We start from the raw sequence: 56,752 nt of genomic DNA on the forward strand, positions 1-56,752 counted from the left end.
CCGCGGACACGTGCATCCACGTGGAGCCCGCACCCCCCGGCTGGTCGGGACGCGGACCGGGCCAGCCGTGCAGGCCCTTGGCGCGGCGGGTGTCCAGGTCGCAGTTGGTCACCAGGGCGCCCCAGAAGGGCAGGGCGAGCTGGCCGCCGTGCGTGTGCCCGGCGATCGCCAGATCGACGTCGTCCGCGTGCAGCTGGTCCAGGACGCGTCGGTACGGCGCGTGCGTGACGCCCAGGTGCAGGTCCACGGGGGTCGACCCGGTGCGGGCGTCGTCGTCACCGCCGGCCGCCGGGAAGCGGTCGCGGTCGAGGTGCGCGTCGTCGGTGCCCACGAGCGACAGCACGCGGCCGTCGACCTTGAGCACGTCCCGGCGGTTGGTGAGGTCGATCCACCCCGCTGACCGGAAACGGGCGGTGAGCTCGCGCCAGGGCAGCTCGGCCGGGCGGGCGGGCGGGGCGGAGCGGGCGTCCGGGAGCAGGTAGCGCGCGGGGTTCTTGGGCATCGGCGCCACGTAGTCGTTGGACCCGAGCACGAACGCGCCGGGCACCGCGAGGTGCGGCTCCAGCGCCTCGAGCAGGGCCGGCATCGCGTCGAGGTGCGCCCAGTTGTCGCCGGTGTTCACCACGAGGTGCGGGTCCAGCGACGCCAGGTCGCGCACCCATTCGACCTTCTTGCGCTGGCCGGGGGTCAGGTGCAGGTCGGAGACGTGCAGGATGCGCAGCGGGTCCTGGCCGGCCGGCAGCACCGGGATGGTGACCTCGCGCAGCGTGTACCAGCGGACCTCGATCAGCGAGGCGTACGCGAGCGCGCCCGCACCGGCCAGGGCGACGGCGCCGGCGGTGCGGGCGAGCGTGGTCGTCGTGGCACCCACTACGGGTTGCCTCGGCCGCCGCCGCCACCGTTCCCAGGATTGCCACCCTGACCCGGACCGCCCGGCTGGTTCGGGTCGACCGGTGCCACGGGCGGCTGCCCGTTGGACAGGGTCAGCTGCACGTACGAGCCCCGCACGGCGGTGCCGGACGGGCTCTGCGACACGACCGCCCCGGCCGGGAGCGCGGAGGGCACCTGCGCGGGAGCGATCGACGCGCGGAACCCAGCGGCGGAGAGCTTGTTGCGCGCGTCCGCCTCACCGAGCCCGATGACGGACGGCACGGCCACCTTCTCGCCGAACACCTCCTTGTCGCCGGGTGCCGCGAAGTCGGGGTTGGCGGCACCCGCGAGCGCCTGCGTCATGAACCTGCTCCACGTCGGGGCGGCGATGGTCGCGCCGTACGTGTACCTGATCTTCTTGCCGTTGATGGTGATGTTCTGCACCGGCCGCATGCCGTCGGAGTAGCCGACCCACACCGCGGCGGCGCGCAGCGGCGAGTAGCCCACGAACCAGGTGTGCTCGTTGTGGCTGGTGGTCCCGGTCTTGCCGGCGGTCGGGAACGGCGGCGGCGTGACACCGTCGGCCGTGCCCTGCCAGACGTTGCGCAGCGCGTACGTCAGGGCGCTCGTGTACTTGGGGTCGATGACCGGGCTGCAGCCGGCGCTCGGGACCTGCAGCTCGACACCGTCGGCGTCGACGACGCTGGTGATGGCGATGGGCGCGCAGTACGTGCCGTTGGCGGCGAACGCGGCGAACGCGGCGGCCATCGACAGCGGGGCGATCGAGTTGCTCCCGATCACGTTGGCGGGGTACGGGTCCGCGTTGCCCTCGCCCGACTTGCCGCCGGCCTTGTGGATCCCGATCTGCGCGGCGCCGTCCATGATGCTGCAGAGGTCGAGCTGCATGGCCATGGTCAGGTACGCGAGGTTGACCGAGTTCTTGGTCGCGTCCATCACGGTCATCGTCTTGCCGTTGCCCTCGGCGTTACCGGGCGTCCACTTCTCGTTGCGGCCCTTGGCGCCGCAGGAGGTGAACATGTTCTGGTTCAGGGGCCGGACGCTGCCGTCGACGGTCTCGTTGAGGCTGTGCCCCTGCTTGAGCCACTCGAGGAGCGTGAACGGCTTGAACGTCGAGCCGGGCGGGAAGCCCGACGCGCCGCCGTAGGCGTTGTCGGTGTTGAAGTTGACCGGCGTCTCGCGGTCCCCGTGCTCGGCCACCGCGGTGTAGAGGCGGTTCTGCGCCATCGCGGTGATCTTCCCGGTGCCGGGCTCGACGACGACGATCGAGCTGGCGACGCCCGAGGGGTCGTCGACGGGGATGCCGTTCTTGACCTCGGCGTCGGCGATGGCCTGCTCGGCAGGCTGCAGCGTCGTGGTGATCGTGAGGCCACCACGGTAGAGACGCTTGATGCGTTCGGCCTTGGTCGCACCGAACGCCTGGTCGTTGCTGATGACCTTGGTGACGTAGTCGCAGAAGTAGCCGGAGCCGGGCACCACGTCGCCTGCGGACATGCACCCCTGCTTGAGCGGCGAGGGGTGGAGCGTGTCCGCCAGCGGGGTGGCGCGGCCGGCCTCGTACTCGGCCTGGGTGATGAACTTCTGCTCGTACATGAGCTTGAGCACGCGGTTGCGCCGCTCCTGCGAGGCCTCGGGGTTCAGCACCGGGTCCCACTTGGTCGGGCTCTGCGTGACGCCCGCGATCGTGGCGGCCTCGAGGTAGTTCAGGTCCTTGGCAGGCTTGGAGAAGTAGTACTGCGCGGCCGACTCGGCGCCGTAGACCGAGGCGCCGAACGGTGCGATGTTCAGGTACTTCTCGAGGATCTGGTCCTTCGTGAGCCGCTTCTCGAGCGCGATGGCGAGCTTGGCCTCCCGCAGCTTGCGCGCGTACCCCTCGGTCCCGTCGGCCTCGCGTGCCGCCTGGATCGCCTCGAGCTGCTCGGCCTTCGTCTCCTTGGCCAGGGCTGCGTCGATGAGGACGTTCTTGATGTACTGCTGGGTGAGCGTCGAGGCGCCCTGCTGACCGCCGTCGTTCGCCTGGTTCTGCACGAACGCGCGGAGCATCCCGGTGGGGTCGACGCCCGCGTGCTGGTAGAACCGCTTGTCCTCGGTGGCGATCACGGCGTGCTGGAGCAGCGGCGAGATCTCGGTGAGCGGCACCACGACGCGGTTCTGCTGGTAGAACGTCGCCAGCAGCGTGCCGTCCGCGGCCTTGATGACCGACTTCTCCGGAAGGGTGCCCTCGTCGAGCTCGGTCGGGAGGTCGTCGAACGCGGTGACCGTCAGGTCGGTGACGCCGTTGGCGACCGCGACTCCGGGCAGGACGAGACCGGCGGCGAGCACCCCGCCCACGCCCGCGACGAGCGCGAAGGTGAGCAGGAGGGCCAACGCCTGGAAGACGTTGACCTGTCGGCCGCGCTGGCGCGCAGGGTTCGGCATGCCGTCAGGGTAGTAGGCGCCCCTGTCAGGGCCGCCACGGATCGGGCCCGACGCCCCCGACCTGCACGGGACCTGCACATGCCCTCGACGCTCGTGACTGCACCCGCTCCGACCCGGTCAAGCGTCCATCTGACGGAATGACCCGAACGGAGTCTCGCCAGAGTGGTCGTCGGAGCGCTAGTTTCCCGGCAGGACTCGGGTGCGGTTGCCACGGCACGCCCCGTCGGCGTGCTCGGGAGGATGCGTGACCACACTCGTGCAGGACACGCACTGGACCGCGCTCGCGGCATGCGGCAAGGGCAAGCTCGCGCCCGACGCGCTGTTCGTCGAGGGTGCCGCCCAGCGGGAGGCCCGCGCGGTGTGCACCAGCTGCCCCGTGCGGCTCGCCTGCCTGGCGGACGCGCTCGACAACCGCATGGACTTCGGGGTCTGGGGCGGCATGACGGAGCGCGAGCGCCGGGCCCTGCTCCGGCGCCGCCCGGAGGTGCGGTCCTGGCGGACCGAGCTGGTGGGGTCGGACGCCGTGGACGGTTCGTGAGAGCGCTCCGACACCGGCGCGTGGCCCTAGGGTGAGCCGCATGGCTACGCAGTGGGAGTACGCGACGATTCCGCTCATCATTCACGCCACCAAGGCGATCCTCGATCAGTGGGGCGCCGACGGGTGGGAGCTCGTGCAGGTGATCCAGGGCCCCGACGCAGGCCTCGTGGCCTACCTCAAGCGGCCCAAGGAGTCCTGATGGGCGCCGCCGCGCGCCTCGCCGAGCTCGGTCTCGAGCTCCCCGAGGTGGCTCTGCCGCTCGCCGCGTACGTTCCGGCGGTGCGGTCCGGGTCGTACGTCTACACCAGCGGGCAGCTGCCGTTCGTGGCGGGGGCCCTGCCCGCGACCGGCAAGGTCGGCGTCGGTGCCGGCCTGATCACCCCGGAAGACGCCGCCGGGCACGCCCGGACGTCCGCGCTCAACGCGCTCGCGGCCGTCGCCGCGGTGGTGGCCGCCGAGGGTGGTCCGCACGGCGCCGACGCGCTCGACCGCATCGTCCGCGTGGTCAAGGTCGTCGGCTTCGTGGCCAGCGACCCGGCGTTCACCGGTCAGCCCGCGGTCCTCAACGGCGCGAGCCTGCTGCTGCACGCCGTGCTCGGGGACGCCGGGGTGCACGCGCGCTCGGCCGTCGGCGTGGCCGTGCTGCCGATGGACTCGCCGGTCGAGGTGGAGATCGTCGTCGAGCTGGCTTGACGCCTGCTCAGCGCGCTGACCTCCTGCGCTCAGCGCGCTCAGCGCGCCCTGCGCTCCAGCCGCTCCACGTCGAGCAGCACCACCGCGCGGCCCTCGCGGCGCACCCAGCCGCGCGCCGCGAAGTCGGCGAGCGCCTTGTTCACGGTCTCGCGCGACGCGCCGACGAGCTGCGCCAGCTCCTCCTGCGTCAGGTCGTGCGCCACGCGGATGCCCTCGTCGACCTTCTCGCCGAAGCGGGTCGACAGGTCCAGGAGCGCCTTGGCGACGCGACCGGGGACGTCCGAGAAGACCAGGTCGGCGAGCGCCTCGTTGGTGCGGCGCAGCCGGCGGGCGAGCGCCTGGAGCAGGTGCGGCGCCACCGTGGGCTTGTCCTGGAGCCAGCGGATGAGGTCGCCGTGGCCGAGCTCGAGCACCACCGCGTCGGCGACGACGGTCGCGGTCGCGGTACGGGGGCCCGGGTCGAAGAGGCTGAGCTCGCCGAACATCTCGCCCGGGCCGAGGACGGCCAGGAGGTTCTCGCGTCCGTCGTTGGAGCGTCGACCGAGCTTGATCTTGCCCTCGCGCACGATGTAGAGCCGGTCGCCGGGCTCGCCCTCGTGGAACAGTGCGTCGCCACGGGCGATGTCGATCGGCTTCATCGACGCGACGAGCGCCTCCGACGACTCCTGGTCGAGCCCGGCGAACAGCGGCGCCGACAGCACGATGTCGTCCTCCACGGGGACCTCACCTCTCTGGCCGCTGCCCGGATCGTCCCGGTCGCGGCATCGTTCACCTTGGGTCCAGATGCACCGACTGCTGGTCAGCGGCCTGCGCGGCTCTCAGTCTGCCCCATGGTGGGCGTCATCCGCGGCCCAAGGGCTCCCGAAGGCCGGCGACGACCACGCCGGGATCGACCGCGAGCCGAGTGATGAGGCGGTCGGTGGCGCGGGTCAGGGCGGCCTCGACACCAGCGGCGTACGCCGAGAGCTGTTCGTCCAGGGCGCGGAGCTCGTGCAGGCGGCCCACGTCGGCACTGACGCCGTCGGTCCCGGCATCGGCGAGCACCGCGGCGAGCGCCGCCGGGCGCGGGACGTCGAGGCCGACCTCGAGCGGGAGCTGGAACGCGACGTCCTCACCGAGCGTCTGGGGGCGGGCGGCCTGGGCGACCGCCAGGTCCAGGCGGGCCCGCACCAGCCGGCGCCACCAGGTGACCCGGGCGTGCTCCGCACGCAGCGCGCGCCGGTCGAGGCGGAGATCGCGGACCCGTTGCTCGACCGGGGGCGTCATGCGGACAGGTCCTCCTCAGACGGATACGTCGGACAGGCTCGTTGTCTCGTTTCGGCCCGGTACGGGACGACCTTGAGCGCAGGTCCCCTGGTGCGCCGCCGAATCACCCCATGGGAGCAGCACAGGAGGGCGGAGGCTCCCCGAACGGGTGTCGGCACCGGGTCGTACGCTGCCGAGGTGATCGGAGCAGACATCGAGTCGCCCCTTGCCCGCACCCGGCGCGCGCGCCGCATCGACCGTGCCCTGACCGTGCGGTACCCGGACGCACGCTGCGAGCTGGACTTCACCTCACCGTTCGAGCTGCTGGTGGCCACGGTGCTCTCGGCGCAGACCACCGACGTCCGCGTGAACCTCACCACGCCGATCCTGTTCGCGCGCTACCCCGACGCCGCCGCGCTCGCCGCTGCGAACCCCGAGGAGCTGGAAGAGATCCTGCGGCCCACGGGGTTCTTCCGCGCGAAGGCCAAGTCGGTCACGGGCCTGTCCCGGGACCTGGTCGAACGGTTCGGTGGAGAGGTGCCGCCGCGGCTGACGGACCTGGTCACCCTGCCCGGCGTCGGGCGCAAGACCGCCAACGTGGTGCTCGGCAACGCGTTCGGGATCCCCGGCATCACCACGGACACCCACGTCATGCGCCTGTCGAAGCGGCTCGGCTACACCACCAGCGAGGACCCCGTGGTGGTGGAGAAGGACCTCGGCGCGCTCCTGCCGCGCAAGGACTGGACCATGGCCTCGCACCGGCTGATCTTCCACGGCCGGCGCACGTGCTTCGCGCGCAAGCCCGCGTGCGGTGCCTGCCCGGTGGTGTCGATGTGCCCGTCGGCCGGCATCGGGGAGCTGGACCCCGTGAAGGCGGCGGCGCTCGTCAAGCCATGACGGGCACGGTCTCTCGCAGCCAGGCCAGCAGCAGCTCGGTGACGCGGTCGGGGGCCTCCTCGGCGGGGAAGTGCCCCACCTGCGGCAGCAGCTCGAACTGGTAGCGGGAGGCGACGAGCGCGGCGGTGTCCTTGGACAGGGTGGCGTGCGACGCCGGACGGAGACCGTCCCGACCCCCGTGCAGCTGGAGCACGGGCAGGGCTCGCGTGTTCTCCTCGAGGTCCGCGTGGTAGCGCCGGCCGTCGGGACGGGGCATCGAGCGGACCAGCCAGCGCAGCTGCTCCATCTGGCTGTGCGCCGCGAACGGCACGCGCGCGGCGGACCGGTACGTCGCCTCGGCGCGGGCGTCCAGCCAGCCCGGCGCGCCACCCCACTCGTGCAGCAGGCGGGTCACGAGATCGCCCTCCATGAGCGCGTGCTCCGGGAAGGACGGGAGCTGGGCGAACGCGAGCCGCCGCAGGGCGGCCGGGCGGACCGCGGCACGCGGGTGCCCGCGGGTGTCCAGCGGGTGCGGCGCGGCCAGGGCGCCGACCGCGCGGACCCGGTCGGGGTGCAGACCGGCCATCGCCCACGCGATCTCGCCGCCCGTGCCGCTGCCGACGACCACCGCGTCCGCGGCGCCCAACGACTGGATGACACCGGCCACGTCCGCCGCCAGCGTGGGGACGTCGTAGCCCTGCGGCGGCTTGTCCGAGCCGCCCGTGCCGCGCACGTCCATGGCCGCCACGCGGTACCCCGCGTCCGCGAGGGCGGGGAGCTGGTGCCGCCACGCCCACCAGAACTGCGGGATGCCGTGCAGCAGGACGACCAGGGGTGCGTCCCGGTCGTCGGGTCCGGCCACGGCCACGTGGAACCGTGCGCCGTTCGCGGCCACGTAGCGGTGCTCCCAGGGGCCGTCGATGAGGAGCGAGGCGGAGTCGACGGTGCTCATCGGTGCGAACCTACCGGTTCCCGCGGTCGGTGCGGGAGGCTGTGGCCGCCTCCCGGGCGTGATGTCGGTCGCGCTGGGCGAGCGCGCCGCCGCCGAGCAGGGCGGCTGCGAGCGACGCGACCAGCACGGAGACCACCACGTGATCGTCGTGCGGGCTGCCGGCCCCGAACGCCAGCTCGCCCACCAGCAGGGACACGGTGAACCCGATCCCGCCGAGCAGCCCGATCGCCGCGACGTCCGCCCAGCCGAGCCCGGGGGCGAGCGCGGCGCGCGTGAACCGGGCGACCAGGTAGGTGGCGCCGAGGATGCCGATCGGCTTGCCGAGCACCAGTCCCAGGGCCACCCCCTGTGCCACGGGATCGGCGAAGGTCGTCTGCAGCGCGTCGGCGGTCAGCGTGACCCCGGCGGCGAACAGGGCGAACACCGGCACCGCGATGCCGGCGGACAGCGGGCGCCAGGTGTGCTCCCACCGCTCGGCCAGCGACTCGGCCGGCAGGTCCGTCAGGTGCAGCGCACGTCGGGTGGCCTCCTGCGTGCCGGGCACGACGAGTCCGAGGGCCACGCCGGCGATCGTCGCGTGCACCCCGGACGCGTGCACCGCGGCCCACGCCACCACCCCGAGCGGCACCAGCAGCCACCCGCTCACCCAGCCCCGCCGGACGACGAGCGCGAACACGACCACGGTGGCGGCGCCGGCGCCGAGCCAGAGGGCCGAGACGGACTCGGTGTAGACCACGCCGATCACGACGATCGCGAGCAGGTCGTCGACCACGGCGAGCGTGAGCAGGAACGCGCGCAGGGCGTTCGGGAGGCTGCGGCCGACGATCGCGAGCACCGAGACCGCGAACGCGATGTCGGTCGCCGTCGGCACGGCCCAGCCGCGCGCGTTCCCGTCGGCCGCCGTCAGGTTGACGGCGAGGTAGAAGATCGCCGGCACGAGCATGCCGCCGACCGCCGCGACGATGGGCACCACGGCCGTGCGGGGGTTGCGCAGCTCGCCGGCGACGATCTCGCGCTTGAGCTCGAGGCCGACGACGAAGAAGAAGACCGCCAGCAGGCCATCGGTCGCCCAGGTGGCCAGGGTCAGGTCGAGGTGCAGTGCCGCGGGCCCGACGACGGTGTCGGAGACCGCCGCGTACGACGACGGATCGACGTTGGCCCAGAGCAGGGCGACGACCGTGCCGGCCAGCAGCAGCGCGCCGCCGACGCGCTCCTCGCGCAGGGTGTCGAGCAGGTTGCGCTCGGAGCCGGGGGAGAGGGGGGCGAACAGGCGGCGGGCGGGGGTGGGCACATGGACCTCCGGGCAGGCGGACGCGACTGCCGACCAGGCTTCCCGGCACACCTGGGGTCAGGCTAGCGGGCTACGCCTCCGCGGGCTCCGGCAGCTCGGCGCGACCCTCGACGGCGCCGCGGCGGTCCTTCGGCGGGTCGAAGCGGTAGCCGACGTTGCGGACCGTGCCGATCAGCTGCTCGTGCTCGGGCCCGAGCTTGGCGCGCAGGCGTCGGACGTGCACGTCGACCGTCCGGGTGCCTCCGTAGTAGTCGTAGCCCCAGACCTCCTGCAGCAGCTGGGCGCGGGTGAACACGCGACCCGGGTGCTGCACGAGGTACTTGAGGAGCTCGAACTCCTTGTACGTGAGGTCCAGGGGCCGACCGCGCAGGCGAGCCGTGTAGCCGCCGGCGTCGATGGTGAGCTCGCCCGACGAGATCTCCTGCGGGGCGTCGTCGTACCCCGCGGTGGCCGCGCGCTCCATGACGAGCCGGAACCGCGTCTCCACCTCGGCTGGGTTGGCCGTCTCCAGGATGATGTCGTCCGCGCCCCACTCGGCGGTGACGACCGTGAGGCCGCCCTCGGTGAGCACGAGGATGAGGGGGACGGTCAGACCGGTGGCGCGCAGCAGCCGGCACGTGGTCCTGGCGGTGACCAGGTCCCGCCGGGCGTCGAGCACGACGATGTCCGCATCCGGTGCGTCCACGAGAGCCGACGGTTCGACGGGGAGCACACGGACGCGATGGGACAACAGACCGAGGGCCGGGAGCACCTGGGCGGAGCCCCCGGACGCTGGAGTGAGCAGCAGCAGATCTGCCACCTGGAACCTCCCCGCGTGCGAGTGGGGGCCACGGTACCGCGCGCTACGGCCAGGTTGCGCGCGGGTGTCGAGGGCTGGCGTGGCATCCCCCACACGGATGACCCGTAACGCCGGTGAAACGGTGACGAGATGCGACAATCGGCGGCGTGCTCCTCCCCTCCCTGCTGACCGGTCACCCGTGCGCGCCATCGCTGTCGGCGCCCGTGACCCCCGCGGGACGGTAGGAGACCCATGCAGCTCGCCACCCGGGCGGTCGTGACGGCCGTGCTCGCCGCCGCCGTCGCCGTCGCCGGCTACCTCGGCGGCCTCCCGCTGAGCATCACCGCCGCCGTGCTCGCGATCGTCTTCGCACTCGGCTGGCCGGCCCTCGCGGGCCTCCCGTTCATCCCGGGCTCCGCCGCCGTGGTCGCGCTCGGGGGAGTCGGAGCCGTCACCGTCGTCCACCTCACCCTCACGCAGCCGTACCTGAGAGACCTGCCGGTGGTGTTCGCCGCGGCGATCCTGCTGGCGTTCGTCAACGAGCTCCTGCGTCGCGACGGCCGCACCCGGCTGGTCGAGTCGGTGTCGGGGACCGTCGCCGGGACGCTCGTCGCCGTCGCGGTGTCCGGCTGGGTCGCGATCGGGCGGATCCCCGGGGGCGAGCCGATCGTGGTCGCCGGGGCGCTGGCGCTGGCCGTGGGCTCGGCCGTGGTGGCGCTGCACCTGGCGCCGTGGGTCGGTGCGCTGGTCACGGCGGGAGCGTCGGCCGCCGCCGGGACCCTGGGCGCGCTGCTGCTCCCCGGGATCGATCCCCTCGCCGGCGCGCTGCTGGGCCTCGCGGTCGGCATCCTCGTCGCCACGCTGCACGCGCTGTTCGACCAGCTTCCCTCGCTCGAGCGTCGCTGGCCGTCGCTCGCCGCGGTGACCCTGCCGGTGACGGTGACCGGCATCCTCGTGTACGTCGTCGGCCGGGTCCTGGTGGGCTGACCGTGCCCCGCCTGCTGCTCGTCGTCGCCGTGCTGGCCCTGGCCACCGTGCTCGGGCTGTGGTGGCGTGCGCGCAACGGCAGGTACACCGCGGTCGACCCTGCGCTGCTCGCCTCCGCACCCGCCGACGTCGAGGACGACTCGCGGCTCACGGCCGGCGAGGTCGGCAGCCCGCTGGGCACCCGGGCCACGTTCGTGCAGTTCTCCAGCGAGGTCTGCGCACCGTGCCGCCGCACCCACGCGGTGCTCGCGCAGGTGGTGTCCGAGCACGAGGGCCTCTCACACGTCGAGATGGACGTGGTCGAGCACCTCGATCTCGTGCGACGCTTCGGCATCATGCGCACCCCGACCACGCTCCTGCTCGACGCCGACGGCGTCGTGGTCGGTCGCATGTCCGGTGCCACGGACCGCCGCCACGCGCTCGCTGCGCTCGAGGCGTCGTGTCCGGGCGGGGTCTCCGCCGTCTGACGCCGCGCTCCTCGAGGGGCGACTGCCGGCCGTGCGGTGATCCCGGCCGACGGACCCCCACCCCTCGCACGACCCCAGGAGCCCCCATGAGCACCCCCGTCCGCACCGACGCCCCCGCGGGCATCGATCCCCGCGGTCCGCGCTTCGGCGCCGCCGTCACCCTCGTCCTGCTCGTCGCCGTGCTGCTGCTCGGCACCACCCCCGCCGCCTCCGTGGTCCTCGCCGTGATCGTCGGGAGCTTCGCGCTCGGGGCGTTCGGCGGCATCGGCCGCACCTGGCAGGGCTGGGTGTTCAAGAAGCTCGTCCGCCCGCGCCTGGCGCCGCCGACCGAGCTCGAGGACCCCCGCCCACCGACGTTCGCGCAGCTGGTCGGCCTGATCATCACCGGCATCGGCCTGGTGCTCGGGCTCGCCGGGGTGGCCGTCGCCGTGCCGGTCGCCGCGGTGTTCGCGCTGGTCGCGGCGTTCCTCAACGCGGTGTTCGGGCTGTGCCTCGGCTGCGAGCTGTACCTGCTGGGTCTGCGGCTGCGTACGCGCAGGACCGTGCAGGCCTAGTAGACGAGCGCCTGCGCGCGCTCCGCCAGCGACTCCTCGACGAACACCGCCGCGCCCGCGATCCGGACGCCCGGCAGCACGTCCTGCGGACCGATGCCCCGGCGCGCGGCGCACTGCGTGCACACGGTCACGCGACCACCCTCGAGCACCAGCTCCAGCAGCTCGGCCAGCGGGGTCGCGTGCTCGAGCACCAGGTCGCCCGCGCGCCCCGGCAGCGCGAACCACGCCGACTCGCCCGTGAGCCAGAGGCTGACCTCGGCACCGGCCGCGACCGCCGCGGCGGCCACCGTGAAGGCCTGGTTGGTGGCCTCGGGGCGCTCGGTGCCGGACGTGGTCTTGATCACCAGGGGGCGTGGCGTGGGGGTCATCGGAACAGGTTAGGGGTGCGCTCTCGTTAGGATCGTCGGCATGACTGCACTCGAGGGAGTCTTCATCGGCCTGCTGGTCGCGGCCACGCTGGTGATCGGCTGGTTCGCCTGCTTCGTCGTCTACCGGCTCTACAAGGGCCAGCGCTGACGTCATGCCCTGACTGACTGGGAGGCCCGCTGTGCCGTTCGTCCTGCCCGACCCCGAGGGGCTCGCTCCCGAGGTCTACCCGTTGGCCTGGCTGCTCGGCACCTGGCGCGGCGAGGGTGTCGTCGACTACCCCGGCATCGACGAGGCGACGTTCACGCAGGAGATCGTCATCGCCAGCGACGGCGGACCGTACCTGTCGTACACGTCGACCATCCGGCTCGTCGTCGCGCCGTCCTCCACGGCCGCGCTCGAGGACGAGCCCCCCGCGCCGGTGTGGCAGACGGAGTCCGGCTACTGGCGGATCCCGCCCGAGCGGCCCACCGACTGGGGCCTCACCGAGGAGCAGCACCCGGTCGAGCTGCTGGTCGCCGACCCGTCGGGGCATGTCGCCCTGTACATCGGCGCGGTCGGCAAGGGCCGCATCGACCTGGTCAGCGATGCGATCGTCCGCGCGGCCAGCGGCGCCGAGGTCAGTGCCGGCAAGCGCCTGTACGGCCTGGTGAACGGCGAGCTGATGTGGGCGCACGACCTCGCGGCGTTCGGCCACCCCATGCAGTCCTACGCCTCCGGCCGCCTCGCGCGCGTCGAGGCCCTCACCGACGACGAGGCCTGATGACCACCGACGCACCCGTCGACACCCCTGCGGCACACGGCGAGCCGCCGCGGCACGTCAGCCCCCTGCTGGCGCGCCGGGGTGCGGTCCGGGCCGCAGGTCCCGACGACGGCGTCGCCTGGCACTACGGCGACCCGACGGCCGAGCAGCGCGCACTGTCGCGCGGCGGCGCCGTGGTCGACCAGTCGTACCTGGGCGTGGTCACCGTCACCGGGCCCGACCGGTTGAGCTGGCTGAACTCGATCACGTCGCAGGAGCTGACCACGCTGGCCCCGCGCACGTCGACGGAGCTGCTGGTGCTCAGCCCGCAGGGGCACGTCGAGCACGCGGCGGGCGTGGTCGACGACGGCGAGACCACCTGGCTGCTCACCGAGACGCCGATCGGGCTGGCCGCGTGGCTGAACCGGATGAAGTTCATGCTCCGGGTCGAGATCGCGGACGTCACCGACGACTGGGCGGCGATCGGCGAGCCCGTCGATGCCGAGGGCACCGCGGACGAGCCGATCACCTGGCGTGACCCGTGGCCGACCACCGCGGTCGGCGGCACCCGGTACGGGCCGGCCGACGACGAGCACCCCGGTGCCGACCGCGACTGGCGGCTCGTGCTGGTGCCGCGCGACCGGCTGGTCGAGGAGGTGCGTGCCCGGGAGGCCGCCGGCTGGCCGCTCGTCGGCACGTGGGCCAGCGAGGCCGCGCGCGTCGAGGCGTGGCGCCCGCGCGCGTCCCACGAGGTCGACCACCGGACCATCCCGCACGAGCTCGACTGGCTGCGCACCGCCGTGCACCTGACCAAGGGCTGCTACCGCGGGCAGGAGACCGTCGCGCGCGTGCACAACCTCGGCCGGCCCCCACGCCGCCTGGTGATGCTGCACCTCGACGGATCCGGGCACCTGCTGCCGGAGCCCGGGGCCGCGGTGCACGACGTGGTCAAGACGGACAGCTCGCAGGAGCCCGGACGGGTGGTCGGGCAGGTGACCACCGTCGCGCGGCACCACGAGCTCGGACCGGTCGCGCTCGCCGTGGTCAAGCGGTCGGTGCCGTCGGACACCGAGCTGGTGGTCGACAGCGAGGCCGGTGCGGTCGCCGCCGGGCAGGAGCAGATCGTGCCCGGTGACGGGGTGTCCGTGGACCGGCCGGCCGCCCGCGGACCTCTGACCCGCGGCCTGGGGCAGCACCCGATGCTGTGAGCTCCTCGTGACGGGCACAGACTCACGCGCCCGCCTGGTGATCAGGGCGCGGGTCCGGCAGGGGTCGTCCCGCGTCCGGGCGGCCTGGTTCCCGATCCTCCAGGCGTCGCTGGCCGCGGCGATCTCGTTCGCCATCGCCAAGTACGCCGTGGGCCACCCGTTCCCGTTCTTCGCGCCCGTCAGCGCCTGGATCGCCCTCGGGTTCACCACCGACCGGTCCGTGCGGCGCGTGGCGGAGCTGGCGGTCGGGGTGGCGATCGGCGTCGGGCTCGGGGACCTGCTGGTGCACCTCATCGGCAACGGCCCCTGGCAGGTCGCGGTGGTCCTGTTCATCGCCGCGATCCTGGCCCGGTTCCTCGACCGGGGTGGGATGCTCACCACGCAGGCGGGCGTGCAGGCGCTGGTCATCGTCGGCCTTCCGGCCGTCAGTGCGACCGGTGGCCCCCTCGGCCGGTGGATCGACGCCGCGATCGGCGGTGCGGTGGCGCTCGCGGTCGCGCTGCTCACCCCGCGCGACCCCCGGCGGCACCTGCGGACCCTGGCGCGTGCGGCGGTGGAGGACCTGGCCGCCGTGCTCCGCCTCCTGGCCAGCGGGCTGCGGACCGGGTCGACGGCCGACGTGCAGGACGCGCTCGTGCGCGGGCGGGCGTCCCAGCCTGCCCTCGACGAGTGGTCCGAGACCGCGACCAGTGCGACCGACCTGGCCCGGGTGTCACCGGCGATCCGCAAGTACCGCGACGAGCTGGCGGGGCTCGGTGGCAACGCCGTGCTCATCGACCGCGCCATGCGCAACGCGCGTGTGCTGGCGCGACGGTCCCGGTCGACGGTGGACGCGCAGAGCCACGACCTGACGACGATCGCCGCGCAGGTGGAGGACACCGCGCGCGCGGCCGACGAGCTCGCGGCCGCCCTCGGTACAGGACGCGACCCGGAGCGGGCGCGGTCGCAGCTGCTCGCCGTCGCCGGGGCGCTCGACCCGTTCCAGCTGGCCGCCCGCGACTGGCAGGTGCAGAGCCTCGTCCTGCTGCAGCGCTCGCTGGTGGTCGACCTGCTGGAGGCGGCCGGCGTCCCACCGCGGGACGCCCGCGAATCCCTCCCGCAGATCTGACCCGCGGCCCCTCAGGTTCGGTACGGTCGCTGCGTGGACGTCCCGGTCAGCGCGCTGCGCGCAGAGCTCAGGCAGTGGATCGAGGCGGCGCGCGCCGGGGAGGACGTGGTGATCACCGAGCGCGGGATCCCTGTGGCACGGCTCAGCGGCATCGAGTCGGCGGACCTGCTCAGCCGGCTCGAGCGGGACGGTCTCCTGACTCCGGCGTCGTTGCCGCGGCCCGCCGCCCGCGCGGGTGACCGGTCCGCCGCCAAGGGCGGGGTCTCGGACCTGGTCCGCCGGCTGCGCCGCTGAGATGGCGATCGTCTACCTGGACACCAGTGCGCTGGTGAAGCTCTGCGTCGCCGAGCCGGGGTCCGCGCTCGTCGCGGCGCTCTGGGACGGCGCCGACCTCGTGGTGACGTCACGCCTGGCGGACGCCGAGGTGCGGGCGGTGCTCGCGGGTGGCCGCAGGGCCGGACGCCTCGACCGGGAGGCCGCCGCACAGGCGCTGGCCGCGTGGGAGCGGCTGTGGCCCGCGCTGCACGTGCTGGAGCTGCAGGACGTCGTGACCGCGTCGGCGGCGGCACTGGTCGGCAGGCACCCGTTGCGTGCCGCCGACGCCCTGCACCTCGCGTCGGCACTGCAGCTGCGGTCCCCGGACCTGGTCGTCGCGGCCTGGGACGACCACCTCGTCGCCGCGGCGCGGGCCGAGGGGCTGCTCGTGGTGCCGTGACGTCTCGTAGGCTCACCCCGTGATCGCCAGCGCGCAGGTCGTCATCTTCGTCGTCTTCTACATCGCCATCTTCGGGTTGAGCCTGTGGGCGCTCATCGACCTGCTCGGGCGGCCCGCGAGCGCGTTCCCGCAGGCGGGCAAGCGGACCAAGGGGCTCTGGGGGGCGATCGTCGGTGTCGCCACGGCCGTGTCCTTCAGCGTGATCCCGATCCCCGGCGTGCCGCACCTGCCGTCGTTCCTGGCCCTGCTCGCCGCAGTGGGCGCGATCGTCTACCTCGTGGACGTCAAGCCCGCCGTGGCGCCGTACTCGCGCCGTCGTGGACCCCGAGGCCCGAGCGGTCCGTCCGGCGGTTGGTGAGCGTGCCCGACATCGGCACGGACGCGGTCCCGCTGGCGCGGGTGCTGCGCGGGGGGCTCGTGGAGTCCGTGCACGCCGGACACGTGGTCGTCCTCGCGCCTGACGGGTCGGAGCGCCTGGTGCTCGGCGACGCGGACGAGACCATCTGGGCGAGGTCGTCGCTCAAGCCGCTGCAGGCGGTCGCGATGCTCCGCGCGGGCCTGGACGTCGACGGCGCCGCGCTCGCCCTCGTGTGCGCCAGCCACAACGCCGAGCCGGGGCACCTCGACGTCGTCCGGGGTCTGCTCGCCGGTGCGGGCCTGGGTCCCGACGACCTGCGGAACACCCCGGACTGGCCGCTCGACGCCGACTCGGCGTGGCAGTGGCGCGCGGACGGGCACGGCACCGAGCCGCTCACCCAGAACTGCTCGGGCAAGCACGCGGGGATGCTCGCCACGTGCGTCGCGGCCGGCTGGTCCACCGAGGACTACCTCGACCCCGGGCACCCGCTGCAGCGGTCCACCCGGGACGTGATCGGCGAGCTCACGGGGGTCCCGGTGGAGCGGGCGACGGTCGACGGCTGCGGTGCCCCGCTGTTCTCCACCACGCTGCGCGGGCTGGCCCGGTCGTTCGCGCGGCTGGCGTCGGGTGACGGGCTCGAGGCGCGCGTCGGGAGCGCGATGGCCGCGCACCCCTGGCACGTCGCGGGGACCGGCCGGGACGCCACGCGGTTCATGGAGGCCGTCCCCGGCCTCGTCGCCAAGGACGGTGCCGACGGCGTCTACGCGGCCGGCCTGCCCGACGGCGGGGCGGTCGCGGTGAAGATCGTCGACGGCTCGGCGCGCCCGAGGCCGGCCGTCCTCGCCGCTGCCCTGGTGGTGGCCGGCGTCGACCCCGCGCTGGTCGAGCCCGTCGGGCTCACGCCCGTGCTGGGCCACGGCGCCCCGGTGGGCGAGGTCGTCGCGGCCTTCGGCGCATGAGGGCGGTCGTCCAGCGCGTCACGCGCGCGTCGGTCACGGTCGACGGGATCGTCGTCGGCAGGATCGACCGGCCCGGTCTCGTGGCGCTGGTCGGGGTGACCCCCGGGGACGGGCCCGCGCAGGTGGAGCTGATCGCGCGGAAGATCGCGGAGCTGCGCATCCTGCGCGACGAGCAGTGCGCGGTCGACGTCGGTGCGCCCGTGCTCGTCGTCAGCCAGTTCACGCTCTACGCCGACACCCGCAAGGGCCGCCGGCCCACGTGGAACGCCGCCGCCCCCGGTCCGGTGGCGCAGCCGCTGGTGGACGCCGTCGTCGACGCGCTGCGTGGCCGTGGGCTCGAGGTGGCCACCGGGGTGTTCGGCGCGGACATGGCCGTCGAGCTGGTCAACGACGGCCCGGTGACGATCCTGCTGGAGTCCGTGCCCGACGCGTGACGGGCTAGATGTGCCCACAGTCGGTGGTCACGACGCTCAGCAGCTCGAGCCCGGTCGGCGCCGCGGGCGGGTCGACCACGGCACTGTCGGCGCCGTCGACGAACGTCACCCCGAAGCCGTCGCGGCAGAAACCACCGGCGTTCTCCGCCCGCCACCCGGACGCCACCAGGCCCGCGCCCACCTCCGACTGGGCCGCGCCCGCGTCCGGCACGGCGTACAGGTGGACGACGCGCGAGCACTCCTGCAGGCACAGGGCGTTCTCGACGCTCGACGTGGTCATCAGGTGCGCACCGGTCGCCACCGGGAGGGACGCACCGACGCTCGTCATGCGGGCGAGGCTCGGACCGCCGAGCGTGCCGAGCGCCAGCCCGATGGCGAGCAGGACCACGGCCGAGCCTGCGAGGAGCGCCCAGCGTCGGCGCGCCGCCCGGACGACGAGCCACGTCGGAGCGAGCGCGGTCAGCATCGCGACGACGGCCACCAGCCAGTCGGACTCCCTCCCGGCGGTCCCGGTGAGCAGCAGCACGGCGGCGATGGCGAACGTCCACACGAGCCACAGCACCAGGAGCCCGATCGCGCGGGCGACCCATCGAGGGTTCGCCCGCTGCTCCGACGGGTACAGATCGGCCGAGGTGGTCACGGCATCCCCTCCTGGCCGCAGCGCCGCGGCCGTGGTGATCTCGAGCTCATCGCCCGCGGAGGGCCGGCACCCCGAACGGTCGTGTCACACGGAGAGGGCCCCTCGGAGTAAGCGTCCGAGGGGCCCTACCGTGTTCGCAGGTCTTCCGTCCCCGGCGGACCGGAGACCGACGCCGCTCTGACGGTGCGACTACGTCCCGTCACCCGGTTCGCCACCGGCATCCTCGCCCCGAGGGGCTCCGACGCCTGCGGCCCACCGTGGGCGGGACGACTGCGAGCAACCAACCGGCGCCTTGACGGCCCCCGCGTCGTCATCCGCGGGTCGTCGTGTTGCCACGACGATGTGGTCGTCCGTTCTCCGGTCAGCCCGACATCCACAGCCTGTCCCCACCGGCGCCACCTCCCCGAAGGGCGTTCTGCGCCGCCTGCTCGCGTCCCCGAAGGGGCTTGTGCGTCGAGGTTCCGGTCCTGTCCGAGCGATCGTCCACCCGGTCCACGTGAGCTCCGAAGAGGCCACCTGACCTGCGGTTTCAGTCGACCCGGGTGGGGTCCTTCACCTGTGGTTCTCGATCTGTCGATCTCGATGTGAGATTTCTAGTCCTCCTGGGGAAGGGGCCACAAGGGCTTCCTGGACCTTTCTTTATCCACCGCTGCGCCCACAACCTTGTCCACAGGTTCACCTGCGGAAACATCCGGTTAACACAGGGCTGTGGACAGAATTTGTGGACGAGCCGCGTGTCGTTCACCCGTCCGCGCGCAGCCGCCTTGTAGCCTGAGCACCGGTGAAGGCCCCTCGGAGTAAGCGTCCGAGGGGCCTTACCCATGTCCGCGGGTCATGATGGCGGGGTGCTGATCGAGGCGGTCCGGGGCGACATCACGACGCAGGACGTCGACGTCGTCGTCAACGCGGCGAACTCGTCCCTGCTCGGCGGTGGGGGTGTCGACGGCGCGATCCACGCCGCCGCAGGTCCGGAGCTGCTGGCCGCCTGCCGGGAGCTGCGGCGGACCACGCTGCCCGACGGGCTGCCCGTGGGCGACGCCGTCGCGACCCCCGGGTTCCGGCTCCCCGCCCGCTGGATCGTGCACACGGTCGGCCCGAACCGGCACGCCGGGCAGACCGATCCCGTCCTGCTCTCGTCCTGCTTCGCGCGGCCGCTGGAGCTCGCCGTCGAGCTCGGCGCGTCAAGGATCGCGTTCCCCGCGGTCAGCGCGGGTGTGTACGGCTGGGCGATCGAGGACGTGGCCCGGATCGCGGTCCGTACCGTGCGGGCCTGGCAGGAGGGCGCCGACGCCGGGTGGTCCGAGGGGCACCCGCGGGCCGACGGCATCGAGCTGGTGCGGTTCGTCCTCTTCTCGCCGGCCGCCCTGCAGGCCTTCCAGAGCGTGCTCGCTCCCCGCTAGCGTCGTGAGCATGCCCGAGCTGCTGCCGGCGCTGCCGGATGCCGAGTTCCGCCGCGTGCTGTGCGTCGTGGCCCATCCGGACGACGTCGAGTACGGCACCTCCTCCGCGGTGGCCGTCTGGACCGCCCGGGGGGTCGAGGTGGCCTACCTGGTGCTCACCCGCGGGGAGGCCGGCATGGACGCGTCCCCGCCGGACCGCACCCGCGAGATCCGCACCCGCGAGCAGATCACCGGGTCCGCCGCGGTGGGCGTGACGGACGTGCGGTTCCTGGAGCACCCCGACGGCGTGCTCCAGTACGGGCTGCCCCTGCGGCGGGACATCGCCCGGCGCATCCGGGAGTACCGGCCCGATGTGGTGCTCACCGGGTCGTGGGAGGTCGAGTTCGTCGCCGGGCTCAACATGGCCGACCACCGTGTGGCCGGGCTGGCCACGCTCGACGCGGTGCGCGACGCCGGGAACCGGTGGGTGTTCACCGAGCTGCTGGACGACGACGGCCTCGAGCCGTGGCAGGTCCGCTGGCTGCTGGTGGGCGGCGACCCCCGGCCGACGCACGGCGTGGACGTCACCGGGGACGCGCTGGAGGCTGGGATCGCGTCGCTGGAGGCGCACGAGCAGTACCTCGCCGGGCTGCCCGGGCACCCCGCCCCCCGCGACCTGCTCTCGATGATCACGAGCATGCAGGGACGCGCGATCGGGGTCGGCAACGCCGTGCTGTTCCGTGCCTACGACCTGCAGGCGCCGCCCCCGATGATCGGCGACTGACTATCTGGTGATGTCGCGGCCGTGGGCCGTCAGCGCCCAGATCACGAACACGTTCAGCGCGATGACGATGACGCTCCAGACCGGGTAGTACGGCAGCCACAGGAAGTTCTCCAGCGCGCTGAGGGACGCCAGGAACACCGCCACGCTCCGCGCCCACACCGCTCCCGTGAGCACGAAGTACCCGGCGACGGCGACGACGATCCCGGTGATCAGGTGGATCCAGCCCCACGTCGTCACGTCGAACGAGAACGTCCACTCCGGACCGACCAGGTAGAGCGTGTCGCCGAGGAGTGCGACCAGGCCCTCGACGGCCTGGAAGGTCCCGACGAGCAGCATGAGGACCGCGGCGAAGACGGTCACCCCCACCGCGAACGAGTTCCGGGTCTCAGTCATGGCTGTCCTTCCGAGAGGTGGGTGTGCTGTCTCATCCCCAGACGGCGGCCTCGACCGGCGCGGCCGGTGGCACGTAGGGGAGCCTGGCCATGCGGAACGAGACCAGCAGGCCGGCGAGCGCGGCGACCAGCGGGACGAGCATGGCGATCTGCAGGGCGAGCGGCCGGGCCTCGGTGTTGATCCGGATGATCTCGTCCTGCGTGTCCTGCGGCTGACCGACGAGCAGGTTCTCGAGGTCGGTGGTGCTCACCACCTGGGCGTCGTGCTCCAGCACCTGCGCGACCTGCGTCTGCTCGGCGGCGTCCAGCACGGTGCTCTGGGACGCCATCGACGTGAAGATCGTCGCGAGCGCGGCCAGCAGGATCGCGCCCGCGAACGCCAGGCCGAAGGACAGCCCGAACGAGCCGGCGGCGGAGTTGATGCCCGCGGCCTCGCTGACGCGTTCCTCGGAGATCGGCGCCAGGGTGTAGTTGTTCAGCTGCGACACCAGCAGACCGAGCCCGGACCCGGCGACGAGCAGCGGGAGCACCAGCCACCAGCCGGAGTCCGCCCGGGGCACGACGAGGATCACGGCCGCGACGCCAACGAGCAGGAGCGCGAAACCCCACCGGATGATGCCGCTCGGGTTGTGGGTGCCGGCCTTCTTGCCGGCGACGAGCGCGACGGCGAACATGCTCAGCGACAGCGGTGCGATGGACAGCCCGGCCCCCATCGCGCTGTACTCCAGCACCACCTGGAGGTAGATCGGCAGGGCGATCATGGTGCCGCCGAGGGCGATCTGCTGGAGCGACTGCTCGGTGATCCCGAACCGGAACACCCTGGACGCGAACAGGTCCGGGTCGATCAGGGTCGGCTGCGCCAGCCGCCTGCGCTGGCGGAGCCAGACGACGAGCGAGCCGAGCGCCACCACGCCGACGGCCAGGATCGCGGCCACGGACTCGCCGCCCTCCTGCCAGACCAGGATGCCGAGCACCACGCCGCCCATGCCGAGCACCGAGAGCACGGCGCCGACTCCGTCGATGTGGCGCGATCCCGTGTACGGGACGTCCTTGACCAGGCGGATCCCCGAGAGCACGACGGCGATGATCACGACCTCGAGCAGGAACGCCAGCCGCCACGACAGGTAGGTGGTGATGAACCCGCCGAGCAGGGGGCCGACCGCCGCAGCGATCGCCGCGGCCGCGCCGACCAGGGCGAACGCCTTGCGCTGGGCGGCACCGGCGAAGTTGCCGTGGATGAGCGACTGCATCGCCGGGAGGAGCAGCGAGGCACCGAGCCCGCCGATGACCGCCCAGAAGACGATGATGGCCGTCAGGCTCTGCGCGAGGGTCATGGCCAGGGCGCCGACGGCGTAGGCGAGCAGGCCCACCACGTAGGCCCTCTTGCGGCCGAACAGGTCGCCGATCTTGCTGCCGATGAGGATGAACGCGGCCGAGACCAGCGCCTCGAGGGCGATCGCGGACTGCACCCCGCTGACGGTCGTGTCGAGGTCGCGGACCACGGCCGAGATGGAGACGTTCATCAGCGACGTGTCCACCACGAGGACGAACATCGCCATCGCCAGCAGGATGGCGAGTCGGGGATTCCCCGCGGACGCTGCGGTGTCGCCCTCCGGTGTGGTGGTCATGTCGATCCCCTCGTCTCAGGCCCGGGCGCGCGCCGGGCTCACCGCCTCCGGGGGAGCGAGCACGGGCTGGGTGGCCCTGCGGCGCATGAGCACCTTGTCGATCTCCGCGACGACGGGCAGCAGCAGGGCGAGCCCCAGGCAGGCGAGCCACTGGGACCCGGTGAGCGGCTGTGTCGTGAGCCACCGCTGCAGGAAGTCCAGCTCGGTGGCCAGCACGACGAGGATCACCGGCACCGAGAGCACCTTGACCGCGGTCAGCAGCGGAGCGGCCAGGCCGGACTCCGGCTCGCGGCGCAGGACGAGGCCGGACAGGACCGAACCGAGTCCCATGACGACGAACGCCATCGTCATCGACGCCGTCGGGTGGTCGGCGGCCGGGGTGTCGGGACCGAGCACCAGCGGGATCGCCGAGGCGATGCACAGGATCGCGCCGTTGATGATCCAGCGGCGCACGGCGGGGCCGTTGGTGATCCCGACGTCCGGGTCGCGCGGCGCCCGGTCCATGATCCCGGGTCCCACCGGGTCGAGCATGATGGCGATCACGGGGAACACGCAGACGAAGAAGTTGAGGAACAGCACCATCATCGGGGTCATCGCGACACCGTCGGCGATGTCGAAGACGCTGGCTGCCAGGAACAGGACCACCAGACCGATGAGCTGGCTCATCTGGAAGCGGATGTACGCGGTGATCTTCTGGTAGATGCTGCGGCCCAGCTCGACGGCGTGCACCAGGGTGCTGAAGTTGTCGTCGGTGAGCACCAGGCGAGCCGCCTGCTTGGTGACCTCGCTGCCGGAACCCATCGCGACGCCGATGTCGGCCTGCTTGATCGCGGCGGCGTCGTTGACCGCGTCGCCCGTCATGGCGACCACCAGGCCCTGCTTCTGCATGAGCTGGACCAGCCGGAGCTTGTCCTCGGGGGTGACGCGGCCGAACACGTGCAGGTTCGGCAGTCGCTCCAGCAGCTCCTCGTCGGTGAGGGCGGCCAGCTCCGGTCCGCTGATCGCTCCGGGGCCGAGGCCGAGCTGCCTGCCGATCGCGCTCGCGGTCACCGCGTGGTCGCCGGTGATCATGCGGACCTCGATGCCGGCCTTCAGGGCGATGTCGACGGCCACCTTGGCGGTGGGCCGCAGCGGGTCGACGATGCCGACCAGCCCGACGAACACGAGCTCCTCGACGTAGGACATCGGGTCGGCGACCAGCGCGGCCTCGTCGGCCGGCGTGAGGAACCGCACCGCGAAGGCGAGCGTGCGCAGACCCTGCTCGGCGAGCCGCTCCATCTCGGCCTCGATGTCCGCGCGCATGGACTCCAGCGGGACGGTCCGGCCGGGACCGGCGAGGGCGTGCGTGCAGCGCTGCAGCACGACGTCCGGGCCGCCCTTGACCACCTCGACGAGCGACCGGTCGCCCCGCCAGGGCAGCCAGTGGGCGGTCGCCATGAACTTGTACGCCGAGTCGAACGGCACCTCCGCGACGCGGGGGTACGTCCGACGGCTCTCCTCGGCGTCGATGCCCAGCTTCGCGGCGAGCACCACGAGCGCCGCCTCGGTCGGGTCGCCGATCACGGCGCCCGAGTCGGACACGGTGGCGTCGCTGGCCAGGCAGAGGCCGTACGCCAGCGGGGTCAGGTCCGGGACCTCCGCGCCGGCCGCCTGCAGGATCGTGCCGGTCTTGCCGTACCCGGTGCCCTCGACGGTGAAGTGCTGGCCCACCGTGTAGAGAGCGGTCACGGTCATCTCGTTGAGGGTGAGCGTCCCCGTCTTGTCGGAGTTGATCGAGCTGGTCGCCCCGAGCGTCTCGACGTCGTTGAGGTTCGCGACGACGGCCTTCGCGTCGGCCAGCTGACGCGCCCCGTACGCGAGCATGGCCTGCACGAACGTGGGCAGACCGGTCGGGATCGCGGAGATCGCGACCGCGGTCGCGAGGAACAGCAGGTCGCTCGGCGACTGGCCGCGCAGCACCCCGATGAGCACGATGACCGCCACCGCGCTCCACGCGATGACCCCGAGCACCTTGGTCAGCTTGTCGAGCTCGCGCTGCAGCGGCGACTTCGTCTTCTCCACCGACGACAGCAGGGTGGCGATGTTGCCGATCTGCGTCGTCATGCCCGTGGCGGTGACGAGCATCGTGCCGGTGCCGCGGGTGACCGACGTGTTCTGGAACGCCATGTTGGCGCGGTCGCCGAGCGGGACCTCCTCGTCGGCGAGCGTGATCACGTCCTTGCCGATCGGCGTGCTCTCGCCGGTCAGCGCCGCTTCCTGCGTCTCCATCGTGGCGGTCCGCAGCAGCCGGCCGTCGGCGGGCACGATGTCGCCGGCCTCGAGCTCCACGATGTCGCCGGGCACCAGCTCGTTCGCGGGGATCTGTACCAGGGCACCGTCCCGCCGCACGCGCGACTGCGGTTCCTGCATGGTGGCGAGCGCGTCGACGCTCTTGCGGGCGAGCATCTCCTGCCGGGCGCCGATGACCACGTTCACCACGACCAGGAACCCGACGATCAGCGCGGTCGAGCCCTGCCCGATCGCCGCGCTCACCGCCGCGACCGCCACGAGCATGATGTTCATCGGGTCGCGCAGCTGCGCGAACACCACCGACCACACCGACGGCGCGGCCTGCGCGGTGAGCGTGTTGGGCCCGTACCGCTCCCGGCGGGCCGTCACCTCCGCCGCAGTCAGGCCGGCCGAGAGATCCGTGCTGAGCTGCGCGCTCGCGGCCTCGGGGTCGAGCGCCCACCACCGGGTGGGGGCTGCGGTGCTGCTGAGAGTATCTGTCACCGAGAGCTCCTCAAGCCGCGACGAGTGGTGCACGCTCGTGCGGCCACGCTAGCGCGAGATGCCCGGATCGCGGAGGATCCGGGCATCTCGGTCTGCGCGTCAGGAGACGGGTACCGCGACCGGCGCCTCGGCGGGCTCCGGCTCCTCCTGCTTGCTGAGTTCGCTGGGCCACCACATGGCCCTGCCGATGTCGAGGTTGAGCGCCGTGACCAGCACCGACCGCACGATCAGGGTGTCCAGCAGCACGCCGAACGCCACGGCGAACCCGATCTCCGCGAACGCCACGAGCGGGAGGGTGCCGAGCACCGCGAACGTGCCCGCCAGGACCAGCCCGGCCGAGGTGATGACGCCGCCGGTGGCCGCCAGGCCCACCAGCGAGCCACGGTGGTGCCCGATCCGCAGCGCCTCCTCCCGCACCCGGGTCATGAGGAAGATGTTGTAGTCGATCCCCAGGGCCACCAGGAAGACGAACACGAACAGCGGGAACGACGTGTCCGCGCCGGCGTAGCCGAACACGTACTTGAACACGAGCGCGCTGATGCCGATGGCGGCGCCGAACGAGAGGACGACGGTGCCGATGAGCACCAGCGGCGCCACGACCGCCCGCAGCAGGACCATGAGGATGAGGAACACGACGAGCAGGATGATCGGGATGATCAGCCGGTTGTCGTCGGCCGAGGCCCGCTGCACGTCGAGGTTGACCGCCGTGGACCCGCCGACCAGCGCGTCGGCGTCGGGCACCGCGTGCACCGCCGCACGGACCCGGTCGACCGTGTCGAAGGCCTCGTCGGCGTCGGGCGCGGACGTCAGGGTGCCCTCGAGGTAGGCGAGGTCGTCCAGGACGACGGGTTCGGAGACGCTCGCCGGGTCGATCCCCTCGACCTCCGCGAGAGCCGCGGCGACGTCGGTGGCCTGGTCGGCGTTCGTGATCACGACGACGGGGGAGCCGGCGCCGCCGGGGAAGTGCGCGGAGAGCACCTTCTCGCCCACGATCGACGGCTGCTCGCCGCGGAACGACTCCTCGGTGGTCAGACCGGTCGCGTTGAGCGCCACGATGCCGACGCACGCGACGAGGAGCGCCGCGGAGGTGCCGATCCACGTCGCCCTTGGCCGGCGCTCGATCCGGCCGCCGACGCGCGCCCAGAAGCCGTGCTCGGACGGCTCGCCGTCGCCCAGCTTGGGAGTGCGCGGCCAGAAGATCCACCGGCCGCAGGTGACCAGCAGCGCCGGCAGCAGGGTGAGCATGACGAGCACCGCGACGCCGACGCCGACGGCGGCCACCGGGCCGAGGCCGGCCGTGGAGTTCATCGTCGCGAAGAGCAGGCAGAGCATGCCGATGGCCACCGTGGCACCGCTGGCGATGATCGCCGGGCTGGCGCGGTGCAGGGCGAGCGCCATGGCCTCGTGCCGGTCGCCGTGCTTGCGCAGCTCCTCGCGGTAGCGCGCCACGAGCAGCAGGGCGTAGTCCGTCCCCGCGCCGAACACGAGGACCGTGAGGATGCCGGCGCTCTGCGCGTTCACGGTCAGGTCGTAGTTGTCGGCGAGCAGGTAGATGAGCGCCTGCGACACGGTGAGCGCCACGCCCGCGGAGATGACCGGCAGGAGCCAGAGGATCGGGCTGCGGTACGTGATGAGCAGGATGACGATGACGACCGCGACCGCCGCGTACAGCAGCGTGCCGTCGATGCCCTCGAACGCCTCGGACGAGTCCGCGGCCGAGCCGGCCGGGCCGGTGACGTAGACATCGAGGCCGTCGGGGCCGTCCTCCGCGGTGGCGCGCAGGTCGACGACGGCGTCGGCGGCCAGGTTCCAGCCGTCGGACCCGAGGTCGAGCGGGACGATGATCTGCGCGGCGTTGCCGTCCTCCGAGGGGATCGGGCCGACGACGTCGCCGTCCAGCGTGTCGAGCGTGCCGAACTCGGCGGCGTCCGCCGCGATGGCCGCCAGGTCGTCGGGCGTGAGGCCGGACGACCGCTCGTAGACCATGACCGCGGGGATCGTGTTGGCGGACACGAAGCTGCCCGCGACGTCGAGCACCTCCGTGGACTCGGCGTTGGACGGGAGCCAGGACTTGGCGTCGTTGTCCTGCGCGCCCGTGAGCTTGCCCGCGAGGGGCCCTAGGAGCGCGACCACGACGAGCCAGAAGGCGATGACGGCGAACTTGAGGTAGCGATGGGTGATCCATCCGGCGACCTGAGACATGGGTGTTCCTTTGCAGGGGATGTCGACGACGACTGGAAAGGGGCAGACCGCCCGCCCGGAGATACCGCGGCGGCCGCCGGTCTCGGTGCTGTGAGTGATCCTAGGATTTCGGGGTCGGCAGGCCCAGGGATATCGGGGAGACCCCCCAATCGACCCTCAGGTTCCCCTCAGGAGTTGCTCAGGGCAGCCACGGCGCGTGCCACGTCGTCGGCGTCGTTCCAGACGTGGAACGCGAGCCGGACACCGCCGCCGCGGCCGGCCGCACGGGTGCCCGCGGCCGCGAGGAGAGCTCGTCGCGAGCCTGCCTCGTCGTCGGGCAGGGCCACGATCGCGCTGCCGCCGGGCTCCATCCCGAGCCCGGCACGGAAGGCGTCGGCGAGACCGACCGCGTAGCGACGGACGTCGTCCGCAGGTGCGTCGGCGAAGAGCTTCAGCGCGGGGACCGCGCCCACCCAGCAGAGCCAGGCGGGGGAGACGTCGAGCCGCCGCGCGTCCCCGGCGAGCGCCATGTGCGGGCCGTAGACCGACGACCAGATCTCCTCGCCCGCGTACCAGCCGGCGCTCGTCGGTCGGAGCCGGTCGAGCACGTCCGGGCGGACGGTGAGGAACGCGGTGCCGCGCGGCGCGGACAGCCACTTGTACGACGCGCAGACGGTGACGTCGAAGGCGGTCGCGTCCACGGGCAGCCAGCCGGCGGCCTGCGTGACGTCGCAGACGGTCAGGGCACCGGCCGCGGCGGCCGCCGTGCGGATCGCGTCGACGTCCGCGATCCGACCGTCGCGCGACTGCACCAGCGAGAACGCGACGGTGTGGGTCGACGCCCGGACCTCGTCGGCCAACGACTCCAGCGTTACCTGCCGGACGGTGACGCCGCGGTCGGCGTGCGTCAGGAACGGGAAGACGACCGAGGCGAAGTCGCCGTCGACCACGAGCACCTCGGCGCCGTCCGGCACGCTCGATGCGACCAGGCCGACCAGCGCGGACGTCTGCGAGCCGATCGCCACCCACGAGGTCTCGACCCCGACCAGCCGGGCGAAGGCGGCGCGCGAGGCCGCCACCGCCTCGTCGTACACCGCGAGGTCGGCCTTGCCGGCCTGCCAGGAGTCCAGGGCGTCGCGCATCGCGTCCACGGTCGCCCGGGCCGGCAACCCGCACGTGGCCGCGTCGAGGTAGCCGGGCACGGGGGCGAACGCGGAGCGCAGCACGGTCAGGGAGTCCATGGCGACGATCGTCTCAGCCCGCGGCCGCGGCCAGGTGTGCCGAAACGGGGTCCGTGCCTGCGTTCCTCTCGCTAGCGTGTCGCCAGCACCGACGCCGACCAGGGAGCCACCGCCATGCCGCCGTACTGGACCGCCCGCCGCATCCTCTGGACCGGTGTGGTCGTGGCGCTCGGCGCCAGGCTCGTCGTCCTGCCGGTGTTCTACGCCCTCGTGAACGCGTTCCCCTTCCGTGTCGACTTCTACGGCTTGGGCGTGGTCGACGTCTACGGCTGGCTCGAGGCCGTCATCTCGATCGCCGCGTGGGTGGGGGCGTCGATGGTCGCTGCCTCGTTCGTCGTGCGCGTCCTGGAGGAGCGCGGCGTGGTCCCCGCGGTTGTCGAGGACGCCGACGCCGACCGGTCGACCGAGCTCTGACTCAGCGGCTCAGCGCACGCGCGCCGGGTCCCCGGACTGCGTCGCGTGAAGACTTCGTTCCTCCGGGCGCAACGAAGTCCTCACGCGAGCGTGCTGAGCCAGTTCCGGACCGCGGCGGCGACGGCGGTGTCGCTCGTCGGCGTGTGCGTGCCGGGCAGGAAGACGGTGGTGACCGGCCCCGGGACGGCGGACAGGTGGGCGGTGAGCTCGTCGGGGGAGCCGAACGGGTCGCTGGTGCCCGAGACCGCCAGCACAGGGACGTGGAGGTCGGGCAGGTGCGCCGCGCGGAGGTTGTCGGGGCGGCCCGGCGGGTGCAGCGGATAGGAGAGCAGGACCAGCCCGGCCGCGGGCAGTCCCTGCGCGACGGCCATCGAGCACATGCGGCCGCCGAACGAGCGGCCGCCGAGCACCAGCCGGTCCGTGCCGACGCCGAGGGAGTCGGCGAACGCGGCGGCCTGCGCGGTCACGTGCGCGATCGCCGGTGCCGCGGTCTTCGGGAGGTCGAGCCGCAGCACGGGCAGCGGGGCGACGGCCGCCTCGACGGCGACGAGCGCGGGGCTCTCGCGGGTCCCGCCGAACCCCGGGGTGAGCAGCAGCCCGGCGACGGTCATCGCAGGCCCAGCACCGAGGTGATGGTCCGGACCACACCGTTGGCGGTGTTGGCGGGTGCGACGAACCGGGCGTGCGCCCGGACCTCGGGGTGCGCGTTGTCCATCGCGAACGAGTAGTACGCCGCGTCGAGCATGCCGATGTCGTTGAAGTAGTCGCCGAACACCATGGTCTGCTCGGCGGTGATCCCGAGCGCGGCCTGCACCGCCCGCAGCGCGTGGCCCTTGTCCGCGGTCGGGCTCATCACGTCCACCCAGTGCTCGCCCGAGACCAGCCCGTCGAACGGCTGCAGCAACCGGCCGGCGCCCGTGACCGCGGCGCCGAAGTCGTAGACGGCCACCTTGAGGATCTGGTCGTCGACCACGGTCAGGTCCTCGACGTGCTCGAGCTTGGCGTAGTAGGGCGTCGCGTGGTCGAGGAACGCGTCGTCCGTGCGCTCGACGTACGCGGACCGCTTGCCGCACAGCACGGTCCCCAGGTCGAGGTGGTCGGCCGCCCGCACGGTCTCGACGGCCTTCCGCGCGGTGCCCAGGTCGAGGCCGTCGGAGCTGATCTCCTCGTCGTGCTGGACCACGTAGGAGCCGTTCTCCGCGATGTAGACCAGCTCGTCCCGGCCGAACTGCCGGCGCAGGGTGGCGTACTGCCGGCCGCTCGCCGGGCACAGGCGGATCCCGCGGCGGTCCAGCTCGTCGAGCAGCGGCCAGAAGTCGTCGTGGATCCGCTTCTCGTCGTCCAGCAGGGAGCCGTCCATGTCCACCGCGATGAGCCGGATGTCGGGGACGGGGTCGAAGACGAGGGGTTCCACGGGGCGATTCTCTCAGGAGGCCTCGCGGGCCAGGTGCTCGACCGTCGCGGTCAGCGCGCGGAGGCCCGTCTCCACGTCGGCCAGGCTGACGTCCTCGTCCGGGTGGTGGCTGATGCCGTCGGGGTTGCGCAGGAACAGCATGCCGACGCCGGTCACCGCCCCGATGGCCATGGCGTCGTGCCCCGCGCGGCTGAACAGGGCGGGGACGTCCCGGCGGCCGGTGTCCTCGATCCCGGCGCGCACGACGTCCTGCAGGAGGGTGTCGCACATGACCGCGGGCGCCTCGTGCAGCTCGCGCGCGGACCAGGTCAGCCCTCGTCGGCCGGCGATCTCGTCGAGCTCCCGCGTGATGCTGCCCCAGACGCGGTCGCGGTCGTCGTCGTGCTCGCCGCGCAGGTCGACCGTCAGCCGGGCCTCGCCGGGCACGATGTTCACCGCGCCGGGGAACGTCTCCAACCGGCCGACGGTGCCGATGATGTGGTGCTCGGCGCGGCAGAGGCGCTCGACGGCCAGGGCGACCTCGCTGGCGCCCAGCAGGGCGTCGTGCCGCGTCTCGTACCGGGCGCCGCCGGCGTGCCGGGCCTCGCCGTCGATCTGCACGGCGAACCTTCGGGCACTCGCGATCGACGTCACGACGCCCAGGGGAGCACCGCCGTCGTCGAGCTCCGGGCCCTGCTCGATGTGCGCCTCGAGGTACCCGGCCAGGGAGTCCGGGGTGCGGGCGGCCGAGCCGATGCGCCCGGGGTCGAGCCCGAACTCACGGAACGCCGTGCGCAGCGTGGTGCCGTGCTCGTCGGTGAGGTCCCACCACGCCTCGTGCCAGCGACCGGCCATCGCCGAGCTGCCCAGGAGGGCGGTGCCGAACCGGGCGCCCTCCTCGTCCCAGAACGCCACGACGTCGAGCCCGAACCGCAGGGTGCTCGCGACCGGCCGCAGCGCACGGACGACCTCGATGGCCATGAGCACGCCGAGGATCCCGTCGTACCGGCCGGCGTCGCGCACGGTGTCCAGGTGGGAGCCCAGCAGCAACGAGGGCGCGTCGGGGTCGCGTCCGGGCAGGTGGCCGCACTGGTTGCCAGCCGCGTCCTGCCACGTGTCGAGCCCGACCTCGCGCATCCAGCGGGCCGCCACCCGGTTCACGCGGGCGTGCTCGGGGGACAGGTAGACGCGCTCGATCCCGCCGGTCATCGACGTGTACGCGGCGAGCTCGTCGCAGCGGGCCATGATGCGCCGGGCGGCGGCGGGGGCGTCGAGCATCACGCCTCCGCGTAGGCCGCGTCGACGCCGCCGCCGTGGGGGACCGTCGCGCCGGCCCGCCGGAGCACCTGCTCCAGCGCGGCGAGCGTCAGGAGCACCGTGTCGAGGCGTGCGTTGGCGCCCATCGTGCCGATGCGCCACACGCGACCGTGCAGCGGGCCGAACGACGTGCCGATCTCGATGCCGAAGTCCTGCAGCATCGCGCCGCGCACGGCGTCCCCGTCCACGCCGTCCGGGATCTCGACCGCGACCACGTTGTGCATCTTGTGCGCCACGTCCCCGAACACCCCCAGCCCCAGACCGCGGACCCCCGCCAGCATCGCGCGACCGGCCAGCTCGTGCCGGTCGATGACCGCCTGCCGGCCCTCCTCGAGGATGATCCGGGCGCACTCGCGGGCGGCGTACAGCATGCTCGTCGCCTCGGTGTGGTGGTTGAGCCGCCGCGGCCCCCAGTAGTCGAGGATCATGCCGAGGTCGAAGTAGTTGGAGTGCACGGGCTCGCCGGTGTCCTCGTCGGACTCCTCGCGGATCCCGGTCTCGATCCGTCGGCGCCCGTGGATCACCTCGACCGCCTTGTCCGACAGGCTGATCGGCGCGCTCCCCGACGGGCCGGACAGGCACTTCTGCAGCCCGGCCGTGGCGGCGTCCAGGCCCCACGCGTCCATCTCGAACGCGTTGCCGCCCAGCGACGCGGTCGCGTCCGTGTAGAACAGCACGCCGTGGCGTTCGCAGATCGCGCCCAGCTCGTCCAGCGGCTGGAGCATCGTCGTCGACGTGTCGCCCTGCACGACTGCCAGCAGGTGCGGGCGGACGCGGACGATCGCCTCCTCGATGACGGACGCCGGGAACACCTGCCCCCACGGCACCTCGATGGTGTGCACCTCGGCCTGCGCGCGCAGCGCGATCTCGGCGAGCAGGTGCCCGAAGCGCCCGAACACCGGGACCAGGACGCGCGCGCCCGGACGCACCAGCGACACGATCGCCGCCTCGATCCCCGCGCGGGACGTGCCGTCGACCAGCAGGGTCGCGTCGTTGGTCGTCGCGAAGACCTCGCGGTACAGGGCCATGGTCTCGTTCATGTACCCGGTCATCACCGGGTCGTACTGGCCGACCAGCGGGGTGGACAGCGCGCGCAGCACGCGCGGGTCGGCGTTCACCGGTCCGGGTCCCATGAGCAGGCGGGCGGGCGGGTTCACCGGGGCGGTCATGCGGGTCCTCCGAGGGAGCGGGCGTGCCGGACGAGGGAGAGGTCGGTGCCGCGGGGGCCGACGAAGCAGACCCCGACCGGCGCGGGCCCGAGCGCGGACGGGAAGTGCAGGGCGGGGACCGACAGGGCGGGCAGACCGCCGATGCCGGCCAGCGCGGTCATGCGCAAGGTGGCGCCGCGGACCCGGTCGAGCTCGTCGGCGCTCGCGGTGCGGGCGGGGGCCGGACCGGGCGTGGTGGGCAGGACGAGGACGGCGTCGTCGGCGATCGCGCGGATCACCGCGGACAGCCGCTCCACCTCGGCACGAGCGGAGGCCTCGTCCGCCGCGGTCACTTCCCGCGCGATCGCGAACCGCTCACGCACGCCGGGTCCGACCGCGTCGGGATGCGCGTCGATCCAGGTGCCGTGCGCCCGCCACGCCTCCGCGGCCTGCACCACGCGGAACGCCTCGAACCACGCGTCGAGAGGGCCGACCTCGACCTCCTCGACCGTCCCGGCGCACCAGGCGTCGAACGCCTCGCGCGTCGCCGGCTCCAGCAGCTGCAGGACCTCGACGGGGACCACCCGGCGGGAGGGCAGGAGCGGCGCGTCGTCGTCGAGGCACCAGCTGACGACGTGCTCCAGGGTCGCGCCCGTCCGGGTCAGCCAGCCCACCGTGTCGAACGAGGGCGCCAGCGGCAGCATCCCCTGCCGAGGCACCAGCCCGTGCGTGGTGCGCAGCCCCCACAGACCCTGGTAGCTCGCCGGCACGCGGACCGACCCGGCGGTGTCGCTGGCCAGGCCGACGTCCGCCTGCCCGGTGGCGACGGCGGTCGCGGGCCCGCTGGACGAGCCACCTGGGAGCGCTCCGGGGACGGCGCCGTTGACGGGGGTGCCGTAGTGCGGGTTGGCGCCCGCGATCGAGTACGCGAGCTCGTCGGTGCGGGCCAGGCCGCGGACGGACGCGCCTCCCTTGAGCAGGTCGAGCACCGCCGGGGCGTGCTCGCGCTCGCGGGCCGCCTCACGCAGCCACGTCGGGTTGCCCGCGCCGATCCGGTAGCCGCGGACGGCGAAGACGTCCTTGACGGCGACCCGCAGACCCAGCAGCGGGCCGGTGAACGCGCCCTGGTAGAGCGGGTCCCCGACCGTGCGCCACACGGACGTGTCGAAGCTCCGGGTCCGGCCGGTGACGTGCGCGGCCGTGATGCGCCAGCGGCCCTCGGAGAGCTGCCACACCTGCGTCTGCAGCCCGGATCCGCCGCCCTCGTAGCGGGAGGTCGCCACGATGAGCCAGCAGTCGTCGGCGAGCTGCCGGAACTCGACCCGGTCCAGCACCCGGGGCGCGATGCCGCCGCGCGTGCTGCGGAACGCGCTGATGGCGTCGTGCCCGACCAGCAGGCCGTCGCCGTCGCCGCGCAGCGTCAGCGGACCGGGGGCGAACGCGTCGTCCAGCGTCGCGACGTCGTCGGTGGCGAGCGCGTGCTCGTACGCGTCGAACGCCTCCTGCAGGTCCGCGGGCAGGCTCATCGGGCGAGCCCGTCGAAGTCGGCCACCCGGATCCGCGCGTGGGCCCCGCACACCTGGTCGACCACCTGCGAGATGTTGATGTCGGTGGCCGCCGAGAGGTACGCGTAGGCGAGATGCTCGTCGAGCCCCCAGCGGGCCTGGAGCAGGCCGAGCGCCGCCCGGACGCACTTGCGCACGGCCTCGCCCAGGTCCTTGTCGAGCCCGGTCGGGACCAGGTACTCCGGCGTCTCGACCAGCGGCCCCTCGAACGGTCCGAACCGGGCCAGCGCCTCGACCGCGGGCACCACGTCGAACCGGAGCGTGACCCGCAGCGACGCCTCCAGCGCGGTGAGCGCCACCTCGCCGTCGCCCTGCGCGAAGTGCGGGTCGCCCACGTACGCGAGCGCGCCCGGCACCTGCACCGGCAGGTACAGGGTGCTGCCCACCTGGAGCAGGTTGATGTCGATGTTGCCGCCGTGCGCACCCGGGGGCACGGAGTGCGGGCGCTCGTCGCCGGCCACCGCGACGCCCATGATCCCGAGGAAGGGGGCGAGCGGAAACTCGATCAGCCGCTCGCCGCCGTCGACCGCCGGCAGGCAGCCGACGTTCTCCCGCACCGTGGCGAACACGCTCACGTTCTGGGGCCCCCGCGGGAGCTCGCCGGCCAGCGCGCCGCGGCCGTGCCGGTTGGAGATGACCCCGTACGGAACGCGGGGGGTGGTCTCCAGCACGGTGATCGCCAGCAGGTCACCGGGCAAGGCGCCCTCGACGTGGATCGGACCGGTCACCACGTGTGGGCCGTCGGTGGTCTTCCGCGTCAGGGTGCCGACGATCTCGATCGCGTCGGTCAGCACGTCGCTCGGGGCCACCCCGTGGCCGGTGAAGTAGGCCAGCGGGTCGCTGCCCTGGTCGTCGAGCAGGCCCTCGTGGCTCACCGTGTCGATGGTGACCTCGGTGCCGGGCTCGATGCGCAGCACCGGCTCGTCGGCGCCGCAAGGGAGACGTCCCCACAGGACGGTCTGCGGGGTCGACGGCAGGTAGGCCGCCGCCCGGATCTCGCCGGCACCCGGCTGCAACGTTGCACTCATCGGTCCTGCACCCCCACGATGACGCGGTGAGGACCTGGGACGACGCGCGCCGACACCTGGTGCTCATGCTGGCTCTGACGTTCACGACCGGCATCGTCGACGCCGTCGGCTACCTGGGACTGGACCGCGTGTTCACCGCGAACATGACCGGCAACGTGGTGATCCTCGGCATGGGTCTTGCGGGGGCCGACGACCTGCCGGTGCTCGGCCCGGCGCTCGCGCTGGTCGGCTTCCTGGCCGGTGCCGCGGTGGGCGGACGGGTGCTGCGGACCGCACCGGCCGGCTGGTCGCACCGCACGAGCGGCACGTTCGCGGCCACCGGGGTGCTCGCGGTCGGGCTCGGCCTGGGCGCGCTCGTGGCGCCGCCGGTCGAGGGGACGGTGTGGGCGTTCGTCGTCACCGCGCTGCTGGCGGTCGCGATGGGGCTCCAGGCCGCGAGCGCGCGACGGCTGGCGGTCAAGGACGTGACCACGGTGGTCGTCACGTCCACGCTCACGGGTCTGGCGGCGGACAGCCGGCTGGCCGGCGGCGAGGGGAAGGGCTGGGCGCGCCGCTCGCTCGCCGTCGCGCTGATCCTGGTGGGCGCGGGCGTCGGGGCGCTGCTGCTCGAGGTCGGGGGCGAGCAGGGTGTGGGCGTGGGGATGCTGGTCGCGGGGGTGCTGGCGCTCACCGCGGCGGCGCTCGGGCACCGTCACCGCGAGGCCTGACGGCTCACGCACGGGCGACCTCCGGCAGGAGGACACGACCGGTCCCCGCAGCGGTCACGGCTCCGGCCTGCACGATCGGCGACCCGTGCAGCCACACCGTCCGCACGGCACCGGCGAGCGAGGCACCGTCGTAGGGCGACACCGGGTTCCGGTGCTCCAGCGCGTGCACGTCGACCACCCGCTGCTCGTCGGGCGCGAACGCCACCAGGTGCGCGGGCGCGCCGACCGCCAGCTCGCCCAGGTCCAGTCCCGCCACCCGCGCAGGCCCGGTGGTGACCAGCGGCAGCAGCCGCTCCAGGGCGATCCCGCGCCGGCGGGCCTCCGTCCACACGACCGACAGCCCGAGCTGCAGTCCCGCGATGCCGCCCCAGGACAGTCCGAAGTCGGCGTTCTTCAGGTCCGCGGTCGACGGCGAGTGGTCGGACACGATCGCGTCGATCGTCCCGTCGAGCACGGCCTCCCACAGCAGGTCCTGGTTGCCGGCGTCGCGGATGGGCGGGCAGCACTTGAACTGCGTCGCGGCGGCCGGCACGTCCTCGGCCCGCAGCGCGAGGTAGTGCGGGCAGGTCTCGACGGTCAGCGGGAGGCCGTCGGCCTTGGCGGCGCGGACCAGGTCGAGCGAACCGGCGTCAGACAGGTGCAGGACGTGCGCGCGGGCGCCGGTGCGCCGCATCGCGTCGATCACCCGGGCGATCGCGTGCCGCTCGCTCACGGCCGGCCGGCTGGCCAGGAAGTCCGCGTACCGGTCGCCCAGGGCGCCGTCGCCGCGCAGGTCGGCCGGGTCCTCGGCGTGCACGACCAGGACGCTGCCGAGCGTGGCCACCTCCGCGAGCGCGGCCTCCAGCTGCGCGGGGTCGAGGTGTCCGAACTCGTCGACGCCCGACGGGGTGAGGAACGCCTTGAACCCGCGGACGCCGGCGTCGTGCAGGGGCCGGAGCGACCCGAGGTTCTCCGGCACGGCCCCGCCCCAGAACGCCACGTCCACGGTCAGCTTGCGGGCGGTCGCCGCGCGCTTGGCGTCCAGTGCCCGGACCGTGGTGGTGGGCGGGATCGAGTTGAGCGGCATGTCGACCAGGGTCGTGACACCACCGGCAGCAGCCGCACGGGTAGCCGACGCGAAGCCCTCCCACGCGGTGCGGCCCGGCTCGTTGACGTGCACGTGGCTGTCCACCAGGCCGGGCAGAAGGACCTCGTCGGGGCCGAGCTCGACCTCCGCGACACCGGCCGGGACCGGTCCGTCGAGCGCGGTGATGCGCCCGTCGGTGACCGCGACCTGCGCGGGCTGCCACGCTTCGTCGACCCAGGCGCGGCGCGCGCGGACGACGAGGTCGGGCACGGTCATGGCGGCTCCCGGTGGTCGGCTGCTGCGTCAGGCTACGGCCACCGGCGACACCGCGTCCGCGTGGATCCGGAAACCGGCAGACACCGGGCAACCGGGGGCCGTCGTCACGCCTGCGGCGAACACGGGCAGTCCAGGCACCACCCCGCCGTTAGCATCGAACAACGCCGCCCCGTCGTCCCCCGGTGCGCCAGCCAGGGGAGCCGGCACGCAGCTCGTGAGGAGTGCACATGTTCGAGAGATTCACGGACCGAGCCCGTCGCGTGGTCGTCCTTGCCCAAGAAGAGGCACGGATGCTCAACCACAACTACATCGGGACGGAGCACATCCTCCTGGGCCTGATCCATGAGGGTGAGGGTGTCGCAGCCAAGGCTCTGGAGTCGCTCGGCATCTCGCTCGAGGCCGTGCGCGCCCAGGTGCAGGAGATCATCGGCGAGGGCCAGCAGGCTCCGTCGGGTCACATCCCCTTCACCCCGCGCGCCAAGAAGGTCCTCGAGCTGTCGCTGCGCGAGGCGCTGCAGCTGGGCCACAACTACATCGGGACCGAGCACATCCTGCTCGGCCTCATCCGCGAGGGCGAGGGCGTCGCCGCCCAGGTCCTCAACAAGCTGGGCGCGGACCTGAACCGCGTGCGCCAGCAGGTCATCCAGCTCGTCTCCGGCTACCAGGGCAAGGAGCCCGTCGCCGCCGGCGGTCCGCAGGAGGGTCAGCCCTCGGGCAGCGCCGTCCTCGACCAGTTCGGCCGCAACCTCACGCAGGCTGCGCGCGACGGCAAGCTCGACCCGGTCATCGGGCGCGAGAAGGAGATCGAGCGGGTCATGCAGGTGCTGTCCCGCCGCACCAAGAACAACCCGGTCCTCATCGGGGAGCCCGGCGTCGGCAAGACCGCCGTCGTCGAGGGCCTCGCGCAGGACATCGTGCGCGGCGACGTGCCCGAGACGCTGAAGGACAAGCAGCTCTACACGCTGGACCTGGGCGCGCTCGTGGCGGGTTCCCGGTACCGCGGTGACTTCGAGGAGCGCCTGAAGAAGGTGCTCAAGGAGATCCGCACGCGCGGCGACATCATCCTGTTCATCGACGAGATCCACACCCTCGTCGGGGCGGGTGCCGCCGAGGGCGCCATCGACGCCGCGAGCATCCTCAAGCCGATGCTGGCGCGCGGCGAGCTGCAGACCATCGGTGCCACCACGCTCGACGAGTACCGCAAGTACGTCGAGAAGGACCCTGCCCTGGAGCGTCGCTTCCAGCCGATCCAGGTGGCCGAGCCCAACCTGGCGCACGCGATCGAGATCCTCAAGGGTCTGCGCGACCGGTACGAGGCGCACCACCGCGTGTCCATCACGGACGCCGCGCTGGTCGCCGCCGCCACCCTGGCGGACCGGTACGTCAACGACCGCTACCTGCCGGACAAGGCGATCGACCTGGTCGACGAGGCCGGCGCCCGCCTGCGCATCCGCCGCATGACGGCTCCCCCGGAGCTGCGCGAGCTCGACGAGCAGATCGCCGAGACGCGCCGCGACAAGGAGTCGGCGATCGACGAGCAGGACTTCGAGAAGGCAGCCCGTCTCCGCGACGCCGAGAAGCAGCTCGGTCTCAAGCGCGTGGAGAAGGAGAAGGCCTGGAAGTCCGGCGACCTCGACGCGGTCGCGGAGGTGGACGAGGAGCTCATCGCCGAGGTGCTGGCGATCGCCACGGGCATCCCGGTGTTCAAGCTCACCGAGGAGGAGTCCAGCCGGCTGCTCCACATGGAGGAGAACCTGCACAAGCGCGTCGTCGGCCAGGAGGCGGCCATCAAGGCGCTCTCGCAGGCCATCCGCCGTACGCGTGCCGGGCTCAAGGACCCGAAGCGCCCCGGTGGGTCGTTCATCTTCGCCGGCCCCACGGGCGTCGGGAAGACCGAGCTGGCCAAGGCGCTCGCGGAGTTCCTGTTCGGTGACGAGGACGCGCTCATCCAGCTCGACATGTCCGAGTTCTCGGAGAAGCACACGGTCTCGCGGCTGTTCGGCTCGCCTCCCGGCTACGTCGGGTACGACGAGGGCGGCCAGCTCACGGAGAAGGTCCGTCGCAAGCCGTTCTCGGTGGTCCTCTTCGACGAGGTCGAGAAGGCGCACGCGGACATCTTCAACTCGCTGCTGCAGATCCTCGAGGACGGTCGCCTGACCGACTCGCAGGGCCGGGTGGTCGACTTCAAGAACACCGTCATCATCATGACCACGAACCTCGGCACCCGGGACATCGCCAAGGGCCTCATGACCGGCTTCCAGGCCGGCGGGGACCTGTCGACGTCGTACGAGCGCATGAAGTCCAAGGTCAACGACGAGCTCAAGCAGCACTTCCGGCCTGAGTTCCTCAACCGCGTCGACGACGTGGTCGTGTTCCCGCAGCTGTCCCAGCCGGAGATCTTCGCGATCGTCGACCTCATGGTCGCCAAGCTGGCCACGCGCCTGCGGGCCAAGGACATGGACATCGAGATCACGCCTGCGGCCAAGAAGCTGCTGTCGGAGAAGGGCTACGACCCGGTCCTGGGTGCTCGGCCGCTGCGCCGCGCCATCCAGCGGGACATCGAGGACGCACTGTCCGAGAAGATCCTGTTCGGCGAGCTCAAGGCCGGCCAGCTCGTGATCGTGGACGCCGAGGGCGAGGGTCTGCTCGGGGAGTTCACGTTCCGTGGCGTCCCGCGCGGAGCGCACCCGGCGGAGCCGGTCGCGGTCGGCGCCTCCTACGGCACGCCGGGATCGGGCACCGACCTGCCCGCGGCGGGCCCGGTCATCAGCGACGGTGGCACGGGGACGCTGCCCCAGGTGGGCTGACCCGCACCGCACGCACGGCGAACGCCCCGGTCCCTCGCGGACCGGGGCGTTCGCCGTTCCCGCGCCGCTCGTCGCAGCGCCGACTTCGTGACTTCCGGACGAGTTCGTGAGCTACAGCTCACGAGCTCGACGGGAACTCACGAACTCGCGGCGGGAGGGGCGCGCAGAGCGCAGGTGTCGGCGGCGGGTGACAGGGTGGGGTCATGCCTGGACTCCGCCGCCTGCCCCGATCCGCACCCGAGGAGCAGGGGGTGGACCCGCGGGCGCTCACCCGGCTGGTGGATGCGCTCGCCGGGTGGCCCGAGCTCCACTCGCTCATGGTGCTGCGGCACGGAGCGGTCGTCGCCGAGGGCTGGGCGGCGCCGTACGCGCCCGACCGGCTGCACGAGCTGTACTCGCTGAGCAAGAGCTTCACGTCGACCGCCGTCGGGTTCGCCGTGGCCGACGGGCTGCTCACGGTGGATGACCTGGTGCTGGACCACGTGGGAGACAAGGCACCGGCCGCGCCGGACGCGAACCTGCAGCGGATGCGGGTACGGGACCTGCTGACCATGACGACCGGGCACGACGAGGACCCCACCGGCGCGGTCTTCGACTCCGGTGCGCAGGACTGGGTCGCGGCGTTCCTGGAGCAGCCGGTGCAGTACGAGCCGGGCACGCACTTCGTCTACAACACCGCGGGCACGTTCATGCTCTCGGCGATCGTGCAGAGGCTCACCGGGCAACGGCCCCTCGACTACCTCGGTCCGCGGCTGTTCGAGCCGCTCGGGATCGAGGGCGCGATCTGGCAGCAGTCGCCGGAGGGGATCGACGTCGGCGGGTCCGGCCTGTCCGCGACCACCGAGGACGTCGCGGTGTTCGGCCAGCTCTACCTGCAGGGCGGCGTCTGGGACGGTCAGCAGGTGGTGCCGGCGGGATGGGTTGCCGAGGCGACGCGCGCGCAGGTGTCCAACGCCGGCGGACCCGACCCCGACTGGACGCAGGGGTACGGCTACCAGTTCTGGCGCGGACGCCACGACAGCTACCGCGGCGACGGCGCGTTCGGGCAGTTCTGCGTGGTGCTGCCGGAGCAGGACGTCGTCGTGGTGACCACGTCGGGCGTCGCGGACATGCACCACCAGCTGGAGCTGGTCTGGCAGCACCTGCTGCCCGGGCTGTCGGACGGACCTCTGCCCGGCGACGACGAGGGACGCGCGCAGCTGGCCGACCGGCTCGCGGGCCTGCGCCTCGACCCACCGGCCGGATCGCCCACGTCCCGCACGGCCGAGCGGCTGAGCGGGCGGACGATCACGTTCGAGCCGAACACCCTCGGCATCCGCAACGCGGTGCTCGAGGTGGGCGTCGAGCACGACCGCCTCACCGTCGACCACGGCGAGGAGACGGTGATCGTCACGGTCGGGCACGCGCAACCGGCGCTGACCCGCACCACCCTGCGACGCAAAGACCCCGAGGACGTGCTGGTCAGCGGCACGTGGACGTCGGCGGACACCTACGTGATCACGGTGAGGTTCGTCGAAGCGCCGTTCGTCGCGACCGCCACCATGACCGTCACGGGTGACGACGTCGTGGTGGAGAGCGGGATGAACGCGTCCTTCGGTCCGACGACGGCCCCGCCGCTGGTGGGCAGCCTGGTGCAGACGCTCGACGAGGTGTGGGTCGGCTGAGTCCTCAGCTGAGCTCGAGCACGGTCCACCAGTCGTTGACGTCGCGCTCCGGGTAGCCGGTGACCTCCTGCTGGCCCGCGGTCAGCCGGGGGTCCGAGGCGCGGTGGGAGTGCAGCGCGGCGCCGGTGGCCACGTGCACGAGGCGGACGCGGGCGCCCGCGGTCCAGGGGCGGTCGTCGATGATCTCGACTCGCCAGTCGGCGGACGCGTCGGGGGTGTCGACGGCACTGACCTGCTGCTGGCGCGTCAGCGGCGACGGGATGCCGGCTGCGCTCCGGAGCCAGCGGCCGGTCGACACGTGCCGCAGCCGGAGCACCGACCCGTCGCGCAGCGCGGTGCCGGCGGGCGTCCCGGCGGTTCCGACGAGCAGCCACCGGTCGTTGTCGTCGGAGCCCGCGAAGCACGTGACCTGCTGCAGGCCGTCGCTGTCGCGGTGCGTGTACGGGAGGTCGTGGGAGTGCAGGGTCAGGCCCGTCCACACGTGCGAGAGCTTGACCGTGTCGCCGGTCGACACCTGGTCCTTGACGCCGGGTGGGCGGCGGGTGAGCACGCGGGGCCGCCGGGGCGTGTAGTCCTGCAGGAAGAAGCCGCGCCACGTGTGGCCGTTGGACGCGGTCCAGTCGGGCTGGTCGCGGTCGGAGGTGAGCGTCACGACCTTGCCCACCGAGTTGTTGTCGTAGACCTGCAGAGTGGTCCTGCCGGTCGCACGGTCCTGCTCGTACCCGTAGGCGATGACCTGGTGGTTGTCGCCGATCGCGGCGAGGCTGCGCGCGACGACGAGCCCCAGGACGACCGGGCGGCCGGCGTCGATGGACTTCATCAGCCGCGGCAGCTCCTCCTCCTTGGTCCAGCGCGTGACGCCCTTGAACACCCACGTCTCGTCGTCGGAGTGCATGGACCAGGTGACGAACTTGGCGGCGGACCCGGTGAAGAACGAGTCCCGGAGGCGCTGGGTGAACAGCTGCGCGAGCCAGTGGGAGTCCGGCGGGACGCGGCTCGGCGCCCACAGGTCGGCGCGCCAGGCGGGCACCGGCTGCCCGGCGAGGAAGTAGTCGAGCGACGCGTACGCCATCCCGCCGCACCGGCCGGACGTCGTGATCTTGGCGCCGTTGGGCAGCGTGAGCACCTCGTTGACGAACGCGTTCGGGAACGCGAAGCCGTGGGTGGTGGGGTCGAACGCGACCGCCCCTCGAAGGAGGACCTGCTCCGGCATCGACACACCCTCTCGTCCCGTGAGCCGCGCCTCGACCTGCGGCACCCCCGTGCATGTCGAGGGTGCCACGAAGGAGTCCGCGGGGCGGGGTGAGATACGACGACGGCCCCGGCTCGCGAGGAGCCGGGGCCGTCGTCGCGCAGTCAGCCGCCGTAGCTGACCAGGTACGCCGGGATCGTGGCCGTGCCCTGGGCCACGCCGCCGGTGTCGTTGATGACGTGCGCGATCACGCCGTTGCCGCCGAGCGACACCGTGAGGATGTTGTGGAACCGCACCCCCGGCTTGACCGGTGACTGGAACCCGCTGTCGACGACGATGCTCGGGTCGCGGTCGCCCCGAGGTCGATGGGCAGCCACTGGGCGTCGGACGCCGATCCTCCGGGTCCGCGCCAGCGCCTGAACCTCGTCACCCCTCGCAACGTCCGCACATCCGGCAGTCCCGACGACCGAATCCGCGGACGTCCGCTCGGGGAACGCTTGACGTCCGCACATTCACGCGCCGGGACGACCGAATCTGCGGACGCTGGCCCTCCCTCCACACACAGCAACGTCCGCACTCCTGCGGGTAGGAACCCACGGGAGTGCGGACGTGGCGTGCGGGTGGGTCAGCTGCCGATGGCGGACTCGACCTCGAGCGTGAACTGCTTGGCCGCGTCGGCCGGGGTCATCCGGCCGAACAGGACCTCCTGGTTGATGCGCCGCGTGATCTCGGCGACCTGACCGGCGCCGACCGGCGGGACGGCCGGTCCGTCGACGATCTCGTCCTCGAGGTCGGCCAGGAACTCGGCGGCCTGCTTGTCGGTGGCCGAGAACTTGTCCTGCACCGCCGCGCGGACGTCGATGTTGGCGGGCAGCCCGCGGTCGGAGAGGAGGATCTCGCCGGCGGCGGGGTCGTTGAGCAGGAAGTCGACCAGCAGGGCCGCCTCCTCCGGGTGCTCGGACTTGGCGGAGACCGAGTAGTACATGGCCGGCTTGAAGTACATGCCGGTGCGGTCCTCCTCCGACTCGCCGGGGACGCGGAGGAGCTTGAGCTCCTTGCCGGACGCGTTGGTGATCGCGGTCAGCTGGTTGGTCCAGAACCACGCCATGGCGCCCTTGCCCGTGGCGACGAGCGACTGCTCCGGACCGCCGGCGTCGACCTCGACCGTCGTCGCGGCGTCAGGTGAGCCGCCACCGGCCTGCAGGTCCAGCGAGTACTGCCACCAGTCGGCGAGGGTGTCCTCGTCGTACCCGAGCTTGCCGTCCTTCGTGTAGAGCGACTCCCCGCGCTGGCGGGCGAAGATCGAGAACCCCGGCTCGTTGAACCCGTAGTCCTGCGCGCCGAACACGGCCTTCCCGGTCTTGGCGGAGATCTCGTCGGCGATCTCGACGTACTCCTCCCAGGTCCAGGTGGAGTCGTCGGGCAGCTCCACGCCGGCGGCCTCGAAGGCGGTGGGGTCGGCGACGACCGCGTACGCGTTGACGCCGGTGGCCACGCCGTACAGGGCGTCGTCGATGGTGCCGGACTGCAGCACGTTCTCGTCGATCTTCGAGGTGTCGAGGCCCAGCTCGTTGAGGTCGGCGAGCACCCCGCGTGAGGCGTAGTCGTTGAGGAACCGCTCCTCCTGCGTGATCACGTCCGGGGCGTCACCGCCGGCGACCGCGGTGCCCAGCTTGTCGAAGTAGCTGTTCCAGTCGGTGTAGTCGGGGACCACGGTGATGTACGGGTACTTCTCCGTGAACTTGTCGAGCACCGACTGGGTCAGCTCGTGCCGGGTGTCGGAGCCCCACCAGGAGAAGCGGATCTCGACGGGCTCCGGGGGGCCCGACGAGGTGGGCGTGGCGGCGGGCTCGTCGGACGAGCCCGCGCAGGCGGTCAGTGCGAGGGCCGCGATGGCGAGCACTGCACCGGCACGGAGGGACTGTCGGGGGCGCATGGTTCTCCTTGGGTGACGAGGACGACGGTGTGCTGTCGGGAGGGCCGGCGGATCGGGTGGAGCTACTTGATGCCCGTCGTCGCGATCCCCTTGACCAGGTACTTCTGGCCGAACAGGAACGCGAGGAAGACGGGGATGAGCGAGACGATCGACATCGCGAACATCGGGCCCCACGAGCTGGCGCCCGTGGAGTCCAGGAACGTGCGGAGAGCGACCGGCGCGGTGTACATGTCCGGCCGGACGAGGAAGATGAGCTGGCTGAAGAAGTCGTTCCACGTCCAGATGAACGTGAAGATCGCCGTGGTGGCCAGGGCGGGCAGCGACAGCGGGAGCATGATCCGCAGGTAGATGCGTCCGTGCCCGCACCCGTCCAGGCGGGCGGCCTCGTCCAGCTCCCGGGGGATCCCGCGGAAGAACTGGACCATGAGGAAGATGAAGAACGCGTCCGTGGCCAGCAGCTTCGGGACGATGAGCGGCAGGAACGTGTTGATCCAGTCCAGCCGGGCGAACAGGATGTACTGCGGCACGATGATCACGTGGATCGGCAGCATGATCGACATGAGCATGACCGCGAACCACAGCCGCCGGCCCCGGAACTCGAGGCGCGCGAACGCGTAGGCCGCCATCGAGCAGCTGACCAGGTTCCCCACCAGCGACCCGAGCACGATGACCGCCGAGTTCAGCAGGTACCGGCTGAACGGGTACTGCAGCGCGTTCCAGCCCTGCGAGTAGTTGGTCCAGTCCACCTCGGTGGGGATGAGCGACACGTCGCGGAAGATCAGCTCGGTGGGCTTGAACGAGCTGATGAGCAGCCAGATCAGCGGGTAGAGCATCAGCAGGCAGAGCGCGACGAGGCCTGCGTGCTTGAGCACGGAGCGGCGGCGGTCGGGCCACGGGGAGCGGTGGTGCTGCACCGGGGGGACCTCGTCGGCCAGGGCCGACAGGGTCGTGGCAGGGGGCGTGGGGCGCACGTGGACCTCAGTCATCGTAGAAGACCCAGAACTTGGAGGCGAAGAAGTTGATCAGGGTCATCACCGCGACGATGAGGACGAGCAGCCACGCCATGGCGGACGCGTAGCCCATGTCGAAGGCTGTGAAGCCCTTCTGGTAGAGGTAGAGCGTGTAGAACATCGTCGAGTCGGCCGGTCCGCCCGTGCCGCCGGAGACCACGAACGCCTGCGTGAAGCTCTGGAAGGCGCCGATCACCTGGAGCACCAGGTTGAAGAAGATGATCGGCGTGAGCAGCGGCAGCGTGATCGAGCGGAACTTGCGCACCACGCCGGCGCCGTCGATGGCGGCCGCCTCGTAGTACATCTCCGGGATCTGCCGCAGGCCGGCCAGGAAGATGATCATCGGGGCGCCGAACGTCCAGATGTGCAGCAGGACGAGCGTGCTCAGCGCGGTGTCCGGGTCCGACACCCAGCCCTTGCCCTCGATGCCGAACAGGGCGAGGAAGTGGTTGACCAGGCCGTCGATCCCGAACACCTGGCGCCACAGGATGGCGACGGCGACCGAGCCGCCGAGCAGCGAGGGCAGGTACAGGACCGAGCGGTAGAACGGCAGACCCTTGATGCCGCGGTCGAGGATGAGGGCGAGCGCCAGGGCGGCGATCAGCTGCAGCGGCACCGCGGTGAACACGTACGTGAACGTGACCCGCAGGGAGTTCAGGAGCCGGGGGTCCTGGAACAGCCGCGTGTAGTTCTCGATGCCGACCCACGACGGCGACTGCAGCAGGTCGTAGTCCGTGAAGGACAGGTACCCGGACGCGACCATCGGGCCGATCGTGATGAGCCCCAGGCCGAGGAACCAGGGCGCGAGGAAGATCGCCGCGCTCTTGCCGTCGCCGCTGCGCAGGGGTCGCCGAGCGGGCGCAGTCTTGCCTCCGCGCGCCGCTCGCGCCGTCCGGCGCAGTTCTGTCACCACAGACATGTCGTCGATCACCTCACTGTGTTCGCCGTGGGGATCCGGTGAGAAACCGGTTCCTCGGTCGGTACCGTAGCACCGGAAGATGTGCTTGGGAACCGGTTTCCCGTGGTGTATGTTCAGCGCGGAGCCACCCCCGACGCGGTGGCTCGAGGGTGACCGCGGGAGGCTGCAGTGACGCAGAACGGGTGGACGCGCAGCGCGTCGACCATCGCCGAGGTCGCGCATGCCGCGGGCGTCTCACGGGCGACCGTGAGCAGGGTGATGAACGGCCGCTCCACGGTGGACCCGGAGCTCGCCGCGCGCGTCCGTGACGTGGCCGAGCAGCTGCACTACCGGCCCAGCAACACCGCGCGGAGCCTGTCGCTCGGACGCACCAACACCGTCGCCGTCGTCGTCCCCGACCTGGCCAACCCGATGTTCCAGCAGGTGCTCCGGGGGGTGGCCTCGGCCGCCGCGGAGGAGGGTTACCGGGTGCTGGTGGCGGACACCGCCGAGCACGCCGGGGACGAGGAGCGGATCGCGCTCGACGCCCGCCTGCGCTGCGACGCCCTCGTGCTGGTCTCGCCGCGCATGTCCGAGCAGACCCTGCGCGCGCTGCTTCCCGAGATCCGCCCGGTGGTCGTCGTCAACCGGGCCGCCGACGGCACGACCCCGACCCTGGCCATCGACTACGCGGCCGGCATCGACCAGATCGTCGAGCACCTCACCGGCCTGGGCCACCGGCACCTGCTGTACCTGGCCGGTCCGCCGGACAGCGCGTCGCACGGTGCCCGGCTCGACGCGCTGCGCGCCGCGGCCGCCCGCCGCGAGGACGTCCGGCTGAGCGAACGCCCCGCAGGCTCGTCGGTCGAGTCCGGCTACGCCGCCGCGCAGGACGTGCTCGCCTCCCGCGCCACGGCGGTCGTCGCCTACAACGACCTGGTCGCGTTCGGCCTGCTCGCGCGCCTGAACGAGCTCGGCGTCGCAGTGCCCGGGGACGTCTCGATCACGGGCTTCGACGACATCGAGCTCGCGCGGTTCGCGACGCCGTCCCTGACCACCGCGACCGTGCCGCAGGCCGAGCTGGGCCGGCAGGCCTGGGCGCACCTGCGCTCGCTGGTCGGCGGCGACGCCCTGGACCCGACGCCCCCGTTGATCACCCCGGTCCTCGCGATCCGCGCGAGCAGCGGCCCGGTGCCCCCGGCGGCGCGGCTCGGCCGCCGCGCCGCGACCGACCCGGTGGGTCCGGAGGTTCCCGAGCTCACCGGCACCTCGTGGTCCTCCGACCTGGGCTCGTACCTGCTCAGCGGGGCGACCTCCGGTCCGACCGTCCCGCTCGCCCGGTACGAGTCGGGGGAGCGCGTGCCCCGCGTGCACGCCCCGCGCCCCTACCTGCACCCGGTGCACTCGGCGGCGGGCACCGCGCTCACCGAGACCAGCCCGGTCGACCACCGCCACCACTACGGCGTCTCCATGGCGGTGCCGGTGGTCAACGGCACCAGCTACTGGGGCGGCCGCACGTTCCTGCGCGACGAGGGCCCGACCCTGCTGCCCAACCACGGCCGGCAGGTCAGCGGTGGTGCGCGGCTGGCCGACGAGGGCGCGACGCTCGTCGACGAGATCGAGTGGCTCGACGAGCGCGACCGCCCCCTGCTGACCGAGGACCGGCACCTGAACGCGGCACCCCTGGCGGACGGTCGCGGCTGGACGCTGCGCTGGTCCAGCGTGCTGCACGCCTCCCACGGACCGCTGCGGATCGAGAGCCCCGGCACCAACGGCCGACCGAGCGCCGGGTACGGCGGCATCTTCTGGCGCCTCCCGTCGGCCGACGTCACCACGGTGCTCGGCGAGGGCCTGGTCGGCGAGGAGGCCGTGCACGGCAGCCTGTCGCCGTGGCTCGCGTTCGTGCAGCGCCGCGAGGTGGCGACGACCACCGTGCTGCTGGTGCAGCACCCCGCGGCGCTGCGGCCGTGGTTCGCGCGGGTGGCCGAGTACGTCGGTGCCGGCCCGGCCCTGGCGTGGGACCGCGTGGTCGACGTGCCCGACGGCGGCCGCCTCGACGTGGGGCTCGCCGCCGTGGTGGTGGACCGGGCGCTCGGTGCCGACGAGGCGGGACACCTCGCCGCGCAGGCGTGGGGATGATCACGCAGACGCCCCGCGGGGCGACGCCCGTGAGCGACCCGGCGACGGACCTGCCGACGATCGCGGTGGTCGGTGTGCACGGCCACGGCGCCACGCACGTCCGCAAGGTCGCCGACCTGCAGGAACGCGGCCTGGCCACGCTCGCCGCGCTCGTCGACCCCCGTCCCGTCGAGGGCGACGTCCCCTGGTTCCCGGACCTCGACGACCTCCTCGCGCACGCCCGGCCGGACGTCGTGGTCATCGCGACGCCCATCCACACGCACCTCCCACTGGTGTCCACGGCGCTGCGGGCCGGCTGCGACGTGCTCCTGGAGAAGCCGACCACCGCGTCGCTCGCCGAGCACGCCGAGCTGCTGGACGTGGTCGAGGAGACCGGGCGGCTGTGCCAGGTGGGGTTCCAGACGTTCGGGTCCGGGGCGGTCGACGAGGTCGCGCGCATCGTCGCGACCGGCGAGCTCGGGGAGGTCACCGGGGTCGGCGCGGTCGGCACCTGGGTCCGTGGCGCGGGGTACTTCGCGCGGGCCCGGTGGGCCGGCCGGCGCACGCTGGACGGCGTCGAGGTGGTGGACGGCGTGGTGACCAACCCCCTGGCGCACGCCGTCGCGACCGCGTTGCTGCTGGCCGGCGCGCGGACGGTCCAGGACGTGACCGACGTGCGGGTCGACCTGCACCGCGCCCACCCGATCGAGGCGGACGACACGTCGGCGGTGGTCGTCGGGACGCGCGGCGGTGTGCAGGTCTCGGCGGGGCTGACCCTGTGCGCCCCGCAGCGCTCGCCCGCGCGGATCGCCGTCCGCGGCACGCTCGGCACCGCGACCCTGTTCTACGAGACGGACGAGATCGAGGTGTCCTCGCCGCGCGGCACCCGACGGATCCGCTGCGCGCGGGTGGACCTGCTCACCCAGCTGCTCATGGCGCGCACCCACCCCGCGATCAGGCTGCGGTGCTCCGTCGCGGACACCGGCGCGTTCCTGCGGGTGCTCGAGGCCGTGCGCACCGGTCCGGACCCGACGCCGGTGCCGGACGCGTTCGTCGAGTGGCGGGGCGAGCTGGACGACCGTCATCCGGTGGTGGCGGACGTGGAGCACTGGTGCGCGCGGGTGGCCGCCGAGGGCGCGACGTTCACCGAGCTCGGGGCACCGTTCGCGGGGTGATCGCCGGACCGGCGCCTAGGCTCGGTCGTCGTGATCCTGCGCCCGTACCGCGAGTCCGACGCCGTCGCGACCCTCGAGGTGTTCCTGCGCGCGATCCGCACCACGGCGAGCCGCGACTACACGCCTGAGCAGGTGGCCGCCTGGGCGTCGGACGAGATCGACGTGGCGGGCTGGTCGGCGCGGCGGGCGGCGCACCGCACGCAGCTCGCGGAGGTCGACGGCCGGGTGGTCGGGTTCACCGACGTGGACGAGCGAGGGTACGTCGACATGCTCTTCGTCGACCCGGACGTCGGGCGGACCGGGGTGGCGTCGGCGCTGCTCGGGTGGGTGCTGGAGACGGCGCGGGACCTCGGCGCGACCGAGCTCACCACGCACGCGAGCCTCACGGCGCGGCCGTTCTTCGAGCGGCAGGGGTTCGAGGTCGTGGTGGAGCAGCATCCCGTGCTGCGCGGCGTCGCGCTGACGAACTTCGTGATGCGACGGGAGCTCGCCCCTTAGCCGGTCGCACACGCGTTGCCGCTGATCAGCGGCGATACCGGGTGGAGATGACTGCGTAGTCGTCGGGAAACGGCGATGGCGAGCGCTTTCCCCAGTTTCCGCGAAACCCTTGCGCGGCCGGTGAGCGGTCTGTAGGAATGTCACTGCTTGCTCGGGTGAATCGTTCCAAGATGACCGATCGGGCTCTGCTCTCAACGACGAGACAAAGGGTGATGCCATGCGCTCGACGCGCGCGCACGACGAGGGACGACCGGCACCACGCACGACCCGGGCACTGCTCGCGGGCGCGGCGGTTCTCGCGCTGGTGGCCACAGGAGGCTCGCCCGCCCTGGCTGCCGATCCGGTGACCACGTGGAAGTTCGACATGGGGACCGCGACGAGCCCGGTGGCCGACGGCTACCAGCAGGTGACCGACGCGACCCGCTACTCCGCCGCGACCGGCTTCGGCATCGTGCCGGCCGAGGGCATCACCCCGATCTCCCGCGACCGCGGCGCCGAGGACCCGGCGGACCGCGACTTCGTGCTCGCCACGGCGTGGACCTTCGTGCTCGACGTGCCCAACGGCACCTACGACGTGACGGTCCGCTCGGGCGACCTGCTGGCGGGGAGCAGCGCCACCAAGACCACCGTGACCCTCGAGGGCGCGGGCGGCGGCTCGCTGAGCACCAAGACCGCGACCGTCTCCGGCACGTGGCCGGCCACGGTCGCCGACGGCCAGCTCACCGTCGGGATCACCGGCAGCGGCGCGGGCGGGTACGTGAGCTCGATCGTCGTCGCGCAGACCGGGACCACGCCCGAGGAGCCGGACCCCGGCACCTCGACGATCGCCGCGCCGACCTCCGTGCGCCTGGCGCACGTGACGCCGACCGCCGTGACGCTCCGCTGGAACGAGGTCGCCGGCGCGACGGGCTACGCGGTCTCGCGGTCGGACGCCGTCGACGGCACCTACACCGAGGTCGCCCGCACCGGAGCGCGCGAGGTGGTCACCACCGACGCCGTCGACACCTCCGCCCTGCGGTACTACCGCGTGCAGGCGATCGACGCGGCGGGCCTGTCCCTGCCATCGGCCGCCGCGGTGAGCAGCCTGCCGACCGCACCGACGGTGCCGGACGTGCTCGACTTCGACCTGGGCAGCGGCGCGCTCGCACCGGGCGCGATCCGGCTGGACGCCACCAGTGCGTACAGCGCGACGACGCGGTACGGCTTCGTCGACACCCGGGCCGTCACGGCCACCGACCGCGGCACCGCCGACGCGCTGCGCTCCGACTTCGTGAGCGTGGGCGACACCGAGCTCGTCGTCGACCTGCCCGACGGCGACTACACGGTCAGCCTGATCGCGGGCGATGCCACCGAGGCGACCGACGTCGCGATCACCGCCGAGCAGATGGCCAAGGTCGCAGCGACGGCCAAGGCCGCGGGCCAGTTCCTGGAGATGTCGTTCGACATCGCGGTCGTCGACGGCCAGCTCAACCTCGAGCTCTCCGGCACCGCCCCCAAGCTCAACCAGCTCCGGATCGCCGCGCAGAGCCCCCGCGCGCCGGGCAGCGAGCCCACCGTGTGGATCACGGGCGACTCGACCGTGCAGAGCTACACCGCGGACTACGTGCCGCAGGCCGGCTGGGGGCAGATGCTCGGCCGGTTCCTGTCCGACGACGTCACGGTGGACAACCGCGCGATCGGCGGACGCTCGTCGAAGAACTTCATCAGCCAGGGCCGGCTCGACGAGGTGTTGCGCCTGGTCAAGCCCGACGACTACCTGTTCGTGCAGTTCGGACACAACGACGCCACCTACGGAGTCGACGACCGGTTCGCCGCTCCCGCCGACTACGCGGAGTACCTGCGGACGTTCGTGGACGGCGCCACCCAGCGCGGCGCGCAGCCGGTGATCGTCACCCCGGTGTCGCGGCGCAGCTTCGACGCGGCGACCGGGAAGTTCACCGTCTCGTTCCCCGAGTACGTGGCCGCGGCGACCGCCTTGGCCACCGAGACCGGAACGCCGCTGGTCGACCTGTCGGCGTCCAGCCGGGCGTACCTCGACGAGATCGGTCCCGAGGCGTCGACGAGCGTGTTCCTGCACGTACCGGCGGGCGTGTACCCGAACCGGCCGACCGGCACGGTCGACGACACCCACTTCCAGGAGTACGGGGCGATCCAGCTCGCGCGCCTGGTCGCGACCGACGTCGCGGAGCTGGACGTGCCGCTGGCCGACGAGGTGCTCGACGTCGCGCCGCCGGCCGAGGTGCCGGCCGCACCGGCCGGCCTCGTGGCCGGTTCCGTCTCCAACGCGGGCGTACAGCTCACCTGGACGGCGAGCGAGGGTGCGGACATCTACCGCATCTACCGCAAGGCCGCCGCGGACGCGGACGACGCCTACGCGCTCGTCGCCACCTCGACGCTCCCGCAGGCTGCGGTCGGCGGGCTGGTGGAAGGTGCGTCGTACGACCTGCGGGTGGTCGCGGTGAACGGCCGCGGACCGTCGGCCCCGTCGGCCGCCGTGCGCGTCACCACCAAGGCCGCGCTCTACAAGTTCGACGTGCAGCTGGCCGGCAACGTGCTCATGCCCGGCTACACCGAGGTGAACCAGAACTCGAGGTACACCCACGAGATCGGCTGGGGCTGGCTGGACCCGACGGGTCTGGGCGGCCGCGACCGTGGCATCAACTTCACGCCTCCGCCCAACGCCCTGCAGCGCGACTTCCTGCTGCCGGGCACCCAGCACGTGTTCGCGGTGGACGTGCCGAACGGCAGCTACGCCGTGAAGACGTACAACGGTGACTGGATCGGCACCAGCCGCTCCAACGTGCAGCTCGAGGGCAAGGACTTCGGCGCCTCGAACGCGGGTGCGGGGTCGGTGTCGGAGAAGGTCAGCCAGCCGGTGCTCGTCACGGACGGCCAGCTGAACCTCGTCATGACGGGGACGTCGAGCCGGCTGAACGGCATCGAGATCACGCCCCTGCTGCTCGCGCCCTCCGCCCTCACGCTGGACGACGTGACCATCGACGGCTCGGCCGTGAGCGTCGCGCTCAGCTGGACCGGGACGTCGGACTCCGCCGGTTACCGGGTGTACCGGAAGTCCGCGGGGGCGACGGCGCCCGTCGCGATCGGCGACGTCACGACGACGACGTTCGTGGACACCACGCCGGACGTCGGCCTGGCGTACGAGTACCACGTGGTGGCGCTCGACCCCGCCGGCGCCGAGTCGGTGCCGACGGACACGCTCGACGTGACCACCGTCGACCCGGACGTCCCGACGGCCGCCGTGCCGACGGGTCTGACGCTCGGTGCGGTCCACAAGAACGACGTCACGTTCACCTGGGACGCCGTCGACGGCGCGCTGTTCTACCAGGTGTACCGGCAGGCCAAGGACGGCTCGTTCGTCGTCGTCGGCCGGGCGAGCGGCCCCACCTACACGGACAGCACGGTGCTCACCACCATCGAGTACACGTACCGCGTGGCCTCGGTGAACGCGGGCGGGGTGTCCGCGCAGTCCGCCTCGATCACGACCCCGGCCGTCACCACCCTGGCCCGGCAGGCCGAGCGTCTGGACCGGTCCCCGGTGGCCGTGCAGACCGACGGCGGCGTCTACCTCGGCTGGCGCCAGCTGGGCCTCGACCCCGACTCGATCGCGTTCCACGTGTACCGGGACGGCGCGCGCATCACGAGCTCGCCGGTGAAGGCCAGCACCAACCTGCTCGACGCTGCCGGCACGACGGGCTCGGTCTACCGGGTCAGCTCCGTGGTCGACGGGATCGAGCGCTGGGCCACCGCCGAGTTCCGCGTGTGGGACAGCCAGCACCTGGACGTGCCGCTGGACAAGCCGGCGGACGCGTACACGAAGGACGGGCAGCCCTACACCTACAACGCCAACGACGCCTCGATCGGGGACGTCGACGGTGACGGGCAGTACGAGATCGTCGTGAAGTGGGACCCGTCCAACAGCAAGGACAACTCGCAGGCCGGCTACACGGGCAACGTGTACGTCGACGCCTACGAGCTGAACGGCACGCGGCTGTGGCGGATCGACCTGGGCAAGAACATCCGGGCCGGCGCGCACTACACGCAGTTCCAGGTGTTCGACCTGGACGGCGACGGCAAGGCCGAGGTCAGCCTGAAGACCGCGGACGGCACCGTCGACGGGCTCGGCACCGTGATCGGCGACGCGCGGGCGGACTACCGGAACAGTGGCGGCTACGTGCTCACCGGGCCGGAGTTCCTCACGGTTTTCAACGGAGCCACGGGAGCGGCGGTCGACACGATCGACTACACCCCGCCGCGCGGAGACGTCGGCTCCTGGGGTGACGCGTACGGCAACCGGGTGGACCGGTTCCTCGCGGGGGTCGCCTACCTCGACGGTGAGCACCCGAGCGTGATCTTCAGCCGCGGCTACTACACGCGGACGGTGGTGGTGGCCTACGACTTCGACGGGTCCTCGCTCACCCGGCGCTGGACGTTCGACTCCCACGAGGCCGGCTCGCAGTACACCGGCCAGGGCAACCACAACCTGTCGGTGGCTGACGTCGACGGGGACCAGAAGGACGAGATCGTGTTCGGCTCCATGACCATCGACGACGACGGCACGGTGCTCTACAGCACCGGGCTCGGGCACGGGGACGCGCTGCACGTCAGCGACCTCGACCCCGGCCGGCCGGGCCTCGAGGTGTTCGCGGTGCACGAGGAGGCGCCGCGCAGCTTGGGGATCGGGGCGACGTTCCGCGACGCCGCCACCGGCGAGGTGCTCTGGTCGATGCCGGCCACGGCCGACACCGGCCGCGGTGCCTCGGACGACATCGACGCGTCGCACCCCGGCGCGGAGTCGTGGGCCGTGGTGGCCGACGGCACGTGGAACTCGCGTGCCGGACAGCTGCGGGCAGCCGACGGGACGCTGCTGGGGGCCACCATCCCCGCGGCGAACTTCCTCACCTGGTGGGACGGCGACCTGCTGAGGGAGATCACCGACCACGACTGGGACACCACGGCACTCACGGGCGTCCCGACGATCTCGAAGTGGAACCCGTCGTCCGCTTCGTCGGACGAGCTCTACCGGGCCACCGGCACCCTCTCCGACAACGGCACCAAGGGCACCCCCGCCCTGCAGGCCGACCTGTTCGGCGACTGGCGAGAGGAGATCGTCACGCGTCTGGCCGACTCCTCCGCGCTGCGGATCGCCACCACGGTGGACCTCACCGACCACCGGCTGCGCACCCTGCAGTCCGACCCGGTGTACCGCCTGGGCGTCGCGTGGCAGAACACGGGCTACAACCAGCCGCCGCACACCGGGTACTTCCTCGGTGACGGCATGGCGAAGCCGGCGGCCCCGAGCATCGTCTACACCGGGCCGTCGACCGGTCCCGGCGAGCGGGTGCCCGGTCCGGCCACCGCGTCACCGTCCAAGGGCGTCCTGTCCAGCGACAACTGGGACAAGGACAGCAGCTACACGGTCGCCATGAACCTGTGGTGGGGCCAGAACGCCCAGACCGTGACCCTGCTGGAGAACGGCGTCGCGGTCGCCACCCTCGACCTCGTCGACGCCACGCCGTCCGCGCAGTCGGCGGCGTTCCAGATCGCCGGCAAGCCCAACGGGACGTACGTCTACACCGCGGTGCTGACCAACCAGCACGGGTCGACGACGACCGCCCCGCTCACCGTCAAGGTCACCGCCGCCAACCCGGGCACCCCGGCGCTCAGCCACGACAACTGGGACGGCGACGGGTCGTACACGCTCACCACCAACCTCTGGTGGGGGACCAACGCGACGACCTACCGGCTGTACGAGGACGGGGTGCTCATCGACACCCAGTCCCTGACCGCCGACGGCACCAACGCGCAGAAGGCCACGACCACGGTCAACGGCCGTGCGATCGGCACGCACGTCTACCGCGCGGAGCTGTCCAATGCCCTCGGGTCGACCAGCAGCCCGGAGGTGAAGGTCAAGGTCACGCGCTAGTC

The 56,752-nt window shown here is 72.6% G+C and carries 51 protein-coding genes (1 of these 51 cut by a window edge); 25 read left to right on the plus strand and 26 right to left on the minus strand.

Going from position 1 to position 56,752, the window contains the following annotated elements; translation table 11 throughout:
• Positions 1 to 871, minus strand: the 5' portion of a protein-coding gene (locus tag AC1DXT_RS08515; protein WP_477060928.1) for a metallophosphoesterase. The gene continues 80 nt to the left of window position 1, outside the view; only the first 871 of its 951 coding nucleotides appear in the window; its start codon is at positions 869 to 871; its stop codon lies beyond the left edge, outside the window.
• On the minus strand, positions 871 to 3,306 hold the full coding sequence (locus tag AC1DXT_RS08520) for a transglycosylase domain-containing protein (RefSeq protein WP_477060929.1): 2,436 nt from the start codon (positions 3,304 to 3,306) through the stop codon (positions 871 to 873). The genes AC1DXT_RS08515 and AC1DXT_RS08520 overlap by 1 nt, the downstream gene beginning before the upstream one ends.
• 244 nt (positions 3,307 to 3,550) lie before the next feature.
• On the opposite strand from AC1DXT_RS08520, the gene AC1DXT_RS08525 reads away from it, so the two are divergent.
• The 3 genes from AC1DXT_RS08525 to AC1DXT_RS08535 are packed head-to-tail and all read left to right on the plus strand — an operon-like array spanning position 3,551 to position 4,537.
• Positions 3,551 to 3,844 carry a WhiB family transcriptional regulator gene (locus tag AC1DXT_RS08525; protein ID WP_421743119.1) on the plus strand — a complete coding sequence of 98 codons (294 nt, stop codon included), beginning with the start codon at positions 3,551 to 3,553 and terminating at the stop codon, positions 3,842 to 3,844.
• A gap of 40 nt (positions 3,845 to 3,884) precedes the next feature.
• Positions 3,885 to 4,043, plus strand: a complete 159-nt coding sequence (locus AC1DXT_RS08530; RefSeq protein WP_146925896.1) for a DUF4177 domain-containing protein — start codon at positions 3,885 to 3,887, stop codon at positions 4,041 to 4,043.
• Entirely contained in the window at positions 4,043 to 4,537 is a 495-nt protein-coding gene (locus AC1DXT_RS08535; protein WP_477060930.1) for a RidA family protein, read from the plus strand. The genes AC1DXT_RS08530 and AC1DXT_RS08535 overlap by 1 nt, the downstream gene beginning before the upstream one ends.
• A 38-nt stretch (positions 4,538 to 4,575) precedes the next feature.
• On the opposite strand, the gene AC1DXT_RS08540 is transcribed toward AC1DXT_RS08535, so the two are convergent.
• Positions 4,576 to 5,253 carry a Crp/Fnr family transcriptional regulator gene (locus AC1DXT_RS08540; protein WP_477060931.1) on the minus strand — a complete coding sequence of 226 codons (678 nt, stop codon included), beginning with the start codon at positions 5,251 to 5,253 and terminating at the stop codon, positions 4,576 to 4,578.
• A gap of 124 nt (positions 5,254 to 5,377) precedes the next feature.
• Complete coding sequence (locus AC1DXT_RS08545) at positions 5,378 to 5,803, minus strand: hypothetical protein (protein ID WP_477060932.1); 426 nt, start codon at positions 5,801 to 5,803, stop codon at positions 5,378 to 5,380.
• A 177-nt stretch (positions 5,804 to 5,980) separates the two neighbouring features.
• Between AC1DXT_RS08545 and nth the strand changes: the two genes are divergently transcribed.
• The gene (nth, locus tag AC1DXT_RS08550) at positions 5,981 to 6,679 is read left to right on the plus strand and encodes an endonuclease III (RefSeq protein WP_477060933.1); all 699 of its coding nucleotides are present in this window, start codon (positions 5,981 to 5,983) and stop codon (positions 6,677 to 6,679) included.
• Here the strand turns inward: nth and AC1DXT_RS08555 are convergent.
• The 3 genes from AC1DXT_RS08555 to AC1DXT_RS08565 all read right to left on the minus strand — a co-directional run bounded on the left by AC1DXT_RS08555 (position 6,669) and on the right by AC1DXT_RS08565 (position 9,700).
• Positions 6,669 to 7,610: an alpha/beta fold hydrolase gene (locus AC1DXT_RS08555; protein WP_477060934.1), complete on the minus strand. Its 942-nt coding sequence runs from the start codon at positions 7,608 to 7,610 to the stop codon at positions 6,669 to 6,671. The two genes, nth and AC1DXT_RS08555, sit on opposite strands and share 11 nt — an antisense overlap.
• A 10-nt stretch (positions 7,611 to 7,620) precedes the next feature.
• The gene (gene nhaA, locus AC1DXT_RS08560; protein ID WP_477060935.1) at positions 7,621 to 8,901 is read right to left on the minus strand and encodes a Na+/H+ antiporter NhaA; all 1,281 of its coding nucleotides are present in this window, start codon (positions 8,899 to 8,901) and stop codon (positions 7,621 to 7,623) included.
• A 70-nt stretch (positions 8,902 to 8,971) separates the two neighbouring features.
• Positions 8,972 to 9,700: a winged helix-turn-helix transcriptional regulator gene (locus tag AC1DXT_RS08565; protein WP_056087713.1), complete on the minus strand. Its 729-nt coding sequence runs from the start codon at positions 9,698 to 9,700 to the stop codon at positions 8,972 to 8,974.
• 231 nt (positions 9,701 to 9,931) lie between these two features.
• Between AC1DXT_RS08565 and AC1DXT_RS08570 the strand changes: the two genes are divergently transcribed.
• The 3 genes from AC1DXT_RS08570 to AC1DXT_RS08580 all read left to right on the plus strand — a co-directional run bounded on the left by AC1DXT_RS08570 (position 9,932) and on the right by AC1DXT_RS08580 (position 11,687).
• Positions 9,932 to 10,666 carry a hypothetical protein gene (locus tag AC1DXT_RS08570; RefSeq protein WP_477060936.1) on the plus strand — a complete coding sequence of 245 codons (735 nt, stop codon included), beginning with the start codon at positions 9,932 to 9,934 and terminating at the stop codon, positions 10,664 to 10,666.
• Between the two features lie 2 nt (positions 10,667 to 10,668).
• A complete protein-coding gene (locus AC1DXT_RS08575; protein ID WP_477060937.1) occupies positions 10,669 to 11,133 on the plus strand; it encodes a thioredoxin family protein in 465 nt (154 codons plus the stop codon).
• Positions 11,134 to 11,219: 86 nt separating this feature from the next.
• Positions 11,220 to 11,687, plus strand: a complete 468-nt coding sequence (locus AC1DXT_RS08580; protein WP_477060938.1) for a DUF4395 domain-containing protein — start codon at positions 11,220 to 11,222, stop codon at positions 11,685 to 11,687.
• Here AC1DXT_RS08580 and AC1DXT_RS08585 read toward each other — a convergent pair.
• Positions 11,684 to 12,055: a DsrE family protein gene (locus AC1DXT_RS08585; protein ID WP_477060939.1), complete on the minus strand. Its 372-nt coding sequence runs from the start codon at positions 12,053 to 12,055 to the stop codon at positions 11,684 to 11,686. The two genes, AC1DXT_RS08580 and AC1DXT_RS08585, sit on opposite strands and share 4 nt — an antisense overlap.
• Before the next feature lie 179 nt (positions 12,056 to 12,234).
• Between AC1DXT_RS08585 and AC1DXT_RS08590 the strand changes: the two genes are divergently transcribed.
• From AC1DXT_RS08590 to dtd, 8 genes are read left to right on the plus strand one after another with little or no spacing between them, the layout of a single operon-like run.
• Positions 12,235 to 12,816 carry a heme-binding beta-barrel domain-containing protein gene (locus tag AC1DXT_RS08590; protein ID WP_477060940.1) on the plus strand — a complete coding sequence of 194 codons (582 nt, stop codon included), beginning with the start codon at positions 12,235 to 12,237 and terminating at the stop codon, positions 12,814 to 12,816.
• Positions 12,816 to 14,003: a CAF17-like 4Fe-4S cluster assembly/insertion protein YgfZ gene (ygfZ, locus tag AC1DXT_RS08595; RefSeq protein ID WP_477060941.1), complete on the plus strand. Its 1,188-nt coding sequence runs from the start codon at positions 12,816 to 12,818 to the stop codon at positions 14,001 to 14,003. The genes AC1DXT_RS08590 and ygfZ overlap by 1 nt, the downstream gene beginning before the upstream one ends.
• A 7-nt stretch (positions 14,004 to 14,010) precedes the next feature.
• Positions 14,011 to 15,111, plus strand: a complete 1,101-nt coding sequence (locus tag AC1DXT_RS08600) for an FUSC family protein (protein ID WP_477060942.1) — start codon at positions 14,011 to 14,013, stop codon at positions 15,109 to 15,111.
• Between the two features lie 33 nt (positions 15,112 to 15,144).
• The gene (locus AC1DXT_RS08605) at positions 15,145 to 15,405 is read left to right on the plus strand and encodes a type II toxin-antitoxin system Phd/YefM family antitoxin (protein WP_477060943.1); all 261 of its coding nucleotides are present in this window, start codon (positions 15,145 to 15,147) and stop codon (positions 15,403 to 15,405) included.
• 1 nt (position 15,406) lies between these two features.
• The gene (locus AC1DXT_RS08610) at positions 15,407 to 15,826 is read left to right on the plus strand and encodes a type II toxin-antitoxin system VapC family toxin (RefSeq protein WP_477060944.1); all 420 of its coding nucleotides are present in this window, start codon (positions 15,407 to 15,409) and stop codon (positions 15,824 to 15,826) included.
• Between the two features lie 19 nt (positions 15,827 to 15,845).
• The gene (locus AC1DXT_RS08615; protein ID WP_477060945.1) at positions 15,846 to 16,184 is read left to right on the plus strand and encodes a DUF2516 family protein; all 339 of its coding nucleotides are present in this window, start codon (positions 15,846 to 15,848) and stop codon (positions 16,182 to 16,184) included.
• Positions 16,185 to 16,195: 11 nt separating this feature from the next.
• Positions 16,196 to 17,143, plus strand: a complete 948-nt coding sequence (locus AC1DXT_RS08620) for an asparaginase (protein ID WP_477061625.1) — start codon at positions 16,196 to 16,198, stop codon at positions 17,141 to 17,143.
• Positions 17,140 to 17,577, plus strand: a complete 438-nt coding sequence (dtd, locus tag AC1DXT_RS08625) for a D-aminoacyl-tRNA deacylase (RefSeq protein WP_477060946.1) — start codon at positions 17,140 to 17,142, stop codon at positions 17,575 to 17,577. The genes AC1DXT_RS08620 and dtd overlap by 4 nt, the downstream gene beginning before the upstream one ends.
• Before the next feature lie 4 nt (positions 17,578 to 17,581).
• On the opposite strand, the gene AC1DXT_RS08630 is transcribed toward dtd, so the two are convergent.
• Positions 17,582 to 18,217: a hypothetical protein gene (locus tag AC1DXT_RS08630; protein WP_477060947.1), complete on the minus strand. Its 636-nt coding sequence runs from the start codon at positions 18,215 to 18,217 to the stop codon at positions 17,582 to 17,584.
• An 845-nt stretch (positions 18,218 to 19,062) separates the two neighbouring features.
• Between AC1DXT_RS08630 and AC1DXT_RS08635 the strand changes: the two genes are divergently transcribed.
• Together AC1DXT_RS08635 and AC1DXT_RS08640 are read left to right on the plus strand one after the other, a co-directional pair.
• A complete protein-coding gene (locus tag AC1DXT_RS08635) occupies positions 19,063 to 19,617 on the plus strand; it encodes an O-acetyl-ADP-ribose deacetylase (protein ID WP_477060948.1) in 555 nt (184 codons plus the stop codon).
• A gap of 10 nt (positions 19,618 to 19,627) precedes the next feature.
• Positions 19,628 to 20,380 carry a PIG-L deacetylase family protein gene (locus tag AC1DXT_RS08640; RefSeq protein WP_477060949.1) on the plus strand — a complete coding sequence of 251 codons (753 nt, stop codon included), beginning with the start codon at positions 19,628 to 19,630 and terminating at the stop codon, positions 20,378 to 20,380.
• On the opposite strand, the gene AC1DXT_RS08645 is transcribed toward AC1DXT_RS08640, so the two are convergent.
• From AC1DXT_RS08645 to AC1DXT_RS08665, 5 genes are all read right to left on the minus strand, one after another.
• Positions 20,381 to 20,773, minus strand: coding sequence for a DUF7144 family membrane protein (locus AC1DXT_RS08645; protein ID WP_477060950.1), 393 nt, complete (start codon positions 20,771 to 20,773; stop codon positions 20,381 to 20,383).
• A gap of 31 nt (positions 20,774 to 20,804) precedes the next feature.
• A complete protein-coding gene (locus AC1DXT_RS08650; RefSeq protein WP_477060951.1) occupies positions 20,805 to 22,400 on the minus strand; it encodes an MFS transporter in 1,596 nt (531 codons plus the stop codon).
• A gap of 15 nt (positions 22,401 to 22,415) precedes the next feature.
• On the minus strand, positions 22,416 to 25,172 hold the full coding sequence (locus AC1DXT_RS08655) for a cation-translocating P-type ATPase (RefSeq protein WP_477060952.1): 2,757 nt from the start codon (positions 25,170 to 25,172) through the stop codon (positions 22,416 to 22,418).
• Positions 25,173 to 25,271: 99 nt separating this feature from the next.
• Positions 25,272 to 27,374: an MMPL family transporter gene (locus tag AC1DXT_RS08660; protein ID WP_477060953.1), complete on the minus strand. Its 2,103-nt coding sequence runs from the start codon at positions 27,372 to 27,374 to the stop codon at positions 25,272 to 25,274.
• A gap of 167 nt (positions 27,375 to 27,541) precedes the next feature.
• On the minus strand, positions 27,542 to 28,594 hold the full coding sequence (locus tag AC1DXT_RS08665) for an aminotransferase class V-fold PLP-dependent enzyme (RefSeq protein WP_477060954.1): 1,053 nt from the start codon (positions 28,592 to 28,594) through the stop codon (positions 27,542 to 27,544).
• 114 nt (positions 28,595 to 28,708) lie between these two features.
• Here AC1DXT_RS08665 and AC1DXT_RS08670 point away from each other — a divergent pair, with 114 nt between their 5' ends.
• On the plus strand, positions 28,709 to 29,008 hold the full coding sequence (locus AC1DXT_RS08670) for a hypothetical protein (protein ID WP_477060955.1): 300 nt from the start codon (positions 28,709 to 28,711) through the stop codon (positions 29,006 to 29,008).
• An 80-nt stretch (positions 29,009 to 29,088) separates the two neighbouring features.
• Here AC1DXT_RS08670 and AC1DXT_RS08675 read toward each other — a convergent pair whose 3' ends face one another.
• The 6 genes from AC1DXT_RS08675 to AC1DXT_RS08700 are packed head-to-tail and all read right to left on the minus strand — an operon-like array spanning position 29,089 to position 35,459.
• A complete protein-coding gene (locus AC1DXT_RS08675; RefSeq protein WP_477060956.1) occupies positions 29,089 to 29,619 on the minus strand; it encodes an alpha/beta hydrolase family protein in 531 nt (176 codons plus the stop codon).
• Entirely contained in the window at positions 29,616 to 30,422 is an 807-nt protein-coding gene (locus AC1DXT_RS08680) for a Cof-type HAD-IIB family hydrolase (RefSeq protein ID WP_477060957.1), read from the minus strand. Before AC1DXT_RS08680 ends, AC1DXT_RS08675 begins: the two co-directional genes overlap by 4 nt.
• Before the next feature lie 12 nt (positions 30,423 to 30,434).
• Complete coding sequence (locus tag AC1DXT_RS08685; RefSeq protein ID WP_477060958.1) at positions 30,435 to 31,679, minus strand: allantoate amidohydrolase; 1,245 nt, start codon at positions 31,677 to 31,679, stop codon at positions 30,435 to 30,437.
• Positions 31,679 to 32,887 (minus strand): pyridoxal-phosphate-dependent aminotransferase family protein, encoded by a 1,209-nt coding sequence (locus AC1DXT_RS08690; protein ID WP_477060959.1) that lies wholly within the window; start codon positions 32,885 to 32,887, stop codon positions 31,679 to 31,681. The genes AC1DXT_RS08685 and AC1DXT_RS08690 overlap by 1 nt, the downstream gene beginning before the upstream one ends.
• Entirely contained in the window at positions 32,884 to 34,392 is a 1,509-nt protein-coding gene (locus AC1DXT_RS08695) for an AtzH-like domain-containing protein (protein WP_477060960.1), read from the minus strand. Before AC1DXT_RS08695 ends, AC1DXT_RS08690 begins: the two co-directional genes overlap by 4 nt.
• A complete protein-coding gene (locus AC1DXT_RS08700) occupies positions 34,389 to 35,459 on the minus strand; it encodes an acetamidase/formamidase family protein (protein ID WP_477060961.1) in 1,071 nt (356 codons plus the stop codon). Before AC1DXT_RS08700 ends, AC1DXT_RS08695 begins: the two co-directional genes overlap by 4 nt.
• A 26-nt stretch (positions 35,460 to 35,485) precedes the next feature.
• Between AC1DXT_RS08700 and AC1DXT_RS08705 the strand changes: the two genes are divergently transcribed.
• Positions 35,486 to 36,166, plus strand: a complete 681-nt coding sequence (locus AC1DXT_RS08705) for a YoaK family protein (RefSeq protein WP_477060962.1) — start codon at positions 35,486 to 35,488, stop codon at positions 36,164 to 36,166.
• A gap of 4 nt (positions 36,167 to 36,170) precedes the next feature.
• Here the strand turns inward: AC1DXT_RS08705 and allB are convergent, their stop codons facing one another.
• A complete protein-coding gene (allB, locus tag AC1DXT_RS08710) occupies positions 36,171 to 37,508 on the minus strand; it encodes an allantoinase AllB (RefSeq protein WP_477060963.1) in 1,338 nt (445 codons plus the stop codon).
• Positions 37,509 to 37,735: 227 nt separating this feature from the next.
• On the opposite strand from allB, the gene AC1DXT_RS08715 reads away from it, so the two are divergent.
• Together AC1DXT_RS08715 and AC1DXT_RS08720 are read left to right on the plus strand one after the other, a co-directional pair.
• The gene (locus AC1DXT_RS08715) at positions 37,736 to 40,315 is read left to right on the plus strand and encodes an ATP-dependent Clp protease ATP-binding subunit (protein WP_477060964.1); all 2,580 of its coding nucleotides are present in this window, start codon (positions 37,736 to 37,738) and stop codon (positions 40,313 to 40,315) included.
• A gap of 203 nt (positions 40,316 to 40,518) precedes the next feature.
• Positions 40,519 to 41,979, plus strand: coding sequence for a serine hydrolase domain-containing protein (locus tag AC1DXT_RS08720; protein ID WP_477060965.1), 1,461 nt, complete (start codon positions 40,519 to 40,521; stop codon positions 41,977 to 41,979).
• A 4-nt stretch (positions 41,980 to 41,983) separates the two neighbouring features.
• Here the strand turns inward: AC1DXT_RS08720 and AC1DXT_RS08725 are convergent, their stop codons facing one another.
• From AC1DXT_RS08725 to AC1DXT_RS08745, 5 genes are all read right to left on the minus strand, one after another.
• Positions 41,984 to 43,192, minus strand: a complete 1,209-nt coding sequence (locus tag AC1DXT_RS08725; RefSeq protein ID WP_477060966.1) for an MIR domain-containing protein — start codon at positions 43,190 to 43,192, stop codon at positions 41,984 to 41,986.
• Between the two features lie 143 nt (positions 43,193 to 43,335).
• A complete protein-coding gene (locus AC1DXT_RS08730; RefSeq protein WP_477060967.1) occupies positions 43,336 to 43,548 on the minus strand; it encodes a hypothetical protein in 213 nt (70 codons plus the stop codon).
• A 248-nt stretch (positions 43,549 to 43,796) separates the two neighbouring features.
• Positions 43,797 to 45,107, minus strand: a complete 1,311-nt coding sequence (locus AC1DXT_RS08735) for an ABC transporter substrate-binding protein (protein ID WP_477060968.1) — start codon at positions 45,105 to 45,107, stop codon at positions 43,797 to 43,799.
• 62 nt (positions 45,108 to 45,169) lie between these two features.
• Positions 45,170 to 46,093, minus strand: coding sequence for a carbohydrate ABC transporter permease (locus AC1DXT_RS08740; protein ID WP_477060969.1), 924 nt, complete (start codon positions 46,091 to 46,093; stop codon positions 45,170 to 45,172).
• Complete coding sequence (locus tag AC1DXT_RS08745; RefSeq protein ID WP_477060970.1) at positions 46,086 to 47,036, minus strand: carbohydrate ABC transporter permease; 951 nt, start codon at positions 47,034 to 47,036, stop codon at positions 46,086 to 46,088. Before AC1DXT_RS08745 ends, AC1DXT_RS08740 begins: the two co-directional genes overlap by 8 nt.
• Before the next feature lie 168 nt (positions 47,037 to 47,204).
• On the opposite strand from AC1DXT_RS08745, the gene AC1DXT_RS08750 reads away from it, so the two are divergent.
• The 4 genes from AC1DXT_RS08750 (at position 47,205) to AC1DXT_RS08765 (ending at position 56,750) form a co-directional block, all read left to right on the plus strand.
• Complete coding sequence (locus AC1DXT_RS08750) at positions 47,205 to 49,154, plus strand: DUF6807 family protein (RefSeq protein WP_477060971.1); 1,950 nt, start codon at positions 47,205 to 47,207, stop codon at positions 49,152 to 49,154.
• Complete coding sequence (locus tag AC1DXT_RS08755) at positions 49,151 to 50,308, plus strand: Gfo/Idh/MocA family protein (RefSeq protein ID WP_477060972.1); 1,158 nt, start codon at positions 49,151 to 49,153, stop codon at positions 50,306 to 50,308. Before AC1DXT_RS08750 ends, AC1DXT_RS08755 begins: the two co-directional genes overlap by 4 nt.
• A 30-nt stretch (positions 50,309 to 50,338) precedes the next feature.
• The gene (locus tag AC1DXT_RS08760; RefSeq protein WP_477060973.1) at positions 50,339 to 50,806 is read left to right on the plus strand and encodes a GNAT family N-acetyltransferase; all 468 of its coding nucleotides are present in this window, start codon (positions 50,339 to 50,341) and stop codon (positions 50,804 to 50,806) included.
• A 217-nt stretch (positions 50,807 to 51,023) separates the two neighbouring features.
• The gene (locus tag AC1DXT_RS08765; protein ID WP_477060974.1) at positions 51,024 to 56,750 is read left to right on the plus strand and encodes a rhamnogalacturonan lyase family protein; all 5,727 of its coding nucleotides are present in this window, start codon (positions 51,024 to 51,026) and stop codon (positions 56,748 to 56,750) included.
• The last annotated feature ends 2 nt before the right edge of the window (positions 56,751 to 56,752 follow it).

The organism is Cellulomonas sp. P1_G12_2 (assembly GCF_056405535.1).

Bases quoted from the DNA above. Each gene is read 5' to 3' on its own strand.
- ygfZ (WP_477060941.1), top strand. From the start codon at position 12,816: ATGACCACCGACGCACCCGTCGACACCCCTGCGGCACACGGCGAGCCG.
- AC1DXT_RS08670 (WP_477060955.1), top strand. From the start codon at position 28,709: ATGCCGCCGTACTGGACCGCCCGCCGCATCCTCTGGACCGGTGTGGTC.
- AC1DXT_RS08735 (WP_477060968.1), bottom strand. From the start codon at position 45,107: ATGCGCCCCCGACAGTCCCTCCGTGCCGGTGCAGTGCTCGCCATCGCG.
- AC1DXT_RS08570 (WP_477060936.1), top strand. From the start codon at position 9,932: ATGCAGCTCGCCACCCGGGCGGTCGTGACGGCCGTGCTCGCCGCCGCC.
- AC1DXT_RS08685 (WP_477060958.1), bottom strand. From the start codon at position 31,679: ATGCTCGACGCCCCCGCCGCCGCCCGGCGCATCATGGCCCGCTGCGAC.
- allB (WP_477060963.1), bottom strand. From the start codon at position 37,508: ATGACCGTGCCCGACCTCGTCGTCCGCGCGCGCCGCGCCTGGGTCGAC.
- AC1DXT_RS08740 (WP_477060969.1), bottom strand. From the start codon at position 46,093: ATGACTGAGGTCCACGTGCGCCCCACGCCCCCTGCCACGACCCTGTCG.
- AC1DXT_RS08530 (WP_146925896.1), top strand. From the start codon at position 3,885: ATGGCTACGCAGTGGGAGTACGCGACGATTCCGCTCATCATTCACGCC.
- AC1DXT_RS08745 (WP_477060970.1), bottom strand. From the start codon at position 47,036: ATGTCTGTGGTGACAGAACTGCGCCGGACGGCGCGAGCGGCGCGCGGA.
- AC1DXT_RS08645 (WP_477060950.1), bottom strand. From the start codon at position 20,773: ATGACTGAGACCCGGAACTCGTTCGCGGTGGGGGTGACCGTCTTCGCC.
- AC1DXT_RS08660 (WP_477060953.1), bottom strand. From the start codon at position 27,374: ATGTCTCAGGTCGCCGGATGGATCACCCATCGCTACCTCAAGTTCGCC.
- dtd (WP_477060946.1), top strand. From the start codon at position 17,140: ATGAGGGCGGTCGTCCAGCGCGTCACGCGCGCGTCGGTCACGGTCGAC.
- AC1DXT_RS08765 (WP_477060974.1), top strand. From the start codon at position 51,024: ATGCGCTCGACGCGCGCGCACGACGAGGGACGACCGGCACCACGCACG.
- AC1DXT_RS08650 (WP_477060951.1), bottom strand. From the start codon at position 22,400: ATGACCACCACACCGGAGGGCGACACCGCAGCGTCCGCGGGGAATCCC.
- AC1DXT_RS08700 (WP_477060961.1), bottom strand. From the start codon at position 35,459: ATGAGTGCAACGTTGCAGCCGGGTGCCGGCGAGATCCGGGCGGCGGCC.
- AC1DXT_RS08555 (WP_477060934.1), bottom strand. From the start codon at position 7,610: ATGAGCACCGTCGACTCCGCCTCGCTCCTCATCGACGGCCCCTGGGAG.
- AC1DXT_RS08725 (WP_477060966.1), bottom strand. From the start codon at position 43,192: ATGCCGGAGCAGGTCCTCCTTCGAGGGGCGGTCGCGTTCGACCCCACC.
- AC1DXT_RS08610 (WP_477060944.1), top strand. From the start codon at position 15,407: ATGGCGATCGTCTACCTGGACACCAGTGCGCTGGTGAAGCTCTGCGTC.
- AC1DXT_RS08535 (WP_477060930.1), top strand. From the start codon at position 4,043: ATGGGCGCCGCCGCGCGCCTCGCCGAGCTCGGTCTCGAGCTCCCCGAG.
- AC1DXT_RS08640 (WP_477060949.1), top strand. From the start codon at position 19,628: ATGCCCGAGCTGCTGCCGGCGCTGCCGGATGCCGAGTTCCGCCGCGTG.
- AC1DXT_RS08580 (WP_477060938.1), top strand. From the start codon at position 11,220: ATGAGCACCCCCGTCCGCACCGACGCCCCCGCGGGCATCGATCCCCGC.
- AC1DXT_RS08695 (WP_477060960.1), bottom strand. From the start codon at position 34,392: ATGAGCCTGCCCGCGGACCTGCAGGAGGCGTTCGACGCGTACGAGCAC.
- AC1DXT_RS08665 (WP_477060954.1), bottom strand. From the start codon at position 28,594: ATGGACTCCCTGACCGTGCTGCGCTCCGCGTTCGCCCCCGTGCCCGGC.
- AC1DXT_RS08715 (WP_477060964.1), top strand. From the start codon at position 37,736: ATGTTCGAGAGATTCACGGACCGAGCCCGTCGCGTGGTCGTCCTTGCC.
- AC1DXT_RS08585 (WP_477060939.1), bottom strand. From the start codon at position 12,055: ATGACCCCCACGCCACGCCCCCTGGTGATCAAGACCACGTCCGGCACC.
- AC1DXT_RS08675 (WP_477060956.1), bottom strand. From the start codon at position 29,619: ATGACCGTCGCCGGGCTGCTGCTCACCCCGGGGTTCGGCGGGACCCGC.
- AC1DXT_RS08545 (WP_477060932.1), bottom strand. From the start codon at position 5,803: ATGACGCCCCCGGTCGAGCAACGGGTCCGCGATCTCCGCCTCGACCGG.
- AC1DXT_RS08690 (WP_477060959.1), bottom strand. From the start codon at position 32,887: ATGACCGCCCCGGTGAACCCGCCCGCCCGCCTGCTCATGGGACCCGGA.
- AC1DXT_RS08755 (WP_477060972.1), top strand. From the start codon at position 49,151: ATGATCACGCAGACGCCCCGCGGGGCGACGCCCGTGAGCGACCCGGCG.
- AC1DXT_RS08720 (WP_477060965.1), top strand. From the start codon at position 40,519: ATGCCTGGACTCCGCCGCCTGCCCCGATCCGCACCCGAGGAGCAGGGG.
- AC1DXT_RS08520 (WP_477060929.1), bottom strand. From the start codon at position 3,306: ATGCCGAACCCTGCGCGCCAGCGCGGCCGACAGGTCAACGTCTTCCAG.